This is a genomic window from Cellulophaga sp. BC115SP, assembly GCF_009905545.1.
Classification (GTDB): domain Bacteria; phylum Bacteroidota; class Bacteroidia; order Cytophagales; family Spirosomataceae; genus Flectobacillus; species Flectobacillus rivi.
On record NZ_JAAALB010000001.1, the window covers coordinates 173015 to 230685 of the forward strand.

Consider the following 57671-nt stretch of genomic DNA (forward strand, 5'->3'; position numbering starts at 1 on the left):
TCACCAAGTGGAGCGACAAATGCAGGCAACAGTGAAAATGATTGGAGATTTTTGGTACACTTGTTGGGTAGATGCAGGACAACCAGATTTAAACAACTTGTCTCAACAAAATTTAAGCGATTCATTACAAATGGCAGACAAAAAAGAAGCAAGTTCATGGCTCAAACGACTTTTCTCGGCGAGAGAGGAAAATGAATAGCGGATGTAAATTAGTGGATTTTACCAGCGATAGGCAGCAAGCTATATAGTAAGCTAAGGGGCTAAATGTGTTTCTCATAAAATGGTGAATCTATTTTATCAGAAACACCTACCCTTTAATGTTCAAAGCCTAATAACGAAAATTATGCAAATCGATAACTTGCGCTATAATTTTGCTTCAATTCAGACAATTTATCTTCTACCTTTGTATTATGAAAAATCAATTTAGAAGAAATAGCGATTTTCGTAGAAAAAATCAGCCTAATCATAAGACTAATAAACCTGCTGTAAAGTCAGATTTAAGTCATCTTAGCTTAGACAAACCTGCTGTTGTATTAAATGCAGGTAAAGAATTACCTGTAAAGCGTTTTCACCCTTGGGTATTTTCTGGGGCAATTTCTCAGATTTTAGGTGAACCAACAGACGGACAAGTGGTAGATGTACTAGATTTTGAAGGTAGCTTTTTGGCTACAGGTCATTATCACGAAGGTAGTATTGCTGTAAAAATATTCTCATTTGAACAAACAGAAGCTGACGAAGAATTTTGGTTTAACAAAATGGCGAAGGCTTTTGAAGTACGTAAATTAATCGACTTTGAACAAACCAATTGTTTCCGTTTGATTCATGGCGAAGGCGACGGCTGCCCAGGGTTGATCGTTGATATTTATAATGGCGTAGCAGTTTTACAAGCTCATAGCATTGGAATGCACCTTGAGCGTCATAAATTGGCAAATGCCATCAAAAGAGCATTGGGCGATAACTTAGTGGCTATTTATGATAAAAGCGTAGAGACTTTGCCTCCTCAATATGCTGCAAATCAAAAAAATGGATATTTAATCGGAACAAGTTCAGTACCTCATCCAGCTAAAGAAAATGGTCATACGTTTTTGATTAACTGGGAAACTGGGCAAAAAACTGGTTTCTTCCTTGATCAGCGTGATAACCGAGCTTTATTGGCTCGTTATGCGAAAGATCGCAAAGTGTTAAACTCGTTCTGTTATTCTGGTGGCTTTTCAATTTATGCACTCAACGAAGGAGCAACTTTGGTTCACTCGGTGGACGTTTCACAAAAAGCCATTGACTTGGTAAATCAGAACGTAGAAGCAAACTTTGGAGACAAAAACGCCAATAATCATGAGGCGTATGCTGAAGATGTCATGAAATATCTGAAAGCAAACGACCAATTTTATGACTTGATTGTTCTTGACCCTCCTGCGTATGCGAAAAGTATGGACGCGCGTCACCGTGCAGTGCAAGGTTATAAGCGTTTGAATATGGAAGGTTTTAAGCGTTTGGGCAAAGGTGGCATTTTGTTTACGTTCTCATGCTCACAAGTAGTAGATAGAGAATTGTTTTACAATACAGTTGTATCAGCAGCGTTAGAGGCTGGGCGACAAGTGAGAGTATTACACCATTTGACGCAACCATCAGACCACCCTGTTAATTTTTTCCATCCAGAAGGAAGTTATCTAAAAGGTTTGGTTCTTTATGTTGAGTAAATAAAACCAAAAGGATATATAAAAAGGGCTGACTCAGTGTTGAGTCAGCCCTTTTTATATATCCTTTTCTAGTAAATCAATACTTGAAATCTTATTGCTATTCAACAAATCTGAATAATCTGTTCCAACGAATTTTACTCAAGAATGATTTGTTTGGATCAAGTGACATCCAGATGAATACCGCTTTACCAACAATATGATCAGCAGGAACAAAACCGAAGAATCTTGAATCTTCTGAATTGTGACGGTTGTCACCCATCATAAAGTAATAATCTTGTTTGAAAGTATAAGAAGTAACAGGCTTGCCATCGATACTTACTTTATAATTTTCGATAACAACGTTTTTATTTCCTTCATAATACTTGATAACATATTTATACTTATCGATATTCATTGAATCCAATTGGATTGTCAAACCAGCTTTTGGCACTTGAATCGGTCCAAAATTATCACGATTCCAGTTATAAAGTGCTGAACTCATTGGCGCATCTTCTTGGTGAATGATATTTGCACCAACCTCCATACGCTCACCTTTTGGAGAAATAATAGGAGAGATTTCTTTCACACCATCCAACTGCTTTAATTTAGCAATATTTGATTCGAAAGTATTCACCACATATACAAAATAACCTTTTTTCGTATCTGAAGAATCTCCTTGGTAAGGTCCTACTAGGTTATTATTCTCATGTCCCATGGCATCGATACCATTGTATATTCCCAATTCTTCAAAAGGTTTTACGTCTGTAATTTCTTTTGTTGTTTTCAGAATATAGCCATGTTGCATCTTGGCAGGATTGGTAGCAGGTTTGCCGTTGATGTACAACTGCGTATTTTTAATTTCAATTAAATCGCCAGCTGTAGCAACACAACGTTTGATATAATAGGTTTTTAAATCAACTGGAGCATCGCCATCTGGTGCATAGTTAGGCACATTAAAAACAACTGCATCACCTTTGGTTACATCAGAAAAACCAGGCAAACGATAAATAGGAAGATCTAACCAAGTTAAATAAGAAGGTAAATCTGTACCCCAAATTTTTTGGTGAGTCAATGGAACTTGCAACGGAGTTTTAGGCGTACGTACACCATAGTGGAGTTTACTCACAAACAAAAAATCTCCAACCATCAAGCTACTTTCCATAGATGAAGTCGGAATCGTATAGGCTTCGAAAAAGAAGAAACGAATTAAGGTAGCAGCCACAACTGCAAACACAACTGAATCAACCCACTCACGAAAGGCTGACTTTTTAACAGGCTTTTTTTCAGACATTTTACAAAAATCTTAAATTTCTTTGATGGTTATGTAGCTAAGCTTTTATACAATAAGTCGTCATTGTTTACCTAGAATTACATTTCCACGAATTTATTTTTCAAACATTGACAAAATAAAAGCACTAAGTAATGCAAGAGTGTATTACTTAGTGCTTTTGAATGCTTTTATTCTGCTAACAAATCGTCCATGCCAAATACGCCTTTTTTGTCAGCAATCCACTCTGCTGCAATAACTGCGCCTAATGCAAAACCTTCACGACCATGTGCTTGGTGCAAAATTTCGATTTGGTCAATATCAGAAATATACTTAACAATATGCGTTCCTGGAACTCTACCTTCACGAGCCGACCAAATAGCCACTTCGTTGTCAGCAGGAATTTCGTTATTAATCCATTTTTCTTTGCCAGCAAGATTTTCAATTAAACCTTCAGCAATAGTAATCGCAGTTCCACTTGGAGAATCTTTCTTTTCGGTGTGATGAATCTCGGTTGTGCTTACGCTATATTGTTTTTGAGGGTTCATCAATTTTGCCAACATTTTATTCAATTTGAAAAAGATGTTAACACCAATAGAATAATTTGATGACCAGAAAAATGCACTTCCTTTTTCTAGTGTTAAAGCCTCTAATTCAGGTTTCTTTTCCAACCAACCTGTTGTACCAGATACTACAGGAATGCCTTTTTCGATACAAGTTTTTACATTTTCGTATGCAGAAAGAGGATGGCTAAATTCAATGACTGCATCTACATCAGCAGCTGTAAGAGCATCAAATTCGCTACGGTTATTTACGTCGATTCGTGCTACTATGTTATGACCTCGGCTCAGAGCAATCTTCTCTATTACTTTACCCATTTTGCCATAGCCGAGAAGAACAATATTCATGTTAATTGAGACTATTTATGTGAAAATTTTAATTCTATTTGTTATTTCAACGCTAATGTGATTTTTGCTCCAAACGCAGGACTATTCATAAAAGGCGTCGTCACGGCTGGTTGTATTTTCATTGAAATATCGTCAGTCAAATCAAATGTTTTTAAATGCGCCGTTACGTTGGCATCAATGATATTGGCTGCCCAAATGACAAGTACAAACAAGATTGCAGTATCTCTATATCGGTGATAATATTGGGTTCCAGTTTTTAGTTGTGCTGCCGTCATCTCACGAGTAACACCATTATAAGTAATGGACGTCCCCGTTAGATTATTCTCTGTTACATATCTTGATTTATTCAAGAACAGTTGATAGTATTCATTGTTATGAATAATAAAATAGACATTCACCCCAAAACCTGCTGCTAAAATCGGTAACTTCCAATACTGTCGATTATAGATTTGTCCCCATCCTGGCACCATCGCTGAACGAATAGTGGCAATCCTTGGAATAATCTTATATTGCTTTTTCCCTGAATCTAATGACTTAGCTACTTTTGTCAAGTCATCTTTTGGAATTTGAATGGTATCTGCTTTTAAGATTTGTGCTGATGAACAATAGCTCAACAACATACCAATTATACTCAAAAGCCATACTTTTTGTATGTGTTTCATGCGTATTCTAGTCAAAATTTCTTGCAAAGTTCATGTAAAATAACTTCGTTTTCAATGCCTTAACAAGATTTAACAAAACTATTGTTGGAAAATCGACCAGATTTAAGCTTTGATTGAGAGCAAAATTTTGTCTAATTCTTCTTGTGAAGTAAACGGAATCTTGATTTCTCCTTTGCCTTTATCATCTGCTTTTACGGTTACTTTTGAACCAAAATAAGCCTGAAGTCTAAATTGAAGGCTTCTTATCTCTTGTTTTACTCCGCCTTTTTTATCAACACCTTCTGCCATTAATTTGGCGTTTGAAAGCTCTCTTACAGCCTCTTCTACTTTACGAACAGACCATTCTTCGGCGATTGTTTTATTGAAAATCGAAAGTTGGTGCTCACGATTGTCTATGTTGATAATAGCACGAGCGTGTCCCATTGAAATTTTGTTATCACGCAATGCCACCTGAATCACATCAGGAAGTTTCAAGAGACGAATGTAATTATTGACAGTCGTACGGTTTTTGCCTACTCTATCTCCAAGCTCTTCTTGCTTAAGACTACATTCGGTAATCAAACGCTGATAACTCAAGGCAATTTCGATAGCATTCAAGTTTTCACGCTGAATGTTTTCAATTAATGCCATTTCCAGCATTTGTTGGTCGTCAGCCGTACGCACATAGGCAGGAATCATGCGTAACCCTGCACGCTTCGATGCTTGCAAACGGCGTTCACCCGAAATAAGTTGGTATTTATTCGGGGCAATTTGACGCACCGTAATAGGCTGAATAATCCCTTGTACACGGATTGAGTCGGCTAATTCGTTGAGCGCCTCCTCATCAAAATGAGTACGCGGTTGATACGGGTTAGTTTCGATAGCATCTACCGAAATTTCGTTCATCGAGCTAATTTGCTCTAAACGTTGAGGACGCTCGATGGGTGTAGGATTACTAGGTCTGGTATTATTTACACCATTAACTGAATCTGAGTCCTGTAACAAAGCTCCTAAGCCTCTGCCAAGTCCAACACGTTTTTTTGCAGGTAATTCCATTTTACTCATGGTATAAAAGTTAATAAGTACAAATGTATATTGGCGCTAATTTGTGATAAGAATATCTTACAATGTGATTATTCCAATAAACAGATAAATTGTTTTTCTCGAAAAAGAAGTTGTTGTGTCCAACATTTTCTCCACCACTCTACTCCTGATTTACATAGCCATTTTTCGCGAGAATTTCTCTGGCAAGGTTCAGATAACTAATAGCTCCTTTACTTTCTGAGTCGTGAGCAATAGCTGGTACACCAAAACTAGGAGATTCTGACAAACGGATATTACGAGGAATAATGGTGTTGAATACCATGCTTTGGAAGTGTGAAGTAACTTCTGCAACCACTTGATTTGATAGGCGAACACGCAAATCGTACATGGTCAACAAGATACCTTCGATGGTCAATGCCGTGTTGAGTCTAGATTGAATAATCTTAACGGTATTCAACAATTTACCTAAACCTTCGAGGGCAAAATATTCACATTGCACAGGGATAATTACTGAATCTGCTGCTGTGAGAGCATTAATTGTAATCAAACCTAGTGAAGGCGAACAGTCAACAATCACGAAATCGTACTCGTGCAATACCGTTTGAAGGCATTCTTTCATACGCTGTTCGCGGTCACGAAGATTAATCATTTCAATTTCGGCACCTACCAAGTCGATATGTGACGGAATCAAATGTAAGTAAGGCAAATCCGTCTCGATGATAATATCTTGTACCTGTACCCCATCTACCATGCACTCATAAATCGAGTTTTGGATTTCTTTAGGATTATAGCCCAAACCCGATGTAGAGTTTGCTTGAGGATCAGCGTCGACAATAAGCGTCCTAAATTCTAGTGCGGCAAGACTTGCTGCTAGGTTGATAGTGGTAGTAGTTTTACCAACTCCTCCTTTTTGGTTGGCAATCGCAATTACTTTCCCCATTTGATTTTTTGAGTTACTTGTTTCAGTTACTGATTATTAGTTATACAGCCGATGGTAATTTGATTTACAGAACTACGAATCCTGAATAACCAATAAGGAATAACTCAATCTACCTTCAAATATCTCTCTTTCGAAGGAGATTTACAAAGAGTGTTCCACAAATGTTTCACGAATATAAAAAATCTTTCCAAAACTTTCCTACTAAACCAAGATAATTGAAATCAAATTTGCGCTTTTACCAAAAAAATTAGTCACCAGCACTACTCTGCCTATAAAAACCATATTAATTATTTGATTAATACCTTTTTATGAGATCCTATATTTCTGGATTTTTCGAAGAATCTTGCTTAAAATTTGGTCTCGGAGTTATCAAAAAGTTGGTATTCCGCTGATATAGGTTTAACTTAGAATGTTTTTTTCAATAAAAACAGCGATTTTAGACTATATTACAGGTATTTCACCAAAAGTTTTTCTTCTATCTCGATGAATGTTATTTTACTTACAAGTTACAAATAATAAGTCGATTAATGGGAGGTAAATAGGGGTATTGACCCTAAGATTTAACATTGGGTTAAATTATAAAACAGGAAGGATATCAGTCTAAAACAAAAACATTATATTCACTTAACAAAAACAAACTATTTACAGCCTACAAAGTAGCAACCACGAATCCTAAAACTACTTTGACAGGCACAAAGCTTTAAAAATATATGACTTCAAATCATTCTAACGAAGCCCTAACAGAGGAAAAGAAAGGTACGTTTCCAAAAGCGATTCCTTATATCTTGGGTAACGAAGCAGCCGAGCGATTTAGCTTTTATGGTATGCGTTCTATCCTATCCACTTTCTTAGTTGCACAGTTCTTCAACCCTAGCGGAAACCCTGTACTTCAAAAAGTTGCCGAAGCAAAATCCAACGAAATGGTTCACATGTTTGTGGCTTTGGCGTATTTTATGCCCATGATTGGTGGCTTGGTGGCTGACTGGTTTTTCGGAAAATACAAAGTGATTTTTTATGTATCTGTTTTGTATTGTTTTGGACACTTAACTTTAGCATTGTTCGAAAACAATTTAGATATGTTCTCATTAGGTTTACTTATTATTGCTTGTGGTGCAGGAGGTATTAAGTCCTGTGTGTCGGCCAACGTGGGTGACCAATTTGACAAGAGTAATGAGCATTTAATGACAAAAGCATATAGTTGGTTTTATTTCGCCATCAACGCAGGTTCTGTAGTATCTAACATCTTCATTCCTGTTATTTATGCTTCTATTGGCGCTGCTTGGGCATTTGGAGTTCCAGGTATTTTGATGGCGATTGCGACGGTAGTGTTCTTTTTAGGAAGAAACAAATATGTGCATGTTCCTCCATCTGGAATCAATCGTAACAATTTTGTATTTATTACCTACTATGCGTTAACACATTTAGGTGCAAGAAAAGAGGGCGAAAGTTGGTTGGACGTATCCAAAGCTGAATATGACCACGAAAAAGTAGAAGGCGTAAAAGCTGTTTATCGTGTCTTAGCAGTATTTGCCTTTATTCCTATCTTCTGGGCATTGTGGGACCAAAACTTAGCAGAATGGGTACTACAAGCTAAAAAATTAGACCTAAACACAGGCTTAGGTTATACATTCCTACCAGAACAAGTACAGGTATTGAACCCCTTATTCTTGGTTAGTTTTATTCCTGTATTCACTTACGTAGTGTATCCTTTCTTCGAAAAATTAGGTATCAAAACAACTCCACTACGTCGTTTGGGCGCTGGTTTCCTCTTAACAGCAGTTTCATTTGTCATTATTTCATTAATTCAGACAAGTATTGATGCAGGTGGTCAGCCATCGGTATGGTGGCAGATTTTGGCATACTTGGTATTAGCTTGGGGCGAGATTTTGGTATCTATTACAGGTTTGGAATATGCTTATACCAACTCTCCTAAATCAATGAAAAGTACCATGACTGCGATTTGGTATTCTGCGGTATCTATTGGTAACTTGGGCGTTGCTTTGGTAAACGGCAATATCGCTAAAGGTGGTTTCTTAGCTCAATTAGATGGTGCTTCTTACTTCTGGTTCTTTACAGGATTGATGTTCGCTAGTACTGTAATTTTTATGCTGGTAGCAGGTAGACTTAAAGAAACCAAATACGTGGGATAGGTTCGATTGCGGATTTTGGATGTTTGATTGCGGATTTACATTCAATTGAGTGTTTATTTTTATCTCCATTCCACACTCGTAGAGACGTAATACTTTACGTCTAAAGCCAAAATAATAGTAGCAAAAAGGCGGTCGAAAAACAATTTTCGACCGCCTTTTTGCTTGATGAATAGTCAATAATTACTTGACATTTTAGAACTTTTTTTCGAATAGGGTGCGACTTAAGTCGCACCCCATTCGGAATTTACCATATCTTTCAAAATTCCGAAATCTACAATCAGCATTCCCAAATCTAATGTGTTTGTGTCGCTAAAAACTGCATTTTGTGCAATTGGGCATACCAACCGTCTTTTTCCAATAAACTTTCGTGGGTTCCCTCCTCCTTAATTTCACCTTTATCTAATACTAAAATTTTATTGGCATTTTGAATGGTTGACAAACGGTGTGCAATTACGATGGCAGTGCGACCTTTCATCAATTTTGCAATCGCATTTTGAATCATTTCTTCTGTTTCGGTATCTACTGAAGAAGTCGCCTCATCTAACACAATCACTTTAGGATCGTGTACAAGCGCACGCACAAAGGAAATCAATTGGCGTTGACCTACAGAAAGCGTTGCACCACGTTCCATCACATTGTAATCATAGCCATCAGGGAGTCTTTCGATAAAATCATGGGCTCCAACTAATTTAGCAGCTTCAATGATTTTTTCTCTGGTAATAGACTTATCTCCAAGCGTGATATTATTTTCAATTGTATTCGAAAACAAGAAAACATCTTGCAACACCACACCTATTTTGCTTCTTAAACTTTGCAATTCGTATTCATGCAAATCACGACCATCAATGAAAATTTTCCCTTTATTGATTTCGTAAAAACGACTCAAAAGGTTAATCGTTGATGATTTTCCTGCACCCGTAGCGCCAACCAAAGCGATGGTTTCCCCTTGTTTAACTTCAAAAGAAATATCTTTCAATACATATTCCTCGTCGTTATAAGCAAACCAAACATTTTCAAACTTGACATTACCTTTCAAATCATTGGCACTGTACGAACCATTGTTGGCAACATATTCATCCGAATCCAATAATTTCAAAATACGCTCAGTCGATACTATACCCATTTGTAAAGTATTAAAACGATCAGCCAAGAAACGAATCGGACGGAAAAACAAGTTCATAAACATGATAAACGCCGTAAGTGTACCCAAGGTAATATCATGGTTGAGAATTTGTTTTGACCCAAACCAAACTATCAGCCCAGTCCCAGCCGCCAAAATAACATCGGCTACAGGGAAATACACCGAATATGCCCAAATTGAGCGAATATTGGCATCTCTATGTGTTTGATTTATGGCAACAAACTTTTTATACTCTAGCTCTTCAGCACTAAATGCCTGTACGATATTCATCCCTGTGATATGTTCCTGCACAAAGGAGTTCAGATTAGATACCGCAATACGTACCTCATTGAATGATTTCTTGATATATTCTTTAAAAATATAGGTCGAAACCACCATGAAAGGCACTGTCATTAAACAAATAAGTGTCAAGCGCCAGTCTGTATAAAACATAACTCCTGTAATCAGTACTAATTGTAAAATATCGCCAGCGATGGATGCCAACCCTTCCGAGAAAACATCGTTGAGTGTTTCTATATCCGAAACGGTACGAGTCACCAAGCGACCAATTGGGGTATCGTCAAAAAACTTGAGTCTTAAATGAAGGATTTTTTCATACAATGCCACACGAATGTCTCGAATCACAGTTTGTCCTAACCAGCCCGCCATATAAGATGTCACAAATTGCAAGAAACCTTGCAACAGTAATACCCCAAGCATAGCCAATAGCATCAAAGATAATCCGTTGTAATCGCCACGAGCGATTTCGTTATCAATCGTATGACGAATCAATAAGGGATTGAGTGGTACCACACAGGCCATTACCATAATCAAAACCACCAAAGACCAAAAACGTACCTTATAGGGTTGTAAAAATCCGTAAATGCGTCGTAATATCTCAAAATCAAAAATTTGCCCGCTTTTTTCTTCTTTTCTCAATGTTCAGAAAAATTAAAATTATAGTCTATTGTCGATTATAGAAAGCTCAAAGTCCTCTCAAACTTTTACTATCTTTGACAAAGTTATTAATAAACCTTATCCTTTAAAAACAACAGCGACAAAGCGCAATTAGTTTAGATTGGAGAAAAAACTAATGTGAGAGGCATCAGGCAAAAAGGCAAGGAGGCAAGAGTTTTTTTAAATTAAAAATAAAAGAGGGATTTGCATTATTCTTTTTGAACTATTGCCTAGTGCCTATCCCTCTCAACTCAAAAAAATGAACCTACAACACATTACCGAACAGGTGGCTTTATTGACTCGCAAAACAGCTTTGTTTGTGAAAGAAGCTGCTTCTGAATTTTCGAGAGATAGTATCGAATACAAAGGACTCAACGATTTGGTTTCGTATGTTGATAAAGAAACTGAAATTCGTTTGGTAGAAGGACTCAGACAGATTTTACCAGAAGCTGGTTTTATTGCCGAAGAAGGCACCGCCGAACGCACTGAAGACCAAGAATATGCTTGGATAGTTGACCCTGTAGATGGTACCACGAATTATATGCACGGTTTGCCCGTTTTTGCGATTTCGATTGCGCTTATGCACCATGACAAAATTGTAAGTGGTGTTGTAATGGAAATCAATCGTGAAGAATGTTTTACTGCTTGGTTGGGTGGTGGCGCTTATTTAGATGGAAAACCTATCAAAGTATCCTCAGCCAATCAATTGAAAGATAGCCTTTTAGCAACGGGGTTTCCATATTATGATTTCAAACAAACAGACCAATATTTGGCTATTTTGAAAGAACTGATGCAAAAATCACATGGTTTGCGTCGTATGGGTTCGGCAGCTGTTGATTTGGTTTATACAGCCTGTGGACGCTTTGAAGGCTTTTTTGAATACAACCTCAAACCTTGGGATGTGGCAGCAGGAACACTCATTGTACAAGAAGCAGGAGGAATCGTCAGTGATTTTAAAGGTGGTGACGATTTTATCTTTGGTCGTGAACTAATTGCCGCTTGTGGTGCGTTTTATGAATTGAAAGAGGTGATTCAAAAACACTGGAAATAGGTAAGTGATTTGAAGATATGTGGATTTGAAGATTTGAAAATAGAGATAAGCTAATAATTTTCAAACTACCCTTTTTTCGAACTCAAAACACGTCAATCTTAACTCGTCACACAATGGAGAATATCATTATAGCACTTATTTTTCTTGCTGCTATCGCCTATTTAGTGCGATTGGTTTGGAACAATTTTAACCCCAAAAACACAGCAGGTTGTAGCAAAGGATGTGGTTCTTGCGCTGCATTTGATGCAGATAAAATCATGGCTCAGATGGAAAATAATAAAAGTATTTAATATATATCAATCGGTGGTTAGGTAAAGATATTACCTAACCACCGATATTCTTAGACTAATTTTATATTTTCTAGAAATAGTTATAACTCGTTATTGAAAACCAAACAAACACCTTCGTAATCATCTATATATCAATAAGATATATACTCGCTCCTCAATTTTCATTTCAACTTCCTTCTCCGATATTTTAATTTTTAAAAATAAACTACCATCTTTGAATAAAGGAGTTTTGTCGAAAATCAAAACAAACCTTCAATTACTTAATAAACAATCAAAATGGCACAAGCAAAATCGGGCGATAAAGTTAGCGTCCATTACACAGGCAAATTAACAGATGGTACTATTTTCGACAGTTCAGCAGGTCGTGAGCCTTTAGTATTTGAACTAGGTACTGGTATGGTGATTGCTGGTTTCGATAATGGTATTACTGGTATGACTATCGGAGACAAAAAAACTGTTCATATTCCAGTAGATGAGGCGTACGGTCCAGTAAATCCTGAGTACATGGCGATGTTCCCTCGCAACGAAATTCCTGCTGATATTCCTTACGAAGTAGGTATGCAGTTGAATATGCACCAAGATGGTACCGGTCAAGTAATGCCAGTGGTAGTAACAGAAGTTACAGATACACACATCACATTGGATGCAAACCACCCATTAGCTGGAAAAGATTTGATTTTTGACATTGAATTGGTGGCTATTGGCTAATCATTTCATTCAGATAGACTATCAAATAATGATGAATTGTGAGTGATGAATTGTGAATGTAAAACTTTGAAAACTAAGTTAGTGGGCAAAATAAGCTTATATAATTACGCTTTAACTTACCTTCATAATTCATCACTACAGCTTAGGTTAGTGGGCAAAATTAAAATGATTTCACCCGCTTTTAGTTCTAGGCTTTAGGCTAAAAGCCAAAAAGTATTTCTCACGAAATAAGTAAACCTTTTTTGCCTAATGCCTACGGCTTATACCCTAAAGCCTATTAATGAAATTTTATATTACATTAATACTTTTTACATTTTAGCCAATTGCTTCAAAGCCTCTACAAAAGCATCCAAATCTTTGGTAGTAATGTATAAATGAGGCGTCACTCTTACCCCAAAAACTCCTGCGTAACCGATAGCTACGGTAAAAATTTTATATTCTTCCATTAGTTTTTTAGCCAAGTCCGCAGGGTTCATTCCTTTGATTCCTACATTGGCAATTCCACAGGCTCTATGTGACTCCTCCGGCGTATTAACCATAATATTAGGAATATCCCTAACCTTCGAAGTCCAATATTCTTGTAGATATCGTAGTCTCGCCTCTTTTCTAGTAATCCCTATCATATTATGAAATTCGATAGCATCTACAATCGCCAAGTCTGTAGCCACAGGATGCGTACCCGTATGATTGAGTTTTCTAATATCCTCGTCGTTATAACCCATATCGCCAATCATTTGCCAAACGGGTTTTATTTTATCTTTTCTAACATACAAAATACCCGCCCCTAGAGGGTTTCCCAGCCATTTGTGCAAACTACTTCCATAGTAATCTACGCCTCCCAAATCGCCTATTTTAAAGTTCAAATGAGCAAAAGCATGAGCGCCATCCACCATTACCTCCACTCCATGTCGATGTGCCATTTCAGTGATTTTTTTAATGGGTAAAATTTGCCCAGTAATATTGATCAAATGACAAACCATAAATAAGCGAGTTTTGGGCGTAATTGCTTTTTCGTAAACCTCCACAATTTCCTCGTCTGATTTGGGATGTAAGGGCACTGAAATTACCTTATTTGTCAAGCCATGGCGTTTGGCTTGGAGCTTAAACATATCTAACATAGCGCCGTAATCATGTTCTGCCATGAGTGCTTCATCGCCTGTTTTCCAATCAAAACCTGCAATAATGGTATCGAGCGATTCTGTGGTATTTCTGGTAATTATTAACTCTTCGTGCGAACAACCCAACAACTCAGCTAGTTTTTTTCGAGAAATCATTTTATCATCAAACTGACGAGTTCGCATATAATATGAGGATACTTTATTGACAGCCTGAATATGTGCCAAATATTTTTGCATCACTGGTTTGGAAGCCATGGAATAATAGCCATTTTCCAAATGAATAAAGTCTTTAGGCACATCATAAGCTTCTCGAATTTTTATCCAAAACTGTTCATCTTCTGCCAATTTTTCCGCAGGAATATGCTTATGAAGTTGTATTAAATCTGATAAATTAGTTTGCGATAAAACGGCGACACCTGTAAGGTTTTTAAGAAACTGACGTTTGGAGAGATAAGATTTCATACGTTTGTTGAAAATTAATTGAATTATGTAAGACGTTAATGGTATATAAGTTAGCGGATTATACGATTAACTAATAACATCTTTTACTTTCTTTCTAAAAAAGATAAGTAAAGAAAACGAAATGAGTATAAGTAATGAGGAGATTTACTATATAGAAAGTGATTTATAATTAGGACTGTACGAAGGATTCCAAACTATTGCAGATTTCTGATTTCGGAAATAAAGTAAAATGACTTTATTTTTAACAAAATATATAACCTTGCACTTCCGAAATCCAACATCCGAAATCCGAAATAAATGGTTTTGATAATCCTTCTCACTACTAATTTATTATTGCTATTTCATTATCACATTCCCAATTTAATTAAAAACTGTATGACCTTTAAAAGTATTATTACCTCTCAGATAGCCAGTTTTTGTCTTACCACAGCACTGATATCCTCCTATTCAAGCATCAGTATTTCCCAAAATATTCCACAGGCTGTAGGACCCGTTCCTACCGAAAACCAGCTCAAATGGCAGGAAATGGAATATTATGCTTTCGTACACTTTTCGACCAATACTTATACCAATCAAGAATGGGGATTTGGTGACGATGATCCAAAGATTTTTAATCCCACACAATTAGATTGCCGTCAGTGGGCTAGAGTATGTAAAGAAGCAGGTATGAAAGGCATTATCATCACGGCAAAACACCATTCTGGATTTTGTTTGTGGCCTTCTAAATACACAGAATATTCAGTAAAAAATTCTCCTTGGAAAAATGGAAAAGGTGATATTGTAGGCGATTTGGCAAAAGCTTGTAAAGAATATGGCTTAAAAATGGGCATCTACCTTTCGCCTTGGGATAGAAACTTTGCTGACTATGGTAAGCCAGAATACATTACATATTTCAGAAATCAATTACGAGAATTAATGACCCAATACGGAGATATTTTCGAAATTTGGTTTGATGGTGCTAATGGCGGCGATGGCTATTATGGTGGTAGCAGAGGAACTCGCAAAATTGACCGAAAAACCTATTATGATTGGTCAAATACCTATAAACTTATTCGTGATTTACAACCTAAAATCGTGATTTGGAACGACGGTGGCGACCGTGCCGACCTCCGTTGGGTGGGTACAGAAGAAGGATATGTAGGTGAAAAAAATTGGAGTTTACTCAACGCCAAAGGTGATGTGCCTGAGGATATGCTACGTCATGGCGTAGAAAACGGCGAAGTATGGGTACCAGGAGAAGTGAATACTTCGACCCGACCAGGTTGGTTTTATCATGAATACGAAGATAGTCGTGTCAAAACACTGCCCGACTTAATGAATACTTATCATCACTCCATCGGTAGAAATGGGACTTTGTTACTCAATTTTCCTATTGACAAAAGAGGTTTAATTCATGAAAATGATGAAAAAGCGGTAAAAGCCTTGGCAAAAGCTGTAAAAGATGCTTACTCTGTAAATTTGGCACTAAACAAAAAAGCAAGCGCGACGAACATTCGAGAAAATGCCTTAATGTTTAATGCCTCTAAAGCTTTGGATGGTAGCAAGAATACCTATTGGGCAACTGATGAAGGTATCACAAATGCCTCTATGACAATAGATTTGGGTAAACCAACGCTCTTCAATCGCTTTATGGCACAAGAATTTATTCGCTTGGGGCAACGAGTAAAATCTTTTAAAGTAGAAGCTCTTGTTAATGGCAATTGGAAAGAGTTAGCCCAACAAACTACCATTGGCTACAAGCGAATTCTCATTTTTCCAACAATTAAAGCCAGTAAAGTTCGCTTCACGATTTTGGATGCCAAAGCCTGTCCACTGATTTCGAACATTGGTATTTTTAATGCTCCACAAATTCTTACCGCACCAAGTATTACAAGAAACCAAGCAGGAGAAGTAAGCATCAAAGCCGATGACCCAGAATCACTTGTGTATTATACACTCGACGGAAGTATTCCAACCACGAAATCAGCAAAATATACTGGAACTATTCAAACCAATGGCAAAACAACAGTAAAAGCCATAGCAGTGGAAGCCAGTACTAAAAAGAGTTCGGAGACAGCTGAGGAAAAGTTTGATATTGTAAAAAAGGACTGGAAAATTGTTGGTATCGCAGATGAAAAAGCGTATAAAGTAATCGATGGGAATTCTCATACAGCTTGGTATCAAGCTAAAACACAAGCACTACCAGCCGATTTGATTATTGATTTAGGAAAAGAAGTTACCCTTACTGGATTTAAATATTTACCGTGGCAAAGTACAGATGGGGTCATTGCAAAATATCAATTTTCTGTTTCTTTAGACGGTAATAATTGGACGGTTGTAAACGAAGGAGAATTTTCAAATATTAAAAATAATCCTCTTTTACAGGTGAAAACCTTTGCTCCTAGTAATGCCAAGTTTATTAGGTTTACGGCTTTAAAAAATACGAAAAACGATAACTGGGCAGGCTATGCCGAATTAGATGTGATAACGAAGTAGACATCTCTAATTGAGTGATTGAGTGGTTTAGTGAATGAGTGATTATTTTAAGATACATTAAATAATCACTCATTCTCTAAATCACAAATCACTAAATTACTTATAAATCTCTCAACATTTTTTCAAGTGCATCTAAGTCTTTTATATATACTTCACGAGCTTTGGATCCTTCAAACGGACCTACAACACCCGCTTTTTCAAGTTGATCGATGATACGTCCCGCACGATTATAACCCAATTTTAAACGACGTTGAATAAGTGAAGTAGAACCTTGTTGGTGGGTAACTATCAACCTTGCTGCTTCTTCGAAATATTCATCTTTATCTTTAGAGTCAAAATCACCTTTTTCGTTTCCACCACCAGAATCACCCTCAAATTCAGGTAATAAATATGCTGAATCGTAGCCACTTTGCTCGCCAATATATTCACAAACATCTTCTACCTCTGGCGTATCCACAAAAGCACACTGTAAACGAATAATATCAGAACCCGTCGAAAGTAGCATATCTCCCATTCCGACTAATTGTTCGGCTCCACCTGTATCCAAAATAGTTCTTGAGTCAATTTTAGATGTCACTTTAAACGACAAACGAGCTGGGAAGTTAGCCTTGATTGTACCCGTAATAACGTTTACCGATGGACGCTGTGTGGCAATAACCAAGTGTATTCCGATAGCACGAGCCAACTGCGCCAAACGAGCAATAGGTTGTTCCACTTCCTTACCTGCTGTCATCATCAAGTCGGCAAGCTCATCGACTACCAACACGATATAAGGCATAAAATAGTGTCCTTTATCTGGATTTAATCGGCGATTGACAAACTTGGCGTTATATTCTTTAAGGTTACGGCAACCTGCATCTTTCAACAGATTGTAACGATTATCCATCTCGATACACAAGGAATTGAGAGTATTTACCACCTTTTTGGTATCAGTAATAATCGCCTCGGCTGCATTTGGAAGCATGGCCAAGAAATGACGTTCAATTTTGTTGAAAAGCGTTAATTCCACCTTTTTAGGATCCACCAACACAAACTTTAGTTGCGAAGGATGCTTTTTATACAACAAAGACGTCAGAATCATGTTCAATCCTACCGACTTACCCTGACCTGTTGCCCCTGCCATCAAAAGGTGAGGCATTTTGGCAAGGTCGGTCATAAATATGTCATTACTAATCGTTTTACCTAATACAATTGGCAAATCAGCGGTTGATTTTTGGAATTTTTCTGAGCCAATCACCATTTTTACAGGTACCATTTCCCTGTTTTTATTTGGCACCTCGATACCAATCGTACCCTTTCCTGGAATAGGCGCAATAATACGAATTCCTAAGGCTGCCAGTGCTAAGGAAATATCATCCTCAAGGTTTTTGATTTTCGAAATTCGAACCCCAGCATCAGGAATAATTTCATAAAGCGTTACTGTTGGTCCAATTGTAGCCTTAATATCGGCAATCCCAATTCCATAATGTCCAAGAGTATCAACAATCTTATTCGAATTAGCCTTCAATTCTTCTTGCGAAACCTGTGCTTTCCCCATGTCATAATCTTTCAACAAAGAAACGGATGGGAACTGATAATTAGGTAAATCTAGCGTAGGGTCGTATAAACCAAATCGTTTTACTAACTCATCACTAGCTTCGTCTTTTGATGTTTCTGTAACAGGAATATCCTCCTCGATTTCGTCGATTGTCTCAGGTAAATCTCCTTCCAAGGTATTTTCTATGGTCAACGAGACTTCTTTTCTAGCAGTACTCGCAGGGCTAATTGTTTGAGCTGGTGTATTGGCTTTTGCCTCTACAATTGGTGGCAAATATGGTCTGATACTCTCTTCATCAGCATTATCTTCTCTTGTCAGCAAATCATCATCCTCAAACTCTGGCTCTGGTACTCTTAAAGTATTCTTTGTATTTTTAGCTGTATTTTCAAGATCATCCCTTACCCTGCGAATATTTTTGGCTTGGCTAATATCATCTGCATTTTGCTCTTCGTTGGTCTCTGTTTCGGGTTCGGCAGGAGCTAATAACCTTTCCATAAATTCCACTAAAACCTCAGTTCCGTAGAAAAACGAGATAAAGAGTATGAGCAGAAATAATATTACAAAAATCGTAAAAGGTCCCATGAGACTATCCATATATTCGTTGAGATAGTAGCCCATTCCTCCACACAAATCGCTCCAGTTGTCGGCAATATGAAATGTGTAAACCCAAAAGCCTAGGAAGGTACTTCCCCACAAAATACCAAAAATAGAAAGTTTGGTAAACCTTTCTAAATTAACAAGGCTTCGTTTTAGTCCGATTTGTACTCCCGTAAAAAATGTCATTGGCACTAACCAAAAAGCCGAAACTCCAAAGTAGCGAAGTACTAAAAGGTCAGCTAATTTTGCACCAAATACCCCAAAAAAGTTTTTGGTTTTCTTACCTGTTTCTGCCAAACTCGACAAAGAGTTATGTATCTCACTTTGATCTGCTTTACCTGTAAAAAGGTGCGAAAAAAATGAGAAAAACATAAATACGGAAAACAACACCAAAACACCACCAATCAGTAAACGGGCACGTTCAACACCTGAGCCACCAAAATCTAATTTGAATGGGCTTGGTGAAGCTGAACGAGCTTTTTCCTTAGGTCGGTTTTGCTCAGGATCTTTGGGAATATTTCTAGCCATAACATTTTAAATATTTCGAAGGGTATTCACTCTTCGAAAGGATGATTTGTGACTTAACAAAATCTCAAATCGGATTAGAGTAAGGAAACTACCATGAGTGCAGAGTTAAGAGTGATGAGTTTTGAGTTGAATTTTAGTAACAACTTGCCTCAAAATCAAATTAGTTCTACACAATTCTTTAAGGAAACAAAACAGTTCTTTTACAGATCGGAAGAGAAGAAATCAGTCATACTTTACACTAACGCCTTATGCCTCATTGCCTGAACCCTTTACTTACTTCTTCGCTAAATAACGATTAATTCTACTTACTAGCCCTGGACCTTCGTAAATAAAACCTGTATATACTTGAACCAAATCAGCACCAGCGTTTAGTTTTTCTTCAGCATCTTCAGGAGAATGAATACCTCCCACACCAATGATAGGGAACGCTTTTCCTGATTTTTGTGATAAATAACGAATCACTTCTGTTGAGCGTTTGGTTACGGGTTTTCCACTCAACCCTCCCATTTCTTTGACTAATTCCTCAGAAGATTGTAAGCCCTCTCTCGAAATAGTAGTATTGGTGGCAATCACTCCCGCAATTTTAGTTTCTTGTACAATTTCAATAATATCGTCCAATTGTGATTCGGTCAAATCTGGTGCAATTTTCAACAAAATTGGCTTTTGTTTCGGACGACGTTCATTATCTTTTTGCAAAGTTTGTAATAAATCCTTCAAGGGTTCTTTCTCTTGCAAAGCTCTCAAATTTGGCGTATTGGGCGAGCTTACATTTACCACAAAATAATCAACCACATCAAAGAGTTCATTGAAGCAAATCATATAATCATTCACCGCTTCCTCGTTTGGTGTTACTTTATTTTTACCAATATTTCCACCAATCAATACGTTGCTATTACGCTTTTTCAAACGAGCTGCTGCCTCCTTTACGCCATCGTTATTAAAACCCATTCGGTTAATTAACGCTTCATCAGCTTTCAAACGAAACAAACGAGGTTTGTCGTTGCCAGGCTGAGGCTTGGGAGTAAGGGTACCTATTTCTACAAAGCCAAAACCCATCGCAGAAAGCTCGTCTACAAGCACTGCATTTTTATCCAAACCTGCTGCCAAGCCAACTGGATTTTTGAATTTGAGTCCAAAAACTGTCTTTTCCAAAGCAGGGTTTTCATACTGATAGATGGCTTTGAAAATGGTTGGAAAAAAAGGGATTTTGAATAATGCCTTTATTAAATCAAAAGTAAAATAGTGAGCCTTCTCAGCATCAAAACGGAATAAGAGTGGCTGTAAAAAAAGTTTATACATTGTATTGTCAGAATCTGCGCCCGTATCTGTAGGATTGGAGGACTTTTTAAGATTTATTACAATGACAAAATTACAAAAAGGGCAAACAAAAACCTCACAGCTTTTGGATTTAGCTATGAGGTTTTGAAATTGTTTTGGTCAAATAGAAAAGTTTTTCCTCATTCATCGATTCAAATTTGAATGAGTTGGTAAATTTCTCTATTTTATTTCTTTGCAGGCTTTTTGAAAATAGCTTCATCCACACTTGGATTCAACTTAATTGAATCTACTTCCATAGTCATTTGACCTCCACCCATCGGCGATGGAATTTCGGTTGTATATGGGAAAATCAAGCCATCTACTGCCTTAAAATTTGAGAAAGACAATTCTATATCTGTATTTTTTGCATTAATCACTCTGTTCGCAGTCGTTTTTACAATGTAATATGTCGATGGCGAAACAAATACGTTTGTTACATCTCCATTTTTTTCTGTCAATTTCAAACGATAAGCCTCAACGTTATCTACTTTTTCTTTACCAACTAATTCTAGTGTAGCTCCTTTTTCAACGTAATCGATGAGTGCTCCTCCAAAGTTCATTTGACCTTTGGTTTGTTTGGTTACTGCATTTGGCAATTCCTGAGGTTCGCCTGTACCACCCATCATCGTAGGGAGGATTGTCCAACCTTGATCGCCATCTAATGCTGTAATAATTTTTTGCCCCATCACTGATGCTTCAGTACGAAGTCCTTTTCCAACTAAAATGATAGATTTGGACTCGACTTCCATGCCACCAATCGACATACGATTCTGAATTTCGATACTTTTAATTGCTTTCCATTTTTCTACTCCACCTATAGCTTCGATATGCTTTTTTGCAATTTCTTCGGCTGTTTGAGCCATTGATGACACCGTAGTTGCAACAACAACTAGTGCAGAGACCAAAAATTTTGAAACCTTCATTTTTTGTTTAGTTTTAGTTAATAAGGTAATAAGTATTAGTGCTGAATTATGAGTTGTGAATTGTGAATGTATTTTTTAATTATCAACATTTTACATTCATAATAAGATTTAACAATTGGGCTTTCGGCAAAAATGTATTCATGATTTATTCAAAATACTATTTAACCTTTTGGCTTACCTCAATCAAATCTTTGAGCTCCAATTTACGCTTGAAAGCTACTTTAATTATCTCTACTTATCAAACGGAATTGGGACAGAACGTATTATTCGCTGACAGATGGTTGTACTTTCTTTTTGGGAAAAGATAAATACGCAATCACAAGTCCTAGAGCGGCTAACACAGAACCCGAAAAAAACGCTGCTCCAGGAAAATAGATAGGAGCCTCGGGTGAAGAGAAATAGCTAAATAAATTAGAGGCAATAATAGGACCTAATATTGAGGTCATACTAAATATACTTGTGATTCCACCTTGTAACTCACCTTGCTCATCAGCCCCAACCTGTTGTGTCATGACCGACTGTATGGCAGGTCCTGCGATACCGCCCATGGCAAAGGGCATCATAATGACGTACATCATCCAGCCTTTCCAAGCTAGAGAATACAAAAAGAAACCTGTTGACCAAAAAGCTAAACCGACCAAGATGGACTTCTTTTCACCAAGTTTTGGTATAATTTTTCTACTCAAAAACCCTTGTACAATAGCCACTGCTACACCTGCAAAACCTAATGACAAACCTATCTCGGTTTTGGTCCAGTGAAATACCAATTTGGTATAATACGCCCATGTACTAGGATTGGTTTGTCCAGCCAATTGAATGCAGAATAACGCAATAGACAAGCCAAACAATAGAGGATACTTGGTCATGTTCGACAAAGTTCCAATCGGATTGGAACGACGCCAGTCAAAGGGGCGACGATTTTCTTTGGGTAAAGATTCTGGCAAAATAAAATACCCATAAAGCCAGTTGATTGCGGTTAGACCTGCCGAAGCAAAAAATGGTAATTTGATGTGAATTTCACCCAAAACACCTCCAATGACAGGACCAATAATAAAACCGAGACCAAATGCAGCACCGACCATTCCAAAATTTTTTGCACGATCTTCTGGTTTGGTAATATCAGCAATATACGCACTTGCAGTGGTGAAGCTCGCTCCTGTAACGCCTGCAATCAAACGACCGACAAATAACCAAGTAATATTGGGTGCAAAAGCCAACAAAAGATAGTCGACAGAAAAGCCCAGTAAGGATGCCAGAATAATAGGACGACGACCATATTGGTCGCTCAAACCGCCTATAACAGGCGATAACAAAAATTGCATAACCGCATAAGATGCCATTAGCATTGAACCATAAATAGCAGCATTGGAGGTTCCCCCTCCTACAAACTCCTCAATTAAGTCTGGTAAAATCGGGATAATAATGCCTATACCAAGAACATCAATGAGCATTGTGATAAAAATAAAAATAATTGCAGGGTTGCGTTTGTCCGACATAACGACGAAGTGTTTAGCGATTGTTTAAGGTTTTTCAGGACATCAACTTTTTATCAGACAATACATCACTATGATAGCATGAATTACCGCATCACTCAGCATGATAGTTTTTCATGAGACCATAAGTACACTGTCTGAAAATAAGAAAGTCAATAATTACCGAAAATGTATTATAAAAGAATGTTCGAAAGGGCATTTTCGCTGTCAGAAGCCAGCTAATAGGTGTACTAGATAGGGTTATCCAATGCCTACACCAAATCTTAGAGGAAATTGTTAATTCATAATATGTTGGTTTTGAAAACCCTGCAAGATAGGTGTTTTTGTAGAAAAAGGCAAAATATGAGGTATTACTATATTGAGTGATTTTGTTGTGGTTGAGCGAATGAGTGGTTATTTTAAAAATCTGTATTCTAGTGGTAGAGACGCAATGCTTACGTCTTAAGTTGAGTCATCCCAAGTTTTGACATTTGGGTTATTTACCAACTGTTTATCAAAAAAGGCGTTCGAAATTAGTTTTTCAAACGCCTTTTTTGATATTATATTTCAGAATGATACCTCTTTAGAGCCAAAGAATTGTTTCCTTATAAGTAAAAATCATCTTAAAATAATCGCTCATTCAACAGTCTCAATTCACTCAATTGAATATTTAATATCACTCAGATACCTTCAAAAATTCTATATCTTTTGTTTCAATTTATCGTTCAAATAGGTTTTGCTGATAGTTGCTGATTCGAGAGGCGTGCGGTTAGGCTCGGGTACGCCATCTAGCTCAACTACAGCCCAACGATTAAATTTAATTTTTTCTAAAGCCTTAAATACCGCTGGCAAATCCACATTTCCTTGTCCTAGCTCTACAAATTTATAGGCTTTAGGGTCATTAGGTTTGTCAGCCAGAGGACTTTTTACATCTTTGATATGTAGTGCAAATAATCGGTCTTTATATTGCTCAACTGCCTTTGCTGGTACGCCTCCTCCTTGGTGATAATGCGCCACATCTAAGAGCATTTTTACAAATTTAGGATTCGTCTCTTGCATCAAAATATCTACTTCTTCTGGTGTTTCACCCCATTGGTGCATGTGATTGTGATAGGTAGTTTGAACACCCAAATCTGCCGTTTGTTCTCCAATTTGGTTCATTACTTTTGCCAAAGCTTTCAATTCATCTTTGGTTGGCGCTTGATTATTTTTTCGCAAACTATTGGTCAATTGAAGGGCATCGCCACCCAATGCTTTTACAAAACTCGCATGTGCCACGTGGTAATCCACATTGCTTGAAATACGAGCTGGATCGACTTCTACATTACCACTCGAAAACATGACTAATGTTAAATGATGCTGGCTCAATAAGTCTTTTAACTCCTGAACTTTAGTTTTGTAATTATCATAGGCGTTGGCACGAAGCTGAATTCCCTTAAAGCCCAAAGAGGCAATATCCTGCATGGCATTGAGGTCTTTCCCTCCCCAAGTAATGGCAGAATAGGCAATTTTGATAGATGATGGTTTGGCTGCAAAAAGTGATTGTGAGAGCATAGAGGCAGCCCCAATCATAGCTAAGTCAGCAATAAACTGACGACGGTTTGAAGTAGACATAAAGGTAATAAGTTTGTTTCTCGAAAAAGTAAACGAGTGGGTATTTATACTGATTTTCAGGGAAAAGCTTTTTCTCTATTTATATTTTAGACGATAAGATACCACCAATTGTGAGTGGTGAATTGTGAATGTAATTTTTTTATTATTGCTGATTGGGGATTGCTGATTTCGGAAATAAAGTAAAATCCCGCTATTTTTTACAAAAAAGTAGATTAAACTTCCTAAATCAAACATCTGATATCCGAAATGGATGGGTTTTACATTCCTTCGTACACTACTAGTGGCGAATTGTGAATGTATTTTTTTTATTATTGCTGATTTCGGAAATAATGTAAAATAGTACGTTACCAATCCAAAATCAAACATCCCATATCAGCAATCACGTCATTGTCTGATAAATTCTACACGGCGATTTTTCTTTTTATTTTCCTCTGTAGAATTCGGAACGACAGGATCAAGTGGCCCACGCCCCACAGCTTTTAGCCTATCAGCTTGAATACCTTTTGTTATCAAATATCCAATGACTGACTGACAACGGTCTTGTGATAGTTTTAAGTTGAGGTTAAAATCTCCCACATTGTCGGTATGACCCCGTATTTCGAGCTTGAGACTTGGATTATCTCTCAAAAGATTAACCAATGAGTCTAATTCTTGAAAGGATTCTTTTCGTAAAACAGGACTACTTTGGTCGAAATATAAATTACGCAAGGTGATAGCTTTACCTTTTTCGATTACACCAAATTCCTTTGATTGGATAACAATATTAGGTTCTGCTTTAGGTACTACTTTTTTCTTTTTTAAGATAAAATCTTTCGAAAACTGTTTACTCTTGATAAAATTTAAGGGCGCAAAACGCATAATGACAGGCTCATAGCCGTTGGCCACTACGTGAACACTATACTCTTTGAAAGGATGTAACTCGACCATTGGAAATAATCCTTGAAAAGCCAAAGGCAACAAGGTATTCGTTTCCAAATCAAATACTTTATACGAAGCCTGAATGTGTTCTGTAAGTTCTTGGTCTTCCCAAGATTTTAGGAGAAATGTATAGCTTTTGCGTTCGAGAGGCACAATCAATTTGGCAAGATTTAAAAGAGTATCTGTCACAACAAAGTGCTTAGAATACCTTACATATTCTTTCGCCGACAGCTCTACATCTATTTCATCGCCATCTACCAATAGCACTTTATAAGGCATGGTTTCGGTCAATTTTAAGTTTGTAGAAACTACCTCAAATACAGGAATCAAATCTTTGGTCAACTGGTCTTGCGCCACTAATGGAATCACGACACTCGCTTTTTTAACGGGCGTCAGCATATAGTTTAACACCCTGTCGAGGCTTGTCGAATCTAATTTGATAGTTTGAGGTTCATATCCTTTTGCCGAAATTTCGAGCTCATACTTGAGAGGCGTATCGAAGAGATTTAGATATACTAAGCCTTCGGTACTGATAGCTAGGTATTTTTGTAGCTCTTCAGTATCAGTATTTCTGACAATATAATTGACTTTCTTGACATTCTTCTTAGTCTCAGCATCAATGGCATTAACACGGATGACGCCAACAGCTTTTTCCATAAAAGCCTCAAATTCATAGTGTTTTCCGAATGGAGCCAATAAAATCTGGAAAGTTCTTTGCTGATTCTGATAACCCTCTGATTGGGCGATTATCGTTAGTCGTGTCTCTTTAGCAAAAGTAACTACGTGGGTGGAGGCGGTTTCTATGATACTTTTTTGACCATTTTCATACTGTACAATAAACTGTCCAAAAATATATTTTCGGGAATGTTTATCACGCATACGTAAAGTAAGCGTAGATGGCGTATAAGCTTGTCCCGTTTCTTGTTTGATAGAATCAGAAGCGAACTCTTTACTAAAAAGCGGATTTCCACAAGTAACTAGTAAAAATATTAAGTAAGCATTTTGTAAAATACCTTTCATATAAAGCACAAAGTAAAAAATCAGTAATTCACTCAACAAATAGGTAAGTGGCTGTGCAACAAATTATATAGATTGAGGTAATGGGTTCATGTAAAGCTCATAGAGCCAAAAACAATCGAAAGCTACTTAAGATTTAGTAGTAAAAAATCCCTAGACATTCTTTTTCAAAGATTATAGAACAACATCAAGTTTGAAATTTTAAAGGATAGGATAAGGAGGAATTTGTCCAAATTTAGTAGACTTCTTGAATAAATTCAAAATATTTGGAGACTTCTCTTTAAAAGCTCAATGTTACTATAACCAAAATAATTGAGATTTAGAAACAATGCTTCCATACTTTACGAAGATTGGTGGTATCTACTTGAAGATGGTAGTTTCGAAGGTATTTATCGAGCATAAAATAAAGAAGAATATTGATAAAACAAGGCTTGTGCAATACCTCAATCATGCTAACCACAATAGAATTGAGGTAGTTCAGCCTAAATTTGAAGTTATTGGGTAAAATAAATTTTTCCCCTTTGTAAGAGTAATTCATATCGGTACAATAACTTCTCTATCTTACACAACAAATACTTCTGCCCAAATACGTTCCATCCCCAAACAGAATTTAAAGAAAGCGTTTAGCAAAGGTTTTCAGCTAAAACAATTACAGATTTGTTGCTAAGCTATAATGTTACCAAACAAATAATTGTAACATTTTGTATTAACAACCTGTTACGTCGATTATAGGATAAATTTACGAACTCTGATAACACAAGATCTGGACATTTTGTGTATGCAAACTACGTTAAACAACTTAAGACAAATCTTAGTTATATCTTTAATTGTATTAATTTCAAATTTTAGAAAAAAATAAAAATGCCTAATTTAAATCCAAACAACCTTACTTTTCGTAAATCCTCCGAGTACCTGAAATGTTGTTCATTTCTTGCAGACTTTTATTGTCCTCTAGTATCCATGTAGTCTTTTGTAAAGCCGCCAATTAACATCAATACTATCTATTTTTGGAGTTGCTATGAGTCCAATGAATAGCCTATTCTAATCATTAATAAACACATTATTAAACAAACTGTTATGAATTACATCCTTACAAGCATTGGTTCAATGCTGTTATCTTTATGTGCCTTAACCGCTTCATTTGCCCAAAAAGACATTGCTAATCCCCTTCCATCCAGTATTGTCTATGTAGATGCCCTCGGCGACTTTCCCAATCCTCAAAATGGCGTAATTACGCTCAATTCTGCCAAAGTATATATTATTTCTGGCTCTGTAGACATTGGCTCGAATAGTATCAATCTAAATGGAGCAGGCTTACGAGGCTTAGACCCAGGCAAGGACCGAATCCTTTCTGCCGCTAAAGGAGCAGTACTCAGAAGTCAAGATGTAGATGTTTATTTAGAGAAAGTATGTGTTATTCCATTAAGTGCAGTTACAACTGCTTATGATTTTGAGGATAATACAGGAACAAAAGCCTTAAATCTATTAGCAGGAAATTCGGTAGTAGAAGCTCCAAGAGTAGCTAGTGGAGGAGTAGGGCGGTTTAGCGGGTTTAACTCAATGTTTATTACAACCAATTTTTGGAGATGCCGAGATGGCCTGAAGGTGACAGGAACAACAGGGAAATTTTGTAGTGCCTACAATTACATTACGGGAATATCCTCAGGAGTCGGTATAGAGTTTTTAGCAGATTTTGAAGCAAACGACATTGATATGTCGAACAACTACTTTGTTTTCTCGGGTAGTACAGCTGTTAAGTTTCATGAAAAAGCCAAGGTCGATCAAGCAAGGATGAATGGTAATTTGTTTAGAGGGCCAGCAGTACTTATTAGTGGTTTTGACTCTCATACACCTGGCTGGGAAATGAGACAAAACGGGGCAGGATTACCCGATACGAAGCCCTATGCATTTTTGTATATGAATGAAAATACTGCTGTAACGAAGCTAATTTCTCCTAATTTATTCACGAAAGTAGCAGGCGAAACAAAAACCATGAAAGCTGACGGCTTTATTGCAACTGCCAATAGGGTTACTTACACAGGAAAAAGAACATTAAATGCCCGTATTTATGTTAATGCTGGAGGAAAAACCCCAGAAGCAAACTCTGATTTATCAGTAGCGGTTTATAAGAATGGCTTACTTCAAATCGCACCTAATTCATCCATTGCTTTAGGAGCAAAAGGTGAGGGTTTTCAATTAACCTTAGAAACTGTTGCAGAAATCAACCAAGGAGATTATTTAGAAGTCTTTATCAAAAATAATATCAATTCAACTCCTATCCTTGTGAAGGACTTGCAATTGAGAATTAGTGAATAGGTTTTAAGGTTTATTGAGAGTTTATCCCTTTAGATAAGCTCTCAATAATTTTGAAAGTCATTAGCAAATAAAAAGGAGACTGTTTTTATAAACAGTCTCCTTTTTATTTGAGATAACTTAATCCTAGTAACGGTACAAGTCAGATTTGAATGGACCTTCTACTGTTACGCCGATATAAGCAGCTTGCTCTTCGTCTAATACTTCCAATTTAGCACCGATGTGAGCTAAGTGCAATTTCGCTACTTTCTCATCTAAGTGTTTTGGAAGGATATATACGTTTTTCTCATATTTGTCTGTGTTCAACCACAACTCTAATTGAGCCAAAGTTTGGTTACAGAATGAGTTAGACATTACAAAAGATGGGTGACCCATTGCACAACCTAAGTTCACCAAGCGACCTTCAGCCAATACAATGATTTCTTTTCCTTCTACAGTATACAAATCAACTTGTGGTTTGATTTGTTGTTTAGTAGCGCCGTAAGTTCCGTTCAACCAAGCCATATCGATTTCGTTATCGAAGTGACCGATGTTACAAACTACTGCTTTGTCTTTCATTGCTAAGAAATGACGACCTTTGATGATATTTACGTTACCTGTAGCTGTTACAAAAATGTTTGCACGAGTAGCAGCTTCGTCCATTGTAACTACTTCAAAACCGTCCATTGCCGCTTGAAGCGCACAAATTGGGTCGATTTCAGTAACCAATACACGACAACCAGCACCACGCAATGATTCAGCAGAACCTTTACCTACGTCACCATAACCAGCAACTACAGCTACTTTACCAGCCAACATCAAGTCAGTCGCACGACGGATTGAGTCAACTAATGATTCTTTACAACCGTATTTGTTATCAAATTTAGATTTTGTAACTGAGTCGTTAACGTTGATAGCTGGTAAATACAATGTACCATTTTTCAAACGCTCATACAAACGGTGAACACCAGTTGTAGTTTCTTCTGACAAACCTTTGATACCATCGATTAATTCTGGATAGTTATCAAATACCATGTTAGTCAAGTCACCACCGTCATCCAAAATCATGTTCAAAGGTTGACGATCTTCGCCGAAGAACAAAGTTTGTTCGATACACCAGTTGAACTCCTCTTCGTTCATACCTTTCCAAGCATAAACTGGGATACCCGCAGCAGCAATAGCAGCAGCAGCGTGATCTTGTGTAGAGAAGATGTTACAAGAAGACCAAGTTACATCAGCACCCAAAGCTACCAATGTCTCAATCAATACAGCAGTTTGGATAGTCATGTGCAAACATCCTGCGATACGAGCACCTGCCAATGGCTTAGATTCACCATACTCAGCACGAAGCGCCATCAAACCTGGCATTTCAGCTTCAGCCAAACGAATTTCTTTGCGACCCCAATCAGCTAGGGCGATGTCTTTTACTTTGTACGGAGTGTACGGTTGTGTTGTAGTTGACATTTATTTTTTACTTTTATTATTTCTACTATTTGAAAAATCAAGCATTTAAAAAACTCTATTTCAGATACTTAAATCCTTAAAGCTTTTTTTACATTTTTACTCAATTCTTTATAAAGTACAAAATTAGTAGGTTTTAAGAAGATTTAAAAAGCAAACCAATAAATCATTTAGTATTGTATCAAAAAATAGAAATTATAAAACGCAAAAGCATCTAATTTCAATAAATTATCTAAAATACAAACCAAATAAAGATAATTTATTTATTTCAACTAAATCTATTTCAAAAATAAAAAAGCACCGTACAAACCCATGAATATTATCCGATTTGTACGATGCTTTTTAAAAATATCTCTTAGACAAATACCTACTTAATCTCAAAACCGCCAATTCCAATTTTAAAACCTTCGGCAAACAACTCAACGGTGTATTTACCCGAACGATATGCGGTACCCCTATGATAGGCAACCTCTACAAATTGATTGATGTTATCGTAATAAATTTCGGCTTTGGTGGTGTAAGCATAATCTTTACCTTCAAAAATAAAGCTACCTGAGCCTGTTGCTGCATCAAAAAGAGTTGAACCGTCAGGATCGAGAATACGAATAAAAACCGTTTTTTTCTCATGTTCGGTCAATTCATTTTTTGCTAACATAAAAGAAATTTTGAGACGAGCTAATTTGTCATTTCTCATTCTTCTGTCATCAAATTCTCTGCCTTTTTGATTGATGCCTGTAATTTTCACAAACTCCGTTTTTAAGGCTGTCGCACGTGAGACTTTTTCGGCTAATGCCTTATTCCGAATATCTGCATCCTCTTTTTGGGCGCGTATTCGAGCGGCAGTATTGGCAAGTGCAGACTTTTCGGACCTTAAACTGGTATTCTCTTCGCTAAGATTTTCATTTTGTGAAGCCAATTCAGTATTCTCTGCCCGCAAGCGTTGTATTTCTTGCTCTTTGACAGTGAGCAAGGATTCGTAGTTCAGAATTTTAGCCTGATACGTTGCCTTTATACTGGCAATCTCTTCAGAAGTATTTTTGAGGAGTTGTGCCTTGTCTAGCTCCAACTTAGCTTTTGCTTTTTGTAGCTCCGAAATATCTCCACCTAATTCTTGGATTTCCGCAATTTTACTATCCAATTGGTGCATAATTGAGTCTAGCTTGATACGAGTCTCGGCCAACTGCACTACCTTTTCTTCAATGACCTCTTGTTGACTTTTTTTAATATCATTGCTTTGAATCACCATGTATAGCAACACCGCAGCTACCACCGATACAACAGCGATACCTGCACGTAGCATTCCATTGACACCTTGGTTAGGTCCTCTTAGTTCTTTAAACGAATCATTACTCATATTTTCAAACAAAGTTAGAGAAATTGCACTATAACACTTTAGGCTGTAAGCTATACGCCGTAAGCTAAAAGTTAAATGTTTTTTTCAGGAAAGAATCGAAACTTTCTTGCCTAGCGCCTATGGCTTACAGCCTAGAGCATATTAATTTACAGAAACTGTAATACACTTTCTAGACCCATTCCTCTTGAACCTTTTACAAGTACATGAGTATTTTCGACTTTATGGTCTTGCAACCATACGTGCAAACCAAACTTGTCAGGGAAATAATGGACTTTCATAATGGGTAACTGAGACACAGCGGATTCCATCAATTTTCCTGCCAAAAGAATAAAGTCAAAATTACAATTCTTCAATAGCTCTCCAATAGCGCGGTGCTCTGTTTCCGCCTCCTCTCCCAACTCAAACATATCGCCCAAAATCACCATCTTTTTATCCGCCTTCAAATTATTAAAATTGGTGATAGCCGCATTCATTGAAGAAGGATTTGCATTGTAGGCATCCATGAGCACAAGATTTGTACCTTTTTCAACAAACTGAGAACGGTTATTATTTGGTACATAATCTGCCACTGCCTGACAAGCCGTTTGGGTTTCTATGCCAAAATATTGTCCGATTCTAATAGCAGCGCACATATTATAGAAATTATACTTTCCTGTCAAGTGAGTCGTGTATGAATGACCATCCAAGTCTTCAAAAGTTACATTGGGAATTTCTTCGGTCAAAGTAACTACGATAGGGAAATCGGTACTTGGCTCAGCACTGTAAGTAATTACTTCTGCAAAGTTTTTGCCTTGCGTCATTTCGTAGGTTGGAACCGATGCTACATTGACAAAAACGGTACGATGATTTTCTGATAAAAAATCAAATAATTCACCTTTTCCTTTTCTAACGCCTTCAACACCACCAAAACCCTCTAAATGCGCTTTTCCGATATTGGTAATAAAACCATGCGTAGGCTCACAAATATCCACTAGCTCTTTTATATCTCCTTGCTTATTAGCACCCATTTCAATAATGGCGAGTTCTACAGAATCATCAATCGCTAAAACAGTCAGAGGTACGCCAATATGGTTATTGAGGTTACCAAGCGTTGCATAAGTTTTATATTTCTTAGATAAAACACAGTTTATCAATTCCTTAGTGGTAGTTTTCCCATTTGAACCTGTGAGTCCTACAAAAGGAATATTCAATTGTTTACGGTGGTAATTTGCCAGTTGTTGTAAAGCCAGTAGACCGTCCTCCACCAATAAATAGCGCTCATTCTGAACAACTGCTGGATCGTCAACTACCACGTAAGCAGCACCTTTTTCTAGTGCTTGAGTAGCAAACTGGTTGGCATCAAAGTTGGGTCCTTTCAATGCCACAAACAAAACACCTTGATCAATCTTACGGGTATCGGTAGATACGCCAGTACATTCTTTGTATTTTTGGTATAATTCGCTAACCGAAATCATCATTTTTGTCGTTTAGTTGTTATCAACAATTTGCCGAAGAAAGGGTTTGAAGTTTATAGAATCTCTAAAAGTAGTTGTGAGGACTACGCTATTTTTTATTTTATTTTGAAAAAACATGCAACCCTCTCTATATTCAATTGGGTCTTTGAGACAAGGTGGTCTTTTCTTTTTTTCGTTAAAAAAAATAATATACTGATTAATAATCAATTAAACCTCACAAACTAGTTATCTGTTAAATACTCATCGAATTTCGTATAATTCAACTACGAAATAAGCAAACAAATATCGAATGAAAAAATTACTTACGCTCTATATAGTTTGGTCTTCTATTCAAATTTATGCCCAAGAAATCTCTTTTAAGTATAACGACCAAGTAAAAATCCTTCAGAATGGACAAAACCTTGTCAATGCTTTTGCTGGTGGTTTGAATGCACCACAATTTTCAACTTGTCAGCTCAATAACGATGGTCCCGAGGACTTAGTGGTTTATGATCGAACTGCTCAAAAAGTATTTACTTTTTTGGCTACTAAGAATACCTCTGGACAATATTATTGGCAATATGCTCCGCAATACGAAACGTTATTTCCTACGCTTCAAAACTGGATGTTGTTGGTAGATTATGACAAAGATGGTCGCAAAGATTTGTTCACACATTCATCGGCAGGTTTGAAATTATATCGCAATACCACCACAGCCGATAAGGTTTCATGGCAATTGATTGCAAGTCCTTTATATAGTATTGGTTTTTCAGGAAAAATCAACCTCAACGTAACCGCCACAGATATTCCTGCAATTACAGATATTGATAATGATGGCGATATTGATGTATTGTTGTTTGATCCTTCTGGTGATTTTGTTGAATTTCATAGAAATAATGCCGTAGAAAAATATAATGATCCTACCCGTCTTGAATTTGTAAAAATTGGTTATTGCTGGGGTGATTTTATCAAGCAACTATGTCAGGACTTTCAGTTTGGCATAGATTGTGGCGATACTCCAGCAGGACAAAAAGCCACTGAACCCAGTGCTCAGAAAGTACTCCATTCGGGTAATGCCCTGCTCCTGCTCGACCTAAATGGCGACAATAAAAAAGATGTACTATTTGGTCATATCACCTGTAACAACATAGCGTCTCTCATCAATCAAGGTACGCAGCAACGTGCCTCTTTCACTTCGGCTAGTTATGTATATCCAACCAATACCACTGCCATCGATTTCCCTATATTTCCTGCGGTATATTTTGAGGATTTAGATTTTGATGGCATCAAAGACCTTGTGGCAGCACCCAACGGCTTTGATAGTGCCGAAAGAACTATTGATTTTCAACAATCCGTCTGGTTCTATAAAAACACTGGAAAAGATAACTTGCCCATCTGGAGTTATCAGGGGAAAAATTTTCTCCAAAATACGATGCTTGATTTGGGTGAAAACACCTCTCCTGTTTTGGTCGATATTGACGGTGATGGCGACAAAGATTTGGTTATCGGATACAGCGGAAATATCACATCAACTGGAGTAAAGGCAGGTTTGGTTTTACTAGAAAATAAAGGCGATAATACTTTCGAAGTAAAAGATACCGATTATTTAGGAATCGTAAAATCTATGCAATTATTGGATATTCGCCCATTTGTCGCTGACATCAATGGTGACGGTATCGATGATTTGGGCTTTAGCTCCAACTCATCTAAAGGCATGGAAATCAGATATATTCCAAACAAGGCTGCACGTAATCAAGCTTTTAATATTCAGTTGAGTAACGCGGTGTTATTGCCCACATTTACAGACTTTTTAGCTGGCGAATCTGTTACTTTTTTTGATTTTGATAAAGATGGTAAAATCGACATTTTGCACGGTACCTCACGTGGAAACATTCGCTTTATTCAAAATACAGGAAGTAATCAGTCGCCCAAATATGTGGTACAAAATGATAACCTAGGTAAGCTTCAGACGGATTACATTGCAGGAAATATATTTCTGACAACAGGCGATGTCAATCTTGATGGAAAAACAGATTTGTTAGTAGGTAATCGTACCGGCAATATGAGTATTTATAGAAGTTTTCAGGAACAGAATATCAATCAATTTGTAGCAGATACTAGTCTGATATTCAATAGTTTTAGCAATAAGTCTGAAAATTTATTGATTGGAGGAAACGCCACGATTGCTATTGGTGATTTAGACAACGATTTGCTCCCTGATGTAATCGTAGGCACTAATACAGGAGGATTGAGGGTACTAAAAAATCTTACCAAAGTAGTTATCACAGGCACTGAGCAAGACCAAATTAGTCAGGTTTATCCTAATCCTACCAATAGGTATGTCTATGTAAAAATGACCGAAAATGCACAGGCAACATTAATTGATTTGAGCGGTCGTATTATCCAAAATACCAGAATGTTACGTGCCAATACAGAGGAAGTATTTGACTTGCAGGGACTTCCTTCGGGCATGTATTTGCTCAAAATAGATACCAATAAAAAGTCCCAAACTGCCAAAATCATTTTAAGAAATTAGGACTAGCATTGAGCTTTCAGCTTTGGGCAGTCGGCAAAGAATATTTCTCATAAATCAATAGAAGTTTTTTTGCCTAATGCCTAAGGCTTTTAGCTGGACAAAATTGAAGGTTCTAGTTCAAGTCTTAAGAGTTCATCAAAAAAGCGGTCGGGAATTATTTTTCTGACCGCTTTTTTGATGAAATTAAGGAAATTACCCTACTTTCAAAGTCTGGGATGCTTCCTGTTTTTGCAAAAAAACTTATGACGAACACCCGAGGAAGTTTGTGCTAACCATTTTATCTGGCTAATGTATTTATTTTCTCATAAAGAGACAATAATTGAATTATTTCTATTTAATTTTGTTTTAAATCATTTACTCGTACGTTTAAATAAATGGAGTAAACATTGATTATTGTCATAAATGATGTTTTTCCCTAAAAAACAAGACACCAAGCTGAATAGATGTTTTTATCTTTACAAAAAGAAAGAAAAGGATTTTGGTCAACCGAAATTTATCCATTTTGAGTAATCCCAAAGTCCAAAGTCATAAAACTATCCCAAAACGATGACGTCTATCCAACATATACTATTGAGTGCTATTGAGGCCACAGCAAACGAAAAAGAATTAGAATGGGTAAAAACTAAGTCTAATTCTGATGTAAAAGCTATTCAAATAGCCTTTGTTTCAGCACCTAGGTTTATTCGCAAAGTAGCTATTCGTATCGACGAAAAAGTACTTCATGAGGCAGTGCCCGATTGGCAAATTGAAGAGTGGACGTTAGAACGATTAGTGCGTGTATATCTCCTCTTACATATCCCAAGCGATCAGAGTGAAGAATATGTCAAAAATATTGAAACACTTTTTGATACTGCCGAAATCAACGAGTTAGTAGCTTTATACTCAGCATTGCCAGTGCTATCCTATCCAGAAAAATGGCTTTTTAGAGCCACAGAGGCTGTTCGCTCAAATATGGGTGTAGTTTTTGATGCCATCGGGTTTGGTAATCCTTACCCTTTTCTACATTTTTCAGAACTAGCATGGAATCAATTGGTGTTAAAATGTATTTTCAATGATAAGCCTATTCATTTAATTGTAGGATTGGAAAAACGTGCCAACCGCAAACTTGCTGAAACTCTTTCAGACTTTGCCCATGAGCGCTGGGCTGCCGACCGCAAAGTACCTGCGCAGGTATGGCGTCTGGTGACCAATTTTATGAATGATACAATTTTGGCTGATTTAGATAAACTTTTTCAGTCAAATGACATCCAAAATCAAACAGCAGCAGCTTTGGTATGCTCCGAAACAACGTTTCCTGGCGCTGAGAGTTTGCTAGAAAATTACCCTCAATTAAGAGCTTCCGTGCAAAAAGGGCAATTGAGCTGGAAGCAATTGGAGGTTCATCAACTGTGTTATGTGTAGTGACTCAAAAGATAAGAAGGAAACGCCAATAACTCACTAACTCACTCATTTTCAATTTACCTGTAATACTGCATAAAGGATTTTATACGATTGCAGATTGAGGATCTTTGATTTCGGAAATAAGGTATAACACACTTTTTTACAACATATAACTTTAAAAAGTGGATTATATTTCCGAAATCCAACATCCGATATCCCAAATAGATGGTGCTTACAATCCTTTGTAGTCGACTAATTCACTCATTCGATTATGTGTAATAAACATTCAGAAATACAACAAAACCCTTCGCACTTTGAAGGCTCGGCAGAGGAGAAAGTAACTGCACAACACGTGCAGGCCAATTTCATGGATTATATTAAGGATATGAAGTTTTTTGACCCTCATATCCACATGACTTCACGTACGACCGACGACTACCAAGCCTTAGCCGACGCTGGTGTTGTAGCGATTATCGAACCTGCTTTTTGGTTGGGGCAACCTCGCACAGGTTTGGCAACATTCAAAGATTACTTTAGTAGCCTTGTGGGTTGGGAAAGATTCCGTTCGTCGCAGTTTGGTATCAAACATTACTGCACGATTGGGCTTAATTCTCGTGAAGCCAACAACGAACCCTTGGCAGAACAAGTCATGGAGATTTTGCCACTATATCTTTACAAAGAAGGCGTGGTTGGTGTTGGAGAAATTGGTTTTGATGACCAAACTCCCGCAGAAGAAAAGTATTATCGTTGGCAATTAGATTTAGCCAAAGAAGCTAATTTACCCGTACAAGTTCACACGCCACACCGCGATAAACGCAAAGGTACCGAACGTAGTATGGCTATTGCGCTCGAACATGGTATTGCACCCAATATGGTAATCATTGACCACAATAATGAGGAAACCGTAAAAAGTGTGCTCGATCAAGGTTTTTATGCAGCATTTACGATTTATCCATTTACCAAAATGGGTAACGAAAGAATGGTAGAAATTGTAAAACAGTATGGCTCAGAAAGAATCATGATTAATTCTGCTGCCGATTGGGGTATTAGCGACCCACTTGCCGTTGCCAAAACTGCTGCTTTGATGAAAATGAAAGGAATTTCGGATCATGACATCAAAATGGTCACTTATCAAAACGCCATCGACGCTTTTGCTCAAAGTGGTCAAATCAATGTGGAGGATTTTGAGAACAATACGGTTATTGACCAAAGTAAAACTTTCAATGGAAATACCATTTTGAGAGGAGGACAGCAACCTCGTATCGATAAAAATGCGATAGTGATTAGATAGGTAGGAGTGATGAATTGTATTTTAGGCATAAGGCAACAGGCACAAGGCAAAGAGTGTTAAATTGTTTTTTAGTAACGCTAGATAGGTTTTTGCCGAATGCCCATAGCTGAAAGCCGAAAGCTCAAAAATTGAATTTTATTTTGCTTACTTACTAAGGTGCTGAGCATTATGCTAAATTTGAAAAGTATTTCTCATGAAATAACCAAAGCTTTTTGCCTGTAGCCTACGGCTTACAGCCTAAAGCGCATAAACCAATTCTCTATTTTTAACTTCTTTAATAGACAAATTGAAACTTAAATATTATTTACAACTCATGCGACCGGCGAATATGATAACGGCGGTCGCAGACATTTTGGCAGGTATGAGTATTGTACACTTTGTGTTTGACACAAACTATTTTCATGTACAATCTGTTCTATACTTGTCTATATCCACTTTGGGTTTGTATGGCGGTGGCGTGGTATTCAACGACGTATTCGATGCCGAACTTGATGCCATTGAACGTCCCGAACGAGCGATTCCAAGCAAAAAAGTGACTCTTACTGAAGCTAGCATTTTAGGCAGTATTTTGTTACTAATCGGTGTGATTAGTGCCTATTTACAAAGCCCTTTAAGTGCAGTTTTTGCTATTATAACCGCTATTGCAGCTTTAGTTTATGACAAATGGGGAAAACATCATTCATTTTTAGGTCCCATCAACATGGGCCTATGCAGAGGTTTTAACCTGTTACTTGGTATGAGTGTAATGCCAGAACAATGGCAAGATTTCCAATATTTAGCTATTATTCCTGTTATTTATATTGCCGCTATTACAATGGTAAGTCGTGGCGAGGTGCACGGAGGAAGTAAAAATATCCTATACTTTGCCGCACTTTTATACCTGCTGGTAAGTTCGGCTCAGTTGTATGTATCTTTTACAAGAGGAACACTTTGGTTAACAGCCATTTTGGTAGCAAGCCATCTTTACTTGATAGGAAAACCCTTATTCAAAGCTATTCAACATCCTATAGGTCCCAATATCGGAAAAGCCGTAAAAGCAGGCGTGTTATCATTAATCATAATGGATGCCGCTTGGGTGAGTTTATCAGGAAATATTGTTCAGACCTTAATCGTTGTATTGCTTTTACCACTATCAATGCGTTTGGCAAAAATGTTTGCCGTAACGTGAGTATGAATTGTGAATGGTGAGTTGGTATTAACGTTTTTTTTCGGATATCGGATTTTAGATTTCGGAAGTATAAGCTTCTATTTTTTGTGATAAATGAAGGTATTTTACTTTATTTCCGAAATCTGAAATCCCACATCTGAAATTGTTTGAAATTCATCATTCACGGTTCATTACTAAAAATCACCACATGTTAATTGTATGACTTAGTGCTCGAAAGTATTCTTAGGCACTAAATGACTTAAAATCTTAATTCAATGTCAGTTATTCAGCAATCTTTTCAGGTACAATTTTCTTATAATATCCAATTTACTAAAAACTTATTTGCGCCTGAAAACTCATTATTGATAGATTTTCTCCGTAATTACGGCAGTCCAACCTTCAAAAAGAAAATACTTTTTCTCATCGACGAAGGCGTTGCTGAGGCACATCCTTACTTGCAAGATGCCATTCGAAATTATTTTGCAACACAAGATGCCATCGAACTAGCTTCAGATATTTTGGTATTGCCAGGAGGGGAAATTGTCAAAAATCAACCAAGTTATTTCGATCAAGCACTTGAAGCAATTGATACTTATGGCATAGACCGCCATTCGTTTGTGGCTGCTATAGGTGGTGGTGCATTTTTGGACATGACAGGCTACGCTTCGGCAGTGGCACACCGTGGGGTCAAGCATATCCGTATCCCAACTACGGTTTTATCTCAAAATGATTCGGGAGTTGGCGTAAAAAACGGGATTAATTATATCGGAAAAAAGAACTTCTTAGGCACATTTGCTCCACCAGTAGCGGTCTTCAATGATAGTAATTTCTTGACTACCCTCAACGACCGTGATTGGCGTTCGGGCATTGCAGAAGCCGTTAAAGTAGCCTTAATCAAGGACTTGAAGTTTTTCACATGGCTCGAAGAGCATGCGTTTGCTTTGGCAAATCGTGATGAAGACGCCATGTATCAGCATATTTTCCGTTGTGCCGAATTGCACGTCCAACATATCTCTAGTGGCGACCCATTTGAAAGTGGTTCGGCAAGACCTTTGGATTTTGGGCATTGGGCTGCGCATAAATTAGAATATCTTACCAATTTTAGTATTCGTCACGGCGAAGCTGTTGCAATTGGTATTGCCTTAGATTCTGTTTATTCGCATCTTAAAGGTGATTTAACCGAAAATGATTTACAAAGAATCATTACGCTTTTACAAAATTTAGGCTTTGAGCTATATCACCCTGCCTTAGCAGAAAATGATAAAATCAATCTTTGGAAAGGCTTAAATGAATTTAGAGAACATCTTGGTGGTCAATTAACCATTACTTTGTTAAAAGCATTAGGCAAAGGTGAAGAAGTTCACGAGATAGATTTTGAATTAGTAAAACAAGCCGTAGATTATTTGGCATCGAAGGTTTGTGTATTTTAAGGCTTTTACGAAATTAACAATAAACTAGCATGAAAACTCTCAATGGTCATTTGACTTATTGTAGCAATATCCATACAGGCGAAGATTGGCAACATCATTTTTCGGTACTTCAAAATAGTATTCCAGTAATCAAACAACAAGTGAGTCCCAACAGTCCGATGGGAATTGGCTTGCGTTTGGCAAATCAGGCGAGTATTGATTTAAGTCAAAAAGAAAACCTTGAAGCTTTCAAAAATTGGCTTTCCGAGCAAAATTGTTATGTATTCACGATGAATGGATTTCCTTATGGAGATTTTCATGAAGCTGTAGTAAAAGACCAAGTTCATGCACCTGACTGGACTACCACCAATCGTCGTGATTATACCATCCGAATGTTTGAAATTTTAGCAGATATTTTGCCAAACGATATACAAGAAGGTGGGATTTCGACCTCTCCTCTCTCCTATCGTTATTGGTGGGAAACGCCAGAAAAACTAGCTAAAGCCATTGCTATTTCTACGACTCATATCTTACAGGTTGTGGAGAAATTAGCTGAAATTCAGCAAGCAACAGGCAAAGTATTGCACTTGGATATAGAACCTGAACCAGATGGTATTCTTGAAAACTCGGCTGAGTTCATCGACTGGTATCAACATATATTGTTGCCATCAGCAAAAGAGCACTTTAAAGATAAAAACCTAACAGACAAGCAAATAGAAGAACTCATTCATACACATGTTCAGCTATGTTATGATATTTGTCATTTTGCGGTAAACTACGAAAAGCCTGAAGAAGCTTTGGCAAAACTAGAGCAATTAGGTATTAAAATTGGCAAATTTCAGGTTAGTTCAGCGATTCGAGTAGTATTTGATGAGCAAAAAGCGGAAAAACTCGCAGCTTTGGCACAATACAACGAACCAACCTATTTGCACCAAGTTGTTGCTTTAAAGGAGGATGGAAGTTTTGAAAAGTTCACAGACCTTGGCGATGCCTTAACCGCTGCTCAAACCGTATCGTATCAAGAATGGCGAGTACATTTCCACGTCCCTTTGTTTATCGAACATTATGGACTTTTGTCGTCTACCAGAAACGATATTGTTGAAACATTGGCTTTGCACAAACAAAAACCAGCCACTAATCATCTCGAAATCGAAACATACACTTGGGGAGTATTGCCCGCAGAAGTGCAAGCGCCTTTAAATGATTCTATCGTTCGAGAAATAGCATGGGTAAAAACCTTAGTCTAGCCCTAAACTTATTGCTCCCAATTTTGTAGAAACATGAAAAAAACTGTCGTAATTGATATAGTTGGACTAAGTACCAGCGTAATTGGTGAACATACGCCATTTTTAAAAAAGTATTTTGAAGAACATCATTTTACTCATATCAAACCTGTACTTCCTGCCGTAACTACCACGGCTCAAAGCACGTATGTAACTGGAAAATTCCCTGATAATCATGGCATTGTAGGGAACGGCTGGTATGATAGAACTGACTCAGAAGTGAAGTTTTGGAAACAATCTAATAAGCTAGTACTATCAGAAAAAATCTGGGATGCTGCCAAAAAATTAGATCCTAACTTTACTTGCTCAAAGATGTTTTGGTGGTACAATATGTATTCAACAGCTGATTATTCCGTAACACCTCGACCTCAATATCATGCCGATGGAGTAAAGGCACCCGACTGCTATTCCCACCCTTCGAGTTTGAGAGATGAACTACAAGCAGCACTTGGGACTTTTCCACTTTTTAACTTTTGGGGGCCCAATGCCAATCTAAAATCTTCGAAGTGGATAGCAGATGCCTCTGTTTGGGTAGACAAAAAACATGACCCTACTTTGACGTTAATCTACCTTCCACATTTGGATTATTGTTTACAAAAATATGGCGTCGATTTTTCGAAAATTCATAAAGAACTAGGTGAAGTAGACAAATTGGTTGAAGATTTAGTGACGCATTATCGCCAAAAGGATTGTAACATTATTTTGCTTTCTGAATATGGTATCAATACCGTCAACAATCCAATTCATGTCAATCGTATTTTACGCGAAAACAACCTAATCAATGTTCGTGTAGAAAAAGGATTAGAGCTATTGGATGCAGGCGCTTCGCAAGCATTTGCAACCGCTGACCACCAAATAGCACATGTATATGTTAACGACAAAACTCAGCTAGAAAAGGTAAGAACAATCTTAAATAATATTGCTGGTGTAGCTTTAGTATTGGACGAAAATACCAAAAAAGATTATCATCTTGACCATGAACGTTCAGGCGATTTTGTCTTAATGGCTGATGCAGATAGCTGGTTTACCTATTACTATTGGTTTGACGATGCTGTGGCGCCAGACTATGCTCGTTTGGTAGATATTCACCGCAAACCAGGCTATGACCCAGTAGAGATGTTCATGAATCCTAAAAACCCTTTGATTAAGTTACGCGCTGCTTACAAACTTGCCCGTAAACTTCTAGGATTCAGATATTTAATGGATGTTATCCCATTGGATGCCACACTGGTAAAAGGCTCGCACGGTGGTATTAACATTGGTAAAGAATATTATCCTATACTAGTTACAGACAAAGCACTCGACAAAAAGGAAATCGATGCTACAGAGGTTTACCAAGTCATTTGGGAGCATTTGGTCAACTAGTAAAATTTACTGAGCGATTGAAGAAGATACGACAATCGCTCAGTGAAAATCATCTAAAACTATTGATTTGTTAGTTCAATAAATTCTACATTTACCCCTGTGTAGTACAGAGTCGTAGTCGCCTCGAAGCCTGAATCTGTACCAATGATAAGCCATAATTGTCCATTTGCATCAGTTTTGCCAGTAAAAGTACCTGTGCGCTTCACCAAAGTGTATTGATTTTTATCGGTCCCATTAGCTACATTTCCCATTACTTTCATGTCTTTACCATCGGCAGCCTGAGAAATTTTTCCTACATTTTTGATTCTGTAATAGCCATTATCAACCTCTTTTTTCGGCTCGATTGCACTAAATCCTGCTCCGAAATACACGCTCTCTCCTGGAGAACCACCCACTCCCATCATGCCGTTGGGTACAGTACTTGCAAACTCAACTTCAAATTTTGCACTATAGGTTTGATTGGGTTTCAGACCAGTTACTTTCTTTTTCAAGAACATAAATAAATCATCACTGTGATTATTTCCTGAAATTCGTAAAGCTTTTTTCGCGGTGTCTAAAGGTGCAGGTAGTTTAGCATGGCTATAACTTAATTCATAAAATACAGAATCCGTTTTGGGATAATCTGCAAAATCGCCGATCCAACCTTGATTACTTGTGGTAAATTTATCAGATAAAACAAAGCGTGTAGGGAAGCTATCATTGTCTGAACAAGACATCAAAGTAGCCGCAGCGATGATACTAAAAAGGTATTTTTTCATAATGTTGTGTTGATTTGTTTTGCTTTAAAGAGTGCGCAAAATCAACGGAAGGTTGGAACGAGGTTGGAGTTTTTCTGAAAAAAATGTTTAATAAATTGACTACCAGAATATTAAATTTTCATTTTCCTCTAAACTTTAAAATAGCAGAGTTAGGAATAACATTTGACTCAAGTAAAAAATTGAGTATAATTCCTTTTTTTTATTTTTTTGTGTAACTTTATCATATCAATATTTATATTGGTTTATCAAAACACAGCAAAAAAATATTTTTCTCCTCTGTAAGCTACAATTTTCAAGTTTTATCAAAAAATATTTACATAAAAATCAACAAATTTACAATTCTACCCTTTTTCAATTTAAGTTTTTCAACTCAATTTATTTTAGTTTTACATTTTTTTCAATAATGTATTATTCTCTCTAATTCAATAATCTCCTACTATTATGTACTATTATGACACCTAAATTCGACAATTTACATCGCTTTGAACATCTAAGCCCGACCCTCAAAGCAGCTCTCGAGCAAAGAGCAATAACACAAATGAAAAAGTATCATGTGTTATTTAAAATCATGAAAGTCACAAGCCATGAGATAATTATTCAGACAAGTCAGCTTCAAAAAGATGACAATGAACCCAATATTAAAGAAGTGTTGGTGAAAGTAACGGAGGAAGTATTTAGTCCATTTTTATATGGTAGAAGATTACGTATTGGCGTCAAACTTTTTATTCCAACAAATACTGACGTAGTAGATGCTCAGTGGATTTTGGATAAAATGGCACAGCAGAAGCTAAAATTTGAAGATTTAGAAAGGATTTTGGGGATAGAAAAATATACGCTTTCGGTTTATACCTCTGGGAAATATAAGCTCAATCGTGCCGAAAAAGGAATATTCTTTTACTTTTTACCTACCGTAATCTAGTGGCACAAATCAAAGCAAGCATGAAGAAAAGGGATAGACAAGAAGAAGTATTAGAAAATGTGGTGGCTCCGGCGGGAATCGAACCCGCATCAAACGTTTAGGAAACGCCTATTCTATCCATTGAACTACAGTGCCAAGTGGTCTACCATAGGAGACCACACAAAGCAAAATTACTTAAAAAAGTAAGTAATTAAAAGTTTCTCAAATCGAAACAAAAACTTTATTCTGCCCAGCTTTCGCTATTTTCAGTGTATGATTCACCAGTAGTGAGCCAGTTAGGGAAAATCTGGATATGTTTATTTTTCACCAAATTAAGCACAGTATCTCTTAATTCGTCTAGATTTTCCTTCTGCTCTGCTGAGATAAATACCGCCATAGGTTGAGGAGTGTGCAAATATGATTTTTTCAAAAACTCTGTAACTTTCTGAATTCTTGAAGCTTGATCTTTTGGCTCTTCTTCCCAAGGATTCTCACCATGAACAACTTCCCAATCGTCCTGCTCTTTTTCAGTTGTTTCGGGTTCTACCTCAAACTTATCGATTTTGTTGAATATCAAAATCGTTGGTTTATCCGCTGCACCAATTTCAGTCAAAGTATCATTTACAATACCAATTTGCTCTTCGTAATTAGGGTGTGAAATATCCACAACGTGCAGCAAAATATCTGCTTCACGAACCTCATCAAGTGTCGATTTAAATGATTCAATCAACATGGTTGGCAATTTTCGGATAAATCCTACGGTATCTGACAACAAAAATGGGATAGAATCAATCGTAACTTTTCGAACGGTAGAGTCTACTGTTGCAAACAATTTATTTTCGGCAAATACATCTGCTTTTGCTAAACGGCGCATCAAAGTTGATTTACCAACGTTGGTATAGCCAACCAAAGATACACGCACCATTCTATCACGATTTTTACGCTGAGTTAGTGCTTGTTTATCGATTTGACGTAATTTTTCCTTCAAAAATGAGATACGGTCGTTGGCCGTACGACGGTCAGTTTCCAACTCTTTTTCACCTGGACCACGCATACCCACACCCCCACGTTGCTTAGACAAGTGAGTCCACATACGTGTCAAACGAGGAAGAATATATTGCTGTTGCGCCAATTCTACTTGCGTACGTGCTTGTACAGTTTGCGCACGCATCGCAAAAATATTGAGGATCAGCAAACTACGGTCTAATACTTTTACCTCTTTTTGAAAATGCGCAAATTCGGCTTCGATGTTACGAATCTGAATAGGAGAAAGCTCATCATCGAAGATGATCATATCCACATCATTGTCGATTACATACATCAAAATATCTTGCATTCGTCCCTTTCCTACATACGTGCGGTTGTCGGGGCGTTCGAGTTTTTGAGTAAAAGTGTACAGCGTTTCGATACCCGAAGTATCTGCCAAAAATGCTAGCTCATCGAGATATTCTTTGGTCTGAGCAGCATTTTGTTTCTGTGTTTGAACGGCAACCAAAACTGCCGTTTCTTTTTCTTTATAAGTACTATGCATAAAGCTTATTTATCGAATTCACTTACCGAGAGGATAAGATTTATATCGCTGAATCAATGTGTTTCAAAGCTATATCCGCTCTAAGTGTGTGTGCAAATAAATGGCATAAGGCTTACGGAATCCAATTATGCCAGACAAAATTATTTTATATTTACTAGAGATTTATATCGGGTTAAATCATTCATTTGATAACATAAAGCCGAATGACAAAGATACAGCTTTCTTGCTAGAGTTAGCATGTCAAACTTTAAAGCATCGGCATACTAAGTTCTGTTATGAATGTTGATTTAATGTATCCTGATATGGCGCAATAATTAGGTGGTTCTCATTATGGATACTCAGTGTATGACCATATTTTTGTGCAATTTCTACGACTTCTTGGGGCTGTAAACTACCCTTTTGAAATAATACTTTCGACAAGGCAACCAAATAATCTTTGTTTTGTACCAAAAGCTCCTGCGTTTCTTGCTCTAAATTTTTCATCATTTTCTCAATCGACCAGTCAGTTACTGTCATATCCATGCTGTATTCTGCTGAACTCATGTAATAAGAAGCAAAATTACGGTCGAAGCCAAACTTGCGAATATATTCCATCACTAAACCTGCGGCATCTTCTCGGTCAAAACTTTGTGCAATTGTGACGTTTTCTTCGCCAAAAATTAATGATTCAGCTAATCCTCCTGCTAAATAAATTTTGATTTTCTTTAAAACATTTTGCTCTGACATGTGTATCTGATGAGGGAATGAAAATCCTCCCGCATACGATGACGCCACCCTTGACTTAAGCTGTAATGGGGCAACTCCTAACAGTAAAGAATATGCCACTGCATGACCAGATTCGTGCACAGAGATATTAGCAATCATATCTGGCAAATTGTTTTGACGAATCAAATCTACTTTTCCTATGTAAGGAATACGCTTTTCGGAGGTTTCGCCCCAAGTAGCAATGAGTTCTTTTTCAACAAAATTATAATCCAAAGTAATTTCCTCTGCACTTTCCACTAATGCTTCAAAAATAACACTGGATAAGTTGGCTTCAACAACATCTACAATACTCGAAAAAACAGGTCTAACACCTTGAACAGGGAATACTCCGTTTTGATAAACCAGTTGTTTAACGGCATCCGTTATTGTCGTCTTCAAAGCAAAATGCTCAATGTTACGTTTCTCAATCTTACGAATTTCTAAATCAATGAGCGCATTAAAATCTTGCTTTTTGAGTGACCGATAAATCAGGTGAATATTTCCAAAACGTGCGACTTGTTCTGGTTTAAACTTTCTAGAAAGCGCCTTTTTAATATCAATAATCGTGATTTTTTCAGTAAAAGCTCTAAAAATATCAGCATCTACATCTGTTTCACCTGCTTCATCAGCCATTGAATATGCCTCATCGAGGTTACCACTGATAATAATTAAAGTTTTAGCATGATTAATCGGTTCAAAAACGGTCTTTTTATCTCGTTTTTGTTGCATAATTTTCAACATATCATCCTCTTTCATCTCTGCAATTTCATGTACAGACTCGTTAAGGACAAAAGTTTTCTTCAAATTATACGCTTCCCATAACCCTACCAAATCATCATCTTCATCAGATATATCATCGTCCACAGGTTTATTTTTACGCTTCTGACGCTGTGTAGAAGAATGCATATAGCGCTGCATATATTCATCTATCGACTCTTTGTTGTCTTTTTTGGAAAGTCGTCCATCGGATAACAACTCCCAAAAATCCTGAGAACGGGTATTTGTAACCACTTTTCCTTCGGGGTCGATGGTATAAAAGCGTTGTATTTCATCGAATAATACAATAGCTGGCTTGCCATCATTGATACAGTTGCTCTCAAAAATAGAAGCTACCGAAGTGTACCAATAATTTTCGCCATGTGATAACTCAACTTCTACAAATCTATCTTGATATTCTAGTTTTGAAACCAATCGACGTATCAAATCGGTTTTTCCTACGCCTGTCATACCCCAAAGGTTTACAACAATAGGACGAACCAATACATCTGGCATCAAATACCAGATTTGGATATAATTGATTAATTCGTCGATAATATAGTCAATGCCGATAAATTCGGATTTCAGCTCTTGTTTGATAACCTCTAGGCGACGTTTTTTGATATTTATTTCCTCTAGGTTTATTTCAACCTTCTGTTCTGTGCTCATAAGTTTAATTGTTATTTACGTGGCGGGAAACTAAGTCTTTGGGCATCGTATTCATTTCATGCTACGGAATGAACGAATTGGGCAATGACATCCAGAATAGCTTCTGAATACATAACAATTGCTAAAACAAAAAAATTGAAATTTACAATGACTAAGTTCCCTAAAATAATTTGTAATGAATCAAAAGCAATGAATACCCTCTTATGAACTATGTCCATAGAGCCTCTATCCGATTGATAGATTCTAAAATGATGTAAAGGTTCAATGAAATGCCTTTACTAGGAGAAGAAATTAGGAGAAAAATATAGGAACTTCATGACTTTACCCTAAGGGTGTTTTTATTTTTTTGCAAAGGTACTGTTTTTTTATTTACTGTAAAATAGTTAAGGTAGATTTTATTAGGAAGAAATACCAATGAGTGAAGTGATATTGAGTGATTGAGTGATTAAATCTACATGCCACCAGTAGAGACGCAATGCTTTGCGTCTTAGGTTGAGTAAAATCTAGCATAGTAGCATCAAAAAAGCGGTCGAAAAACAATTTTCGACCGCCTTTTAAAATTAAATGCTTTAACACCTAGACATTGAGCCAAAGAGTATGTATTATTTCATTTAAAATATTCTTTAACTCTTCGCTTATGGCATATCGCTTAAAGCATAAGGCATAAAATTATTTCAAAGTAGCAATCAATTTCTCATTCAATGCTACGTAATCATCGTTTTTAGCCTCTTTAGCTAATACAATAGACTGATTTGCTGCTGTTACTGCAGCAGTTTTGTCACCCATTTTAGCTAAGATTTTTGCTTTTAAATGTACCATCCAAAAAGCTTTCGGACTGTTTTCGATAGCTTTGTTTGTCCAAGCTAAAGCTTGTTTCAAATCTTTTCCTGTTTCGAAATAGTAGCTAGCCGCTTGGAAATAAGGACGGTTATCTACGTTCATAGCTGTCTCAATTGACTTCGAAATCTTAGCATCGATGTCTGCTACTACAGGAATATTGATTTGTGTTTTTTCCCAAGAAACTTGAATATCAGCCGTTGCAGGAGTTACATTACCCAATTGAATCGTGAAAGTCTCAACTGATGATGTCAATGCTACAGGTTTCACTTTGAAACGAGCAACATCTTCCTCTTTTTTGTAACCATCGATACCCCAGTTACCTAATCCTTTGTTGAAAATCACTTCCCATTCATCTTTGTTTGGAACAGTATAAAGCACATAAGTACCTGCTTTTACAGCTACACCACCTACGGTTACGTCTTCACCAAAAGTTACTTTAGTTGCCGCATTAGCACCTGTTCTCCATAATTTGCCATAAGGAGCCAAGTCACCAAATACAGTTCTGCCCTTCATGTTGGGTCTTGAGTAGTTTACTTCGATAGAAGAAAGTGCAAAATCCTGCTTAATAGTTTGTGTTGGACTAGGTGCAGGAGTTTTGATACCTTGAGCCTGTGCTGTCATGATAGAAGCCACGGCTACTAATGCTAATAAAATCTTTTTCATGATAATGTTAAAATTGGAGAATTGTTTGAAGACTATTCAATCATTTTGAACAGTCAAAAGTACAACTTTGTTTTACCTAATGGCATATTATAGCGACAAGAAGATGTAAAAATTCGACCAATAACTCTATTCCTTCCCCTATCGGCATTTATAATTGTACTGGCAAATGTTTGATTACAGAACCTACCATCCAATGGACACTGACGTCATAACCCGTCATAAGATTAATCATTTTCTTATCTTTCAGCGCCATTTTCTGAATAATCTCAGCGGTTTTATAGCCCTGGTTATACCAAAAGCACACCTGTTCGGTGAACGATTCAAAATAGTCAAGTTTACGTTCAAGGGACTTTCTACCAAACTCTACTTGTGGATTATGTGCACAAAATACTTTATCAAAATCTTCGTCTAAGACTCGTTTGAGCGAATCTATTTGTTGCCAGATATTCTCTCCTTTTCGAAAAACTTTTATGCGCTGACTTACAAATAAATCTCCTGAAAAGAGCCATCCTTCTTTCGGTTCAAGGTAAACATGATGGTCATCGCTATGCCCTGGCGTATAGATAGGAACGAACGAATATTTGGAGGTTTGTATCACTTCTGGGAGCGTTTGCATGGGTATATCTTGCGGGCGAATTTTCCCGAAGAAATACTTTTCGTACAACATTACATCAAAACCTTGTCGTACTTTTTCGGCTGTTAAAGGATGCGCAAAAACAACTGGATGAAAGTGATTATAGAGTGTAGAAACGTTTCCAATATGATCTTCGTGCCAATGCGTAAGTGCAATTTGTTGAAGAGGCATCTGTTTAAACAATGATAAAACTGTCTGACGACAATTATACTGTCCTGTATCTATCAAAAGTCCGTCGATGTAGTAAACATGTACCGTAAAAGTTGGCAAACCAGGCCAATGATACCCCAGTTCAAAAGCTTTGACAGGACCATATTGTTTTGTTTTGAGATGCTGCATATTCGTTCAGAATCCTAATTGCTTCGTTGGTCGAAAAGTTTGGATGAAAACTTAAATATAGCATTTTACTACCATAAAAATATACTAAATTTTGCTATGTCTTTCCTCGGTAACCCATTTCCAAAGTAAAGGCACAAAGGAATAACTCGAGAGCAATGTATTCATAATTAGTGCTGAATTATGAGTTTTGAATTGTGAATGTAAAATTTTAATTATCAATATCTTACATCTCTAATTGATCAAATTAATCAGATAAAATATTAGTAATCATAAAATTACACTCACAATTCATCACTCATACTTAAATCTCTGATTACGTTGATTATTTTCTTTTGTGCCTTCATATCAAACAATCCCAATCTGATAAATGTTAGTTTTTTAATAAATCATTTCTTTCTCTAAATTCAACACAACTCTAACAATCATTATTCTATGCAAAGAAGACTCTTTCTCCAACATTCTGCTTTCTTGATGGCAAGTCTCGGTGTGAGTTCCTATAAATTTCCATTTGATACTCCTTACAAAATCAAGGAGTTGCGCAATGGCGTGGGAGTATTTACCGAAAGAGGCGGTACTATTGCCTTCGCCTCAACTAGTAAGGGAATTGCTGTGGTAGATTCTCAATTTCCTGAACAATCTAACCATTTGATTGAAGCTTTGAAAGGGATGTCAGAAAATCCTATAAAATTGCTTTTCAATACCCATCACCATGGTGATCATTCTGGTGGAAATATTTCTTTTAAAGGTATTGTAGAACATGTTATTGCTCACGAAAACTCCTTGAAAAATCAAAAAGCTGTTGCAGAAAAACAAAACACGGTAGAGAAACAGCTTTTCCCAGATATAACTTATCAGGATACCCACAAAGAGAAATTAGGAAAAGAGACTATCAAAATGCATTATTTTGGTGCAGGTCATACTAATGGCGATTCCATCATTCACTTTGAACGCGCCAATGTAGCACACTGTGGGGATTTGGTATTCAACCGTCGCTTTCCTGTGGTAGACCGCAACGCTGGCGCTAGTATGAATTCTTGGATCAATGTGCTGGACAAAATCAATGCTACTTTTGACAAGGATACTATTTTTGTATTTGGACATGCTTTTGATCCTGAGAAAATTACAGGTACTCACGAAGATATCAAAGCTTTCAAAAACTACTTAGAACAGCTTTTAGGCTATGTTTCGCAAGAAATAAAGGCTGGAAAAAGTAAAGAAGAAATTCTTAAAACAACTGCTATTCCGAATGCACCAGAATGGAAAGGCGATGGAATCCAAAGAAGTTTGACAGCAGCTTACGACGAATTGACCAGCAAATAGGTAAGCAAAATAACAATTCTATTATTTTCTTGTTTAAGCAATATCCTTCTTATAGTTTTGAACTAGAAAAAATCGAAAAATTCATGAAAAATATTGCCTATATATTGCTGGTTATAGCTATTATCTCCACCGTCGCATTAATCACTTGGGGTGCTATAGCACTGCTTGATTCGACCAATGGATTCAATGAAAAAACCTTTTTTATTCTACTTATTGGTGGGATTATCTCGGTAGGATTGATTGGGCGAGTCGTAATTGTGTTCAAAGATTCTAGAAAATAGGAAATGACGAGTTTAAAATTCTGTAGATGTTAAAGTCTAAACATAAAAAAAGACCTTCCGAAAGAAAGGTCTTTTTTTATAATCTTTTAACAAGACTAAGCTGAGGCTAACGCTTCGGCACCACCAACGATTTCGAGGATTTCCTTCGTAATCGCAGCTTGACGAGAACGGTTGTAAACAAGTTTCAACTCTTTCAACAATTCACCTGCGTTTTCTGTAGCTTTATCCATTGCAGTCATACGAGCACCATGTTCAGAAGCATTTGATTCTAAAACAGCTTTATACACTTGCAATTTCAACGCTTTAGGAAGCAACTCACTGATAATTTCTTCTTCCGAAGGTTCGAAGATATAATCAACTGTTGAAGCTTTCACGTTACTATCTTGTTTATCAACTAATGGCAACATCTGTTCTGCTCTCAAAATTTGAGTTGCCACGTTTTTGAACTCATTGAAAATAACTTCTACAACATCAAATTTTTCGGCAACGAATCCGTCCATCGCATATTCTGCTGCCTGACGTACTGAGGCGAAAGATAATTTTGAGAAGATATGAACAAATTTTTCGTTTACTTTATAACCACGACGAGTCAAGTATTCAGCACCCTTTTTACCCAAAGCCAAAACCTCAACATTGCCTGCGGCATTTTGACTAGCGTATTTTTCAGCGATAAGGTTTACTGTTGCCTTACCAACGTTGGCGTTGAATGCTCCACAAAGACCACGGTCAGAAGTAACAACGATTACTAACACTTTTTGAATATCGCGAGTGATAGTATATGGGTTCGATTGAGCACCTTCTGCATTAGCCGAAACAGTTGCAATCATTTCGGTTAACTTCTGCGAATAAGGGCGCATTTGAACAATAGCATCAGTTGCACGGCGAAGTTTAGCCGCCGAAACCATTTTCATGGCTTTAGTAATCTGCTGAGTAGAGTTTACTGACACTATTCGGTTACGGACTTCTTTTAATGAAGGCATCTTTTGCTAATGTTTGAAACAGTGAATGATAGAAATGATGTATTTGATGTAAATAAAATCGTTATTTGTGATTGGTGTATCTGTTAATTGTAAGAGCTCAGAAAGTTTACGTTAAAGTTACCTCAAGTCAAGTAATGATTTTATGCTATGTAATCAGTCTCAATTTGGTGAAAAGTTTTGTTATGATTTCTCATTCACAATTCATCAATTGGACGATTATATAATAGAGAGAGTAGCGTACTACCCTCTCCTACATTCAAATATTATCCTTGGTATTTAACTGCCACTTCTTTCGCCACTTTCTTCAATACATCAGTCAAAGAATCGTCAAATTTACCTGCTTTCAAAGCATCCATAGTAGATTTTTGAGTAGCATGCATAACTGTAACGAAATCCTTCTCGAACTCACGTACTTTTGATACCGCAACAGAATCAATTAACCCGTTTGTAGAAACATAAATCATTGCGACTTGATCTTCTACACGTTGAGGGCTACCATTTGGTTGCTTCAACATTTCGAGGTTACGACGACCACGTTCGATAGTCAATTTAGTAGAGGCATCCAAATCAGAACCAAATTTAGCGAAAGCTTCCAATTCACGGAATTGAGCTTGGTCCAATTTTAATGTACCAGCTACTTTCTTCATTGATTTGATTTGAGCGTTACCACCTACACGAGATACAGAGATACCTACGTTGATCGCTGGACGGATACCTGCGTTAAACAAGTTAGTTTCCAAGAAGATCTGACCGTCAGTAATAGAGATTACGTTAGTCGGGATATAAGCAGAAACGTCACCCGCTTGAGTTTCGATAATTGGAAGAGCCGTTAATGAACCACCACCTTTTACGATTCCTTTTAAAGATTCAGGAAGGTCGTTCATATTTTTTGCGATTTCGTCAGATGCGTTGATTTTCGCAGCGCGCTCCAACAAACGGCTATGTAAATAGAATACGTCACCAGGGTAAGCTTCACGACCTGGAGGACGACGAAGAAGCAATGAAACTTCACGGTAAGCTACCGCTTGCTTAGACAAATCGTCATACACTACTAATGCTGGACGACCTGTATCGCGGAAGAATTCACCAATAGCAGCACCTGTAAATGGAGCAAAGAACTGCATCGGAGCTGGGTCTGCTGAACCAGCTGCTACGATTACTGTGTAATCCATAGCACCTGCTTTGCGAAGAGCTTGCTCAACTTGTTTGATAGTTGAAGCTTTCTGACCACAAGCTACATAGATACAGTACACTGGTTGACCTGCATCGTAGAATTCTTTTTGGTTGATAATTGTGTCAATACAAACAGTTGTTTTACCTGTCTGACGGTCACCAATAACTAACTCACGTTGACCACGACCTACTGGAATCATAGCGTCGATCGCTTTGATACCTGATTGAAGAGGTTCTGTTACTGGTTGACGATAAATTACCCCTGGAGCTTTACGCTCAAGTGGCATATCGTATAATTGTCCTGCGATTGGACCGTTGCCGTCAATTGGCTCGCCAAGTGTGTTCACGACACGACCTAAGATACCGTCACCTACTTTGATAGAGGCGATTTCGTCTGTACGTTTTACGGTGTCACCTTCTTTGATTTCAGATGATTCACCCAATAATACCGCACCTACGTTGTCTTCTTCGAGGTTAAGGGCTAGGGCTTTCAAGCCGTTTTCAAATACGAGCAACTCACCCGCTTGTACTTTCGATAGTCCATAAATACGAGCTACACCATCACCGATTTGTAGCACGGTACCTACTTCTTGGAGTTCAGCCTCTGACTTAGATCCTGAAAGTTGTTCTCTCAAGATGGCTGACACTTCATCTGGTCTGACTGATGCCATTTCTTTATAGTTGGATTTGTGATTTTGGAATTCGATTTGAGAGGTTATTCGTTGGATGCAAGTCCTTTACAAGATAAGGAAAGAGATTTTTTTCGCTTTGCTTGGCTGGGGTTTATTACATCTTAAACTTACTAACTCTTTTCGGGTGCAAAATTAGGGAAGAAATTTCACAATTCCACGACAATCTAAATTTTTTCGTGCTAAACGTTATACTTTTTTGAGAGTGGCATTTTTGTTCAAGTGTCCTTTTTCACTTCAAAACCTATCTCTTTCAACGCTTTTTTTGACGTTAATCTTTATTTATTCTAATTTTTGAAGAAGATTTTCTGAGATATTGTCTTATCCTTATAGCATCTTCGTTTATTGTACTAAACAGGATAAAACAAAGAATTTTATCTCAAAGTATCTACCAACACAATATTATTCCATGACAAACGAAGTTATACCAAATATTTCTATAAATACATTTAGCAAATTTTCGCTAATTACAAGTCAAATTTATTCTTGGGATTGTACTAATTACCTGATTGAATTTGAGTTAATCTATTTTTCGACTACACTAGAATAGCATTCACTCAATGTTTTCAATTTCTCTTTTAAAATAGATAAGCACAAAAAGTGTATTCCATACCCAAGTGGCTATGTCATTTATTGATAAAAAACTTAAACATTGGCTATTATTTTCCACAAATTATTGGCAAAGTCTTCTCTCAGCATTTTATCTGTAAGACCACTGTGTAAATCAGAGTAAATCTTACAGGTTTTGCTTTCATGGTCTAGCAAAATTTTAAAGTTTAAGTCTAAAGCATGAGAAGCAAGCGCGCTATAGTCCTCTCCATACATTTCTAAGTCCTCATATTTGACGAGAGTTAGACAAAGAAAAGTATCTGTATCAACCTCTCTAAATGATTTTATAGAAAAATTGTTGAGGCGTGTAAGACTCAGATTTGATAGCGCTTCCTTCAGCATATTTGTGTCTACATTTCTCTTCACAATGACGATTACGTCTAAAGTTTCTGCAAAATCAATAGCATAATCATTGTTTTCTGACGTTTCACGAAGATTGTCTGAAGCTCGTTCGCTTGCCATGAAGTTTTGTATAAGGCGAGAAACAATTAAAATACCAGCAATTGTGATGAATAAAATGTCGTCCATATAATATTTTTAGTGTAAGCCTCAAAATTAATTAATTCTAAAGGAGCGCTACTGCACTATGGTTTAATTTTTGGTTATTTGCTACCTACTTTTGCTTTATTCATTTCTTAGCTTTTACTTCATTGCTCTACTTATGAATAAGATTTTACGTTACCTTTCACTTTTTACATTGATTTCGTGCAGAGATCAACAATCAGAGTTACAGCATAAATTCTATGTAGTTAAGCATGAGCACGGAAAATCAGACACCCTCTGTGTAAATCATATTCCTGAGAGTTCTGATAGGATGGTTGCTGTAGATTCTTTTGACTATACTATCCATCAAAAATCTATTCGGATATTAAAGTTTACGAATCCTGATGCAGGTATAGACAGCAAAGTAGAGGCTTACTTCGAAAAATCTTTAGGAATATTTTTGGTAAAAAATAAAACTTGGTCGTTAAACTATCAGCTGAGATCCACAAATGATTCGGTTGAAGCTTGCATTGATAAAATTCAGCACTTGGATTTCGTCAAATAATCTACAGATATTCATCTTAAACTTTAATGATATATGGGCTTCGGATTTAACCTATCCA

General features: G+C 37.1%; 45 protein-coding genes and 1 tRNA gene (2 of these 46 running past the window's edge). 21 read left to right on the top strand and 25 right to left on the bottom strand.

The genetic code is table 11. From position 1 onward, the window contains the following. Together GVN22_RS00780 and GVN22_RS00785 are read left to right on the top strand one after the other, a co-directional pair. Positions 1–199 carry the 3' portion of a zinc dependent phospholipase C family protein gene (locus tag GVN22_RS00780; RefSeq protein ID WP_166549162.1) on the top strand. Its footprint begins 797 nt before the window's first position, so the window shows 199 of its 996 coding nt (coding positions 798–996); the start codon falls outside the window, past its left edge; the stop codon is at positions 197–199. 211 nt (positions 200–410) lie between these two features. After that, on the top strand, positions 411–1697 hold the full coding sequence (locus GVN22_RS00785; RefSeq protein WP_166549163.1) for a class I SAM-dependent rRNA methyltransferase: 1287 nt from the start codon (positions 411–413) through the stop codon (positions 1695–1697). A gap of 97 nt (positions 1698–1794) precedes the next feature. On the opposite strand, the gene lepB is transcribed toward GVN22_RS00785, so the two are convergent. The 5 genes from lepB to GVN22_RS00810 form a co-directional block, all read right to left on the bottom strand. Next, positions 1795–2967 carry a signal peptidase I gene (gene lepB, locus GVN22_RS00790; RefSeq protein ID WP_166549164.1) on the bottom strand — a complete coding sequence of 391 codons (1173 nt, stop codon included), beginning with the start codon at positions 2965–2967 and terminating at the stop codon, positions 1795–1797. Between the two features lie 167 nt (positions 2968–3134). Next, complete coding sequence (dapB, locus tag GVN22_RS00795; protein WP_166549165.1) at positions 3135–3851, bottom strand: 4-hydroxy-tetrahydrodipicolinate reductase; 717 nt, start codon at positions 3849–3851, stop codon at positions 3135–3137. A 41-nt stretch (positions 3852–3892) separates the two neighbouring features. Further along, positions 3893–4513, bottom strand: coding sequence for a DUF5683 domain-containing protein (locus tag GVN22_RS00800; RefSeq protein ID WP_166549166.1), 621 nt, complete (start codon positions 4511–4513; stop codon positions 3893–3895). 102 nt (positions 4514–4615) lie between these two features. After that, positions 4616–5548 (bottom strand): ParB/RepB/Spo0J family partition protein, encoded by a 933-nt coding sequence (locus GVN22_RS00805; protein WP_370520386.1) that lies wholly within the window; start codon positions 5546–5548, stop codon positions 4616–4618. Positions 5549–5696: 148 nt separating this feature from the next. Further along, positions 5697–6476 carry a ParA family protein gene (locus tag GVN22_RS00810; protein ID WP_095162408.1) on the bottom strand — a complete coding sequence of 260 codons (780 nt, stop codon included), beginning with the start codon at positions 6474–6476 and terminating at the stop codon, positions 5697–5699. Positions 6477–7186: 710 nt separating this feature from the next. On the opposite strand from GVN22_RS00810, the gene GVN22_RS00815 reads away from it, so the two are divergent. Then, positions 7187–8626, top strand: a complete 1440-nt coding sequence (locus GVN22_RS00815) for a POT family MFS transporter (protein WP_166549168.1) — start codon at positions 7187–7189, stop codon at positions 8624–8626. 292 nt (positions 8627–8918) lie between these two features. Here GVN22_RS00815 and GVN22_RS00820 read toward each other — a convergent pair whose 3' ends face one another. Continuing rightward, positions 8919–10685: an ABC transporter ATP-binding protein gene (locus GVN22_RS00820; protein ID WP_166549169.1), complete on the bottom strand. Its 1767-nt coding sequence runs from the start codon at positions 10683–10685 to the stop codon at positions 8919–8921. A 277-nt stretch (positions 10686–10962) separates the two neighbouring features. Here GVN22_RS00820 and GVN22_RS00825 point away from each other — a divergent pair, with 277 nt between their 5' ends. The 3 genes from GVN22_RS00825 (at position 10963) to GVN22_RS00835 (ending at position 12752) form a co-directional block, all read left to right on the top strand. Beyond that, positions 10963–11754 carry an inositol monophosphatase family protein gene (locus tag GVN22_RS00825; RefSeq protein WP_166549170.1) on the top strand — a complete coding sequence of 264 codons (792 nt, stop codon included), beginning with the start codon at positions 10963–10965 and terminating at the stop codon, positions 11752–11754. Positions 11755–11867: 113 nt separating this feature from the next. Then, complete coding sequence (locus tag GVN22_RS00830; RefSeq protein ID WP_166549171.1) at positions 11868–12044, top strand: FeoB-associated Cys-rich membrane protein; 177 nt, start codon at positions 11868–11870, stop codon at positions 12042–12044. A gap of 276 nt (positions 12045–12320) precedes the next feature. Further along, the gene (locus tag GVN22_RS00835; protein ID WP_166549172.1) at positions 12321–12752 is read left to right on the top strand and encodes a peptidylprolyl isomerase; all 432 of its coding nucleotides are present in this window, start codon (positions 12321–12323) and stop codon (positions 12750–12752) included. 308 nt (positions 12753–13060) lie between these two features. Here the strand turns inward: GVN22_RS00835 and GVN22_RS00840 are convergent, their stop codons facing one another. Then, a complete protein-coding gene (locus GVN22_RS00840) occupies positions 13061–14332 on the bottom strand; it encodes an aminotransferase class V-fold PLP-dependent enzyme (protein WP_166549173.1) in 1272 nt (423 codons plus the stop codon). A gap of 375 nt (positions 14333–14707) precedes the next feature. Between GVN22_RS00840 and GVN22_RS00845 the strand changes: the two genes are divergently transcribed. After that, on the top strand, positions 14708–16807 hold the full coding sequence (locus GVN22_RS00845) for an alpha-L-fucosidase (RefSeq protein WP_205690738.1): 2100 nt from the start codon (positions 14708–14710) through the stop codon (positions 16805–16807). 100 nt (positions 16808–16907) lie between these two features. Here the strand turns inward: GVN22_RS00845 and GVN22_RS00850 are convergent, their stop codons facing one another. The 6 genes from GVN22_RS00850 to GVN22_RS00875 all read right to left on the bottom strand — a co-directional run bounded on the left by GVN22_RS00850 (position 16908) and on the right by GVN22_RS00875 (position 26733). Next, positions 16908–19469, bottom strand: a complete 2562-nt coding sequence (locus tag GVN22_RS00850) for a DNA translocase FtsK (protein WP_166549174.1) — start codon at positions 19467–19469, stop codon at positions 16908–16910. A gap of 273 nt (positions 19470–19742) precedes the next feature. Further along, positions 19743–20768 carry a quinone-dependent dihydroorotate dehydrogenase gene (locus tag GVN22_RS00855; RefSeq protein ID WP_166549175.1) on the bottom strand — a complete coding sequence of 342 codons (1026 nt, stop codon included), beginning with the start codon at positions 20766–20768 and terminating at the stop codon, positions 19743–19745. Between the two features lie 203 nt (positions 20769–20971). Then, positions 20972–21709, bottom strand: a complete 738-nt coding sequence (locus GVN22_RS00860; protein ID WP_166549176.1) for a DUF4292 domain-containing protein — start codon at positions 21707–21709, stop codon at positions 20972–20974. A gap of 263 nt (positions 21710–21972) precedes the next feature. Continuing rightward, positions 21973–23205, bottom strand: coding sequence for a TCR/Tet family MFS transporter (locus GVN22_RS00865; protein WP_166549177.1), 1233 nt, complete (start codon positions 23203–23205; stop codon positions 21973–21975). Positions 23206–23880: 675 nt separating this feature from the next. Then, positions 23881–24795, bottom strand: a complete 915-nt coding sequence (locus GVN22_RS00870) for a sugar phosphate isomerase/epimerase (protein WP_166549178.1) — start codon at positions 24793–24795, stop codon at positions 23881–23883. Between the two features lie 384 nt (positions 24796–25179). After that, entirely contained in the window at positions 25180–26733 is a 1554-nt protein-coding gene (locus GVN22_RS00875) for an OmpA family protein (protein WP_205690739.1), read from the bottom strand. 325 nt (positions 26734–27058) lie between these two features. Here GVN22_RS00875 and GVN22_RS00880 point away from each other — a divergent pair, with 325 nt between their 5' ends. Both GVN22_RS00880 and GVN22_RS00885 read left to right on the top strand, forming a co-directional pair. Then, positions 27059–27235 (top strand): hypothetical protein, encoded by a 177-nt coding sequence (locus GVN22_RS00880; RefSeq protein WP_166549179.1) that lies wholly within the window; start codon positions 27059–27061, stop codon positions 27233–27235. 572 nt (positions 27236–27807) lie between these two features. Continuing rightward, positions 27808–29046, top strand: a complete 1239-nt coding sequence (locus GVN22_RS00885; protein ID WP_166549180.1) for a hypothetical protein — start codon at positions 27808–27810, stop codon at positions 29044–29046. 123 nt (positions 29047–29169) lie between these two features. On the opposite strand, the gene ahcY is transcribed toward GVN22_RS00885, so the two are convergent. The 3 genes from ahcY to murF all read right to left on the bottom strand — a co-directional run bounded on the left by ahcY (position 29170) and on the right by murF (position 33294). Continuing rightward, positions 29170–30486: an adenosylhomocysteinase gene (gene ahcY / locus GVN22_RS00890; RefSeq protein WP_166549181.1), complete on the bottom strand. Its 1317-nt coding sequence runs from the start codon at positions 30484–30486 to the stop codon at positions 29170–29172. 364 nt (positions 30487–30850) lie between these two features. Then, the gene (locus GVN22_RS00895) at positions 30851–31837 is read right to left on the bottom strand and encodes a hypothetical protein (protein WP_166549182.1); all 987 of its coding nucleotides are present in this window, start codon (positions 31835–31837) and stop codon (positions 30851–30853) included. A gap of 146 nt (positions 31838–31983) precedes the next feature. Next, complete coding sequence (gene murF / locus GVN22_RS00900; RefSeq protein ID WP_240915539.1) at positions 31984–33294, bottom strand: UDP-N-acetylmuramoyl-tripeptide--D-alanyl-D-alanine ligase; 1311 nt, start codon at positions 33292–33294, stop codon at positions 31984–31986. A 286-nt stretch (positions 33295–33580) separates the two neighbouring features. Here murF and GVN22_RS00905 point away from each other — a divergent pair, with 286 nt between their 5' ends. From GVN22_RS00905 to GVN22_RS00935, 7 genes are all read left to right on the top strand, one after another. Further along, positions 33581–35806 carry a T9SS type A sorting domain-containing protein gene (locus GVN22_RS00905; RefSeq protein ID WP_166549183.1) on the top strand — a complete coding sequence of 742 codons (2226 nt, stop codon included), beginning with the start codon at positions 33581–33583 and terminating at the stop codon, positions 35804–35806. 546 nt (positions 35807–36352) lie between these two features. Further along, complete coding sequence (locus GVN22_RS00910) at positions 36353–37207, top strand: EboA domain-containing protein (protein WP_166549184.1); 855 nt, start codon at positions 36353–36355, stop codon at positions 37205–37207. 250 nt (positions 37208–37457) lie between these two features. Then, the gene (locus GVN22_RS00915; RefSeq protein WP_095162375.1) at positions 37458–38477 is read left to right on the top strand and encodes a TatD family hydrolase; all 1020 of its coding nucleotides are present in this window, start codon (positions 37458–37460) and stop codon (positions 38475–38477) included. 313 nt (positions 38478–38790) lie between these two features. Beyond that, positions 38791–39645 (top strand): UbiA-like protein EboC, encoded by an 855-nt coding sequence (gene eboC, locus GVN22_RS00920; RefSeq protein WP_166549185.1) that lies wholly within the window; start codon positions 38791–38793, stop codon positions 39643–39645. 254 nt (positions 39646–39899) lie between these two features. Continuing rightward, positions 39900–41054, top strand: coding sequence for a 3-dehydroquinate synthase (locus tag GVN22_RS00925; protein ID WP_166549186.1), 1155 nt, complete (start codon positions 39900–39902; stop codon positions 41052–41054). Positions 41055–41083: 29 nt separating this feature from the next. Beyond that, positions 41084–42280, top strand: coding sequence for a metabolite traffic protein EboE (gene eboE, locus GVN22_RS00930; RefSeq protein ID WP_166549187.1), 1197 nt, complete (start codon positions 41084–41086; stop codon positions 42278–42280). Positions 42281–42313: 33 nt separating this feature from the next. Beyond that, complete coding sequence (locus GVN22_RS00935; RefSeq protein WP_166549188.1) at positions 42314–43681, top strand: alkaline phosphatase family protein; 1368 nt, start codon at positions 42314–42316, stop codon at positions 43679–43681. Positions 43682–43740: 59 nt separating this feature from the next. Here GVN22_RS00935 and GVN22_RS00940 read toward each other — a convergent pair whose 3' ends face one another. Beyond that, positions 43741–44439: a hypothetical protein gene (locus GVN22_RS00940; RefSeq protein ID WP_166549189.1), complete on the bottom strand. Its 699-nt coding sequence runs from the start codon at positions 44437–44439 to the stop codon at positions 43741–43743. Positions 44440–44977: 538 nt separating this feature from the next. On the opposite strand from GVN22_RS00940, the gene GVN22_RS00945 reads away from it, so the two are divergent. Continuing rightward, the gene (locus GVN22_RS00945) at positions 44978–45358 is read left to right on the top strand and encodes a hypothetical protein (RefSeq protein ID WP_166549190.1); all 381 of its coding nucleotides are present in this window, start codon (positions 44978–44980) and stop codon (positions 45356–45358) included. A 60-nt stretch (positions 45359–45418) separates the two neighbouring features. On the opposite strand, the gene GVN22_RS00950 is transcribed toward GVN22_RS00945, so the two are convergent. From GVN22_RS00950 to GVN22_RS00970, 5 genes are all read right to left on the bottom strand, one after another. Next, positions 45419–45493: transfer RNA gene (locus tag GVN22_RS00950), tRNA-Arg, on the bottom strand. An 85-nt stretch (positions 45494–45578) separates the two neighbouring features. Beyond that, complete coding sequence (hflX, locus tag GVN22_RS00955; RefSeq protein ID WP_166549191.1) at positions 45579–46868, bottom strand: GTPase HflX; 1290 nt, start codon at positions 46866–46868, stop codon at positions 45579–45581. Positions 46869–47141: 273 nt separating this feature from the next. Next, entirely contained in the window at positions 47142–49037 is a 1896-nt protein-coding gene (locus GVN22_RS00960; protein WP_166549192.1) for an AAA family ATPase, read from the bottom strand. A 669-nt stretch (positions 49038–49706) separates the two neighbouring features. Continuing rightward, positions 49707–50540, bottom strand: a complete 834-nt coding sequence (locus tag GVN22_RS00965; RefSeq protein ID WP_166549193.1) for a DUF2911 domain-containing protein — start codon at positions 50538–50540, stop codon at positions 49707–49709. A gap of 148 nt (positions 50541–50688) precedes the next feature. Further along, positions 50689–51513 carry an MBL fold metallo-hydrolase gene (locus GVN22_RS00970; RefSeq protein ID WP_166549194.1) on the bottom strand — a complete coding sequence of 275 codons (825 nt, stop codon included), beginning with the start codon at positions 51511–51513 and terminating at the stop codon, positions 50689–50691. 432 nt (positions 51514–51945) lie between these two features. On the opposite strand from GVN22_RS00970, the gene GVN22_RS00975 reads away from it, so the two are divergent. Next, the gene (locus GVN22_RS00975) at positions 51946–52833 is read left to right on the top strand and encodes an MBL fold metallo-hydrolase (protein ID WP_166549195.1); all 888 of its coding nucleotides are present in this window, start codon (positions 51946–51948) and stop codon (positions 52831–52833) included. 83 nt (positions 52834–52916) lie between these two features. Further along, a complete protein-coding gene (locus GVN22_RS00980) occupies positions 52917–53114 on the top strand; it encodes a hypothetical protein (protein ID WP_166549196.1) in 198 nt (65 codons plus the stop codon). A gap of 95 nt (positions 53115–53209) precedes the next feature. Here GVN22_RS00980 and atpG read toward each other — a convergent pair whose 3' ends face one another. The 3 genes from atpG to GVN22_RS00995 form a co-directional block, all read right to left on the bottom strand. Next, positions 53210–54094 carry an ATP synthase F1 subunit gamma gene (gene atpG, locus GVN22_RS00985; RefSeq protein ID WP_166549197.1) on the bottom strand — a complete coding sequence of 295 codons (885 nt, stop codon included), beginning with the start codon at positions 54092–54094 and terminating at the stop codon, positions 53210–53212. 263 nt (positions 54095–54357) lie between these two features. Then, entirely contained in the window at positions 54358–55938 is a 1581-nt protein-coding gene (gene atpA, locus GVN22_RS00990; RefSeq protein WP_166549198.1) for a F0F1 ATP synthase subunit alpha, read from the bottom strand. Between the two features lie 663 nt (positions 55939–56601). Next, entirely contained in the window at positions 56602–57093 is a 492-nt protein-coding gene (locus tag GVN22_RS00995; RefSeq protein ID WP_166549199.1) for a hypothetical protein, read from the bottom strand. Between the two features lie 133 nt (positions 57094–57226). Here GVN22_RS00995 and GVN22_RS01000 point away from each other — a divergent pair, with 133 nt between their 5' ends. Then, positions 57227–57613, top strand: a complete 387-nt coding sequence (locus GVN22_RS01000; protein WP_166549200.1) for a hypothetical protein — start codon at positions 57227–57229, stop codon at positions 57611–57613. Positions 57614–57646: 33 nt separating this feature from the next. Next, positions 57647–57671: the start of a hypothetical protein gene (locus tag GVN22_RS01005; protein WP_166549201.1), read on the top strand. It continues 515 nt past the right edge of the window; only the first 25 of its 540 coding nucleotides appear in the window; the start codon lies at positions 57647–57649; its stop codon lies off the right edge, out of view.

Coding starts and splice junctions, on each gene's coding strand:
- dapB (WP_166549165.1), bottom strand. CDS start 3,851: ATGAATATTGTTCTTCTCGGCTATGGCAAAATGGGTAAAGTAATAGAG.
- GVN22_RS00970 (WP_166549194.1), bottom strand. CDS start 51,513: ATGCAGCATCTCAAAACAAAACAATATGGTCCTGTCAAAGCTTTTGAA.
- GVN22_RS00825 (WP_166549170.1), top strand. CDS start 10,963: ATGAACCTACAACACATTACCGAACAGGTGGCTTTATTGACTCGCAAA.
- GVN22_RS00875 (WP_205690739.1), bottom strand. CDS start 26,733: ATGAAAGGTATTTTACAAAATGCTTACTTAATATTTTTACTAGTTACT.
- GVN22_RS00965 (WP_166549193.1), bottom strand. CDS start 50,540: ATGAAAAAGATTTTATTAGCATTAGTAGCCGTGGCTTCTATCATGACA.
- GVN22_RS00855 (WP_166549175.1), bottom strand. CDS start 20,768: ATGTATAAACTTTTTTTACAGCCACTCTTATTCCGTTTTGATGCTGAG.
- GVN22_RS00805 (WP_370520386.1), bottom strand. CDS start 5,548: ATGGAATTACCTGCAAAAAAACGTGTTGGACTTGGCAGAGGCTTAGGA.
- GVN22_RS00910 (WP_166549184.1), top strand. CDS start 36,353: ATGACGTCTATCCAACATATACTATTGAGTGCTATTGAGGCCACAGCA.
- GVN22_RS00860 (WP_166549176.1), bottom strand. CDS start 21,709: ATGAAGGTTTCAAAATTTTTGGTCTCTGCACTAGTTGTTGTTGCAACT.
- GVN22_RS00840 (WP_166549173.1), bottom strand. CDS start 14,332: ATGAAATCTTATCTCTCCAAACGTCAGTTTCTTAAAAACCTTACAGGT.
- GVN22_RS00915 (WP_095162375.1), top strand. CDS start 37,458: ATGTGTAATAAACATTCAGAAATACAACAAAACCCTTCGCACTTTGAA.
- GVN22_RS00925 (WP_166549186.1), top strand. CDS start 39,900: ATGTCAGTTATTCAGCAATCTTTTCAGGTACAATTTTCTTATAATATC.
- GVN22_RS00870 (WP_166549178.1), bottom strand. CDS start 24,795: ATGTCTACTTCAAACCGTCGTCAGTTTATTGCTGACTTAGCTATGATT.
- GVN22_RS00815 (WP_166549168.1), top strand. CDS start 7,187: ATGACTTCAAATCATTCTAACGAAGCCCTAACAGAGGAAAAGAAAGGT.
- lepB (WP_166549164.1), bottom strand. CDS start 2,967: ATGTCTGAAAAAAAGCCTGTTAAAAAGTCAGCCTTTCGTGAGTGGGTT.
- murF (WP_240915539.1), bottom strand. CDS start 33,294: ATGATGATTTCGGTTAGCGAATTATACCAAAAATACAAAGAATGTACT.
- GVN22_RS00980 (WP_166549196.1), top strand. CDS start 52,917: ATGAAAAATATTGCCTATATATTGCTGGTTATAGCTATTATCTCCACC.
- GVN22_RS00845 (WP_205690738.1), top strand. CDS start 14,708: ATGACCTTTAAAAGTATTATTACCTCTCAGATAGCCAGTTTTTGTCTT.
- GVN22_RS00785 (WP_166549163.1), top strand. CDS start 411: ATGAAAAATCAATTTAGAAGAAATAGCGATTTTCGTAGAAAAAATCAG.
- GVN22_RS00995 (WP_166549199.1), bottom strand. CDS start 57,093: ATGGACGACATTTTATTCATCACAATTGCTGGTATTTTAATTGTTTCT.
- atpA (WP_166549198.1), bottom strand. CDS start 55,938: ATGGCATCAGTCAGACCAGATGAAGTGTCAGCCATCTTGAGAGAACAA.
- GVN22_RS00800 (WP_166549166.1), bottom strand. CDS start 4,513: ATGAAACACATACAAAAAGTATGGCTTTTGAGTATAATTGGTATGTTG.
- GVN22_RS00865 (WP_166549177.1), bottom strand. CDS start 23,205: ATGTCGGACAAACGCAACCCTGCAATTATTTTTATTTTTATCACAATG.
- GVN22_RS00810 (WP_095162408.1), bottom strand. CDS start 6,476: ATGGGGAAAGTAATTGCGATTGCCAACCAAAAAGGAGGAGTTGGTAAA.
- GVN22_RS00880 (WP_166549179.1), top strand. CDS start 27,059: ATGCTTCCATACTTTACGAAGATTGGTGGTATCTACTTGAAGATGGTA.
- GVN22_RS00905 (WP_166549183.1), top strand. CDS start 33,581: ATGAAAAAATTACTTACGCTCTATATAGTTTGGTCTTCTATTCAAATT.
- ahcY (WP_166549181.1), bottom strand. CDS start 30,486: ATGTCAACTACAACACAACCGTACACTCCGTACAAAGTAAAAGACATC.
- GVN22_RS00935 (WP_166549188.1), top strand. CDS start 42,314: ATGAAAAAAACTGTCGTAATTGATATAGTTGGACTAAGTACCAGCGTA.
- GVN22_RS00850 (WP_166549174.1), bottom strand. CDS start 19,469: ATGGCTAGAAATATTCCCAAAGATCCTGAGCAAAACCGACCTAAGGAA.
- eboC (WP_166549185.1), top strand. CDS start 38,791: ATGCGACCGGCGAATATGATAACGGCGGTCGCAGACATTTTGGCAGGT.
- GVN22_RS00945 (WP_166549190.1), top strand. CDS start 44,978: ATGAAAAAGTATCATGTGTTATTTAAAATCATGAAAGTCACAAGCCAT.
- hflX (WP_166549191.1), bottom strand. CDS start 46,868: ATGCATAGTACTTATAAAGAAAAAGAAACGGCAGTTTTGGTTGCCGTT.
- eboE (WP_166549187.1), top strand. CDS start 41,084: ATGAAAACTCTCAATGGTCATTTGACTTATTGTAGCAATATCCATACA.
- GVN22_RS00830 (WP_166549171.1), top strand. CDS start 11,868: ATGGAGAATATCATTATAGCACTTATTTTTCTTGCTGCTATCGCCTAT.
- GVN22_RS00975 (WP_166549195.1), top strand. CDS start 51,946: ATGCAAAGAAGACTCTTTCTCCAACATTCTGCTTTCTTGATGGCAAGT.
- GVN22_RS00895 (WP_166549182.1), bottom strand. CDS start 31,837: ATGAGTAATGATTCGTTTAAAGAACTAAGAGGACCTAACCAAGGTGTC.
- GVN22_RS00940 (WP_166549189.1), bottom strand. CDS start 44,439: ATGAAAAAATACCTTTTTAGTATCATCGCTGCGGCTACTTTGATGTCT.
- GVN22_RS00835 (WP_166549172.1), top strand. CDS start 12,321: ATGGCACAAGCAAAATCGGGCGATAAAGTTAGCGTCCATTACACAGGC.
- atpG (WP_166549197.1), bottom strand. CDS start 54,094: ATGCCTTCATTAAAAGAAGTCCGTAACCGAATAGTGTCAGTAAACTCT.
- GVN22_RS01000 (WP_166549200.1), top strand. CDS start 57,227: ATGAATAAGATTTTACGTTACCTTTCACTTTTTACATTGATTTCGTGC.
- GVN22_RS00885 (WP_166549180.1), top strand. CDS start 27,808: ATGAATTACATCCTTACAAGCATTGGTTCAATGCTGTTATCTTTATGT.
- GVN22_RS00960 (WP_166549192.1), bottom strand. CDS start 49,037: ATGAGCACAGAACAGAAGGTTGAAATAAACCTAGAGGAAATAAATATC.